Raw genomic sequence first — 56,974 nt, 5'->3', positions numbered from 1 at the left:
TCGCCCCCGCATTCGCTATCGCCGTCGGTCTGATCGGCGGGGCGGGGGAGGCGTGGGCGCAGGGCGCGCCGATGTCGGTGTCGGACCTGAGGCGTGAACGCACGATCGGCGAGCCCGTCTTCACGCCCGATGGCGAGGCTGTGATCTATTCGGTGACCGGCGCTGGCGACGGCGACGTGCAGCAGAGCGATCTGTGGCGGGTGGGATGGACGGGCGGTGCGGCTGTGGCGCTGACGGACACGCCGAGCGTGAGCGAATGGGCGCCCGAGCCCAGCCGCGACGGCCGGTTCATCGCCTTCCTCAGCGACGGCGGGCCTGAACAGGATACCCAGCTTTGGGTCCTGCCGTCGCAAGGCGGCGAGGCGCGGCAGGTCACGCACCTGCCCGGCGGCATCAGCGCCTTCAGCCTGTCGCCGGATGGAACGGCTGCCGTGGTCGTCGCCGAGGTCGGAGCCCGCGTCGGCCTGCCGGCGGATGCGACCGCGCCCATCGTCATCGACCGCTATCAGTTTCGCGAGGACCTGCGGCCCTGGCTGGACGACCGGCGCAACCACCTGTTCCGTGTCGATCTGGCCAGCGGGGCCGCCACGGCGCTGACGGACGGCGAGTTCGACGAGGCGTCCCCCGCCTGGTCGCCGGACGGGACGCGGATCGCCTTCGTCTCCAGCCGTTGCGAGAACGCCGACAGACACATCTGTTCGGACGTCTATGTCATGGCGGCGACCGGCGGCGAGGCGACGAAGGTCAGCACATTCGAGGCCGGCGACGCCGACCCCAGCTGGGAAGCGGGCGGCCCGCAATGGTCGCCGGATTCGCAACGCCTGGTCTGGGTTCAGGGCGGGGCTGAGCAGACGACCTGGTATGCGCCCTTCCAGCTGGCGGTCGCGGACCTGGATAGCGGGCAGATCACTCATCCGGGCTGGATCGACCGCTGGACCTATTACGCCCGCTGGTCCGGGGACGGGAAGTCGATCCTGGCCCTGATTGAACAGGACCGCGACACCTGGCTGGCCCGCGTCGATCCGGTCAGCGGCCATATCGACTACCTGACCCAAGGCACCCGGTTCGCCACCGGGTTCGCGACCAGCGAGGATGGCCGGATCGCGGTAGTGGACGGCGGTGTTCAGGCCCCGCCGGTGCTGCGCGCGGTCCAAGGACGGACCCTGGCCGATCACAACGGCTGGCTTGCCGAGCGTCGCCTGGCCGAGGTCCGCGACGTGTCTTGGCAGAGCGAGGGCGTCGCCATTCACGGCCTGCTGACCCTGCCCCTCGGGTACAGGCCGGGCGACGAACCGCCTCTTATCGTGCGGGTGCACGGCGGGCCCGTCTATCAGTACAGCCACGAGTTCATGGCCGACTGGCAGATCTATGCCGCCCAGGGCTATGCGGTCCTGGCGCCCAATCCGCGCGGTTCCTCGGGCCGAGGCCAGGCCTTCGCCGAGGCGCAGATGGGGAACTGGGGCGGACCGGACGTGGCCGACGTCTCCGCCGGGATCAGCCATCTCATCGACGCCGGCCTGGTCGACCCGGACCGGATCGGCATCGGCGGCTGGAGCTATGGCGGCATCCTGACCAACTACATGATCGTGTCCGATCCTCGCATCCGGGCGGCGGTCAGCGGGGCGGGCATGGCCAACTTCCTGGGCGGCTACGGGGTCGACATGTACGCGCGGGATTACGAGATCGAGCTGGGCGCGCCCTGGGCCGAGCCTGAGCGCTGGATGCGGATGAGCCGCGCCTTCTTCAATGCGCCCAGGATCACCGCCCCGACCCTGTATCTGTGCGCCGAGCAGGACCACAACGTCCCCTGTGCCGGCAGCCAGCAGATGTATCAGGCCCTACGCTCGCTGGGCGTGCCGACCCGGCTGGTGATCTATCCGGGCGAGAGCCACGGCCTGACCACGCCCAGCCATATCGAGGACCGGATGCAGCGACAGCTCGACTGGTACGACCTCTATCTGGCGCCCACGACCACTGGAGACTGACGATGAAGACCAAGACATGGATGGCCGCGGCAGGCTTGGCCCTGGGCCTGGCCACCCTGGCGGGTGCAGCGTCGGCGCAGGATCGGCCGGCCTTCGGTGCCGCCCATCTGCGGCCGGACCAGCAGGCTTTTCGCGCCATCTTCAAGGAACTGGTCGAGACCAACACCACCCTGTCCGAGGGCAGCTGCACCCTGGCGGCCGAGCGCATGGCGGCGCATCTGCGCGCGGCGGGGTTCGGCGATGACGAACTGACCCTGTTCTCGGTCCCCGAGCATCCCAGGGAGGGGGGCGTCGTCGCCGTCCTGCCGGGCACGGACGCCGCCAAGCCGATCCTGCTGCTGGCCCATCTGGATGTCGTCGAGGCGCGCCGGGCCGACTGGGTCCGTGACCCCTTCACCCTGGTCGAGGAGGACGGATATTTCTATGCCCGCGGCGTCGCCGACACCAAGGAACTGGCGGCGGTCTGGGTCGATATCATGGCCCGGTTCCGGCGTGAGGGTCTGGTCCCCGGCCGCACCCTGAAGATGGCTCTGACCTGCGGCGAAGAGAGCGGCGAGTTCAACGGCGCCCAGTGGCTGGTCGACAACCGGCCCGACCTCATCGCCGCCGATTTCGTGCTGAACGAGGGCGGGGGCGGGGAGACCGACGGTCATGGCGCGCTGCTGAATCAGAGCGTCCAGATCGGCGAAAAGACCTATCAGGACTTCCGCTTCGAAACGACGAACCCCGGCGGCCACTCCTCGATCCCGATCCGCGACAACGCCATATATCAACTGGCCGATGCGCTCGAGAAACTGCGCGATCACGACTTCCCGGTCGAGGTGACGCCCACGACCCAGACCTACCTCGCCCGGGTCGGCGCGATCCGCAACGACGAGATCGGCCGGGCCATGACGGCCCTGTCGCAGAACCCCCAGGACGCGGCTGCGGCGGCGATCGTCTCGGGCGACCGGGGGCTGAACAGCATGCTGCGTACGACCTGCGTCGCGACCATGCTGGAAGGCGGGCACGCCAACAACGCCCTGCCTCAGCGCGCCGCCGCCATCGTCAACTGCCGCATCTTCCCCGGCCGGGACATCCACGAGATCCGCGACGCCTTGACGGCCCTGGTCGATGATCCGGGCGTCGCGATCACCTTCGTCGAGCCCATCGCCAAGATCGCGGTCGCGCCGCCGCTGGATCCCGTCGTGATGGGGCCCATCGAGGCCCTGTCGGAGCGCTACTTCCCGGGCGTTCCGGTCATCCCGTCCATGTCCCCCGGGGCGACGGACGCCGTCCACTTCGGCCCCGCCGGCATCCCGGTCTATGGCGTTCCCGGCATCTGGTTCGATCCCGACGGCAACGGCCAGCACGGTCTCGATGAGCGTGTTTCGATTGAAGGCGTCTATGTCGGCCGAGACTATCTGACAGACCTGGTCCGTCTCCTGGTGACGACCCCGGAGTGAGGCGTCGGCAGATAGGCGCGCAGCAGGATTCGTCTCCGGGTTCGATAGAAGAACCGGCGAAAGACGTCATGATCCGGCCTGACTAAGCCCGGGACCCCTGAAGGCGAAGCGGGCGATCTGAGTCAGGCTCTGCCAGGAGACTGGGTATGGGCGACTTCTATTGGCTGACGGATGAGCAGATGGAGCGGTTGCGACCGCACTTCCTCAAGAGCCACGGCCACGCTGTGGTGCGGGAACGGCTAGCGCCGCCACACCTCGCGCCCCTCCTTGAAGGTGTTCGTGACCTTGATGGCGGCCAGCGTCTCAGGGTCGGCGGTCAGGGGATTGTCTTCAAGCAACGTCATGTCCGCCAGCTTGCCGATGGCCAAAGACCCCTTCCGGTCGTCCTCGAAATGCTGCCATGCGGCCCACAGGGTCATGGCCTTCAGGGCGATGTCGACCGGCACGCATTCGTCCGGCCCGAGGATATCGCCCGAGCGGGTGCGGCGGGTGACGGTGGCCGACAGGACGCGCATGGAGTCTGGGTTGGCCACGGGCGCGTCGTGGTGGGTGGTGAAGCGCATGCCGCGACGGATGGCCGAATGGCAGGGCGAGATGGTCTCGGCCCGGCGCGGTCCCAGCACCGAGTCCCTGTGATAGTCGCCCCAGTAGAAGGTATGCATGGGGAAGAGGGACGGCACGATGCCCAGGGTCTTCAACTCGTCCAGTTGATCCATCCGCGTGGTCTGGCCGTGGATCAGGACCGGGCGGCGGTCCTTGGCGCCGTGCCTGTTCGTCGCCTCGCGCACCGCACCGATCAGCAGGTCGATGGCGGCGTCGCCGTTGGCGTGGACCTCGATCTGCCAGTCGTTCCTGAAGGCCAGTTCGACGGCGTCCAGGGCCTGCTGCTCGGTCACCGCGGGATAGCCGCGATAGGAGGCGGGCTTGCCTTCGGGCGGGATGTAATAGGGCTGTGACAACCAGGCCGTCTTGCCCTGGGGCGAGCCGTCCAGCGTCAACTTGACCCCGCCGACGCGGTATTTGCCGACATAGGTCCTACGATAAAGCGGCGTCGCCATGACGTCGGTCGAGGTCTGGATGTCCGGGAAGGACAGGATGTCGATGGGCAACTCGCCGCGCTCGGCCAGCATGGCAATCATGTTGCAGGTGGCGGTCGAGGACCGCCCGTCCTGAGCGGTCGTGTAGCCGAAGCTGGAATAGAAGCGCGCGCCCTCGCGGATCATCTCAAGGTTGGCCTGAAGGTCCAGTCGAGTGAACAGGGCGCCCATGACGGCGAACAGGGCGGTTTCCTCCATGACCCCGTTGGGCTGCTGCGAGCCTTCTTCCCGGCGAAAGGCGCCGCCGTCGGGATCGGGCGTCGAGGCGGTCACGCCCGCCGCCGCCAGGGCCGCGCTGTTGGCCGAGCCCAGGTGACCGGACTGGTGCATAAACAGGATCGGCACGCTGTCGGAAATGGCGTCCAGCTCCTTACCGGTCGGGTGACGGCGCTCCTTCAACTGGGAGTCGTCATAGCCGAAGCCGATGACCAACTGCGTGTCGCGGACCAGTTGTTCGTGCGCGTTCATCCACTCGCGGGTGATGCGTTGCAAGGCGGGGATGTCGTCGCCCTGACCGTCCGGCGCCGGCAGCAGATTGGCGTAGCGCGCCTGCAGCCCGACCATGGAGACGTGGCCGTGTGGATCGAAGAAGCCGGGCAGCAGGGTGCGCCCGTCCAGGTTCACCGTCTGGGCGCCCCGGCCCACGGCGGCGCGGGCGGCGTCCAGTGAACCGACGGCGACGATGACGCCGTTGCGCACGGCCACCGCCTCGGCGGTCGGCATGGCGTCGTCGATGGTCAGGATCGGACCGCCGGTGAAGATCAGATCCGACGACGATGTGGTCTGGGCCATGGCGCCGCGACCTCCCAGCAGGGTGGTCCCGGCCAGGGCACCAGCTCCGGCGAGCAGGGTACGGCGGTTGGACGGGGGAAGGATCAGGGTCATGGACGTCTCGCTCCGCTCAGTAGTTGGCGATCAGATTGACGTAGGCTCCGCTCCACACAGGCGCGTCGGCCACGATGGACTTGATACCGGCCTGTGGGTTGGAAACCGAGAAGCCTGCGGTCAGGAACAGGTTGGGAGACAGCACCCGGAAATATTCGAAATAGAGATCGTCCGACAGATGGTGGCGCGTGACCCCGGTGATGGGGTTGTCCACGTCGTCGCCCTCCACGCGGGTCGCCTGGCCGAACTGGATGGGGCTGCGCAACTGGTCGGCTTCAATGCGGTGGATGCGGAGCGTGAAGGTGTCGACCGGTGTCGGAGCGATGCTGGCCGCGACCTGCCAGGAGTTCACATTGGAGTTGATGAAGACCATCGACGACTTGGTGCCGGTCGACCAGGCCGAGGGGTTGCCCTCGTAATAAAGGGGGTCGAACCGCTCCAGACGATCCGTGTTTGGATCATCGCCCGAGAAGGTCTGATAGCCGACGGTGAAGGTCGGCTTCCACGGGTGGTCGGCGAACGCATAGCCGACCTGGGCGCGTCCGGCCCAGGCGCGCAGGTTGATGCGGTCGTTGCGCTCTAACGCCAGATCCGCGGCCATGAAGGCGTTGGGAAAGCCGGCGATCGGCGCGCGGCCGTACAGGTTGGCGAACTCCAGCCCGTCGCGGGCGCCGGGAATGATCGAGGGGATGCCGGCCCCACCGGGCGGGGCCTGGGGGTAGGGGGCGCTGGATTCGATCACTCGGCCCGCCGTCAAACCGATCAGAGCGTTCGCGTTCGAGTCGTAACGGAAATCCACGCCCGCCAGCCGGTTGCCGGTGTCGTTGTCCGGCGATTCATTGGGATCCAGGTAGAAGCCCGTCGCCTTCAGCTTGCCGTGGGTGATCTCTCCCAGGGCGGCGAAGCCCCAGGCCTTGCGCGGTCCCAGTTTCAGCGCGCCGCGCGAGAACCCGCTGGACCCGCCGGCTTCGATCAACATCCCGGCGCCCGCCTTGAAGACGCGCGGGCCGACGGACAGGTCGAAAGTCGTCTCGTCGGCCGCATAGCGCCAGCCGAGATAGCCCTCCTCCAGCGTCACCCGCCCGGTGTCTCCGGCGTCGAAGGCGTCGGCGCCGATGGTCATCGACGCCACGCCGGACAGACCGCCGTAGAAGGTCGTGCGCTCGCCCGCGCGCCGCTCGAATGTCACGCCGGGTTTCAGATAGGCTTCGAACCATTCGGCGTTGGGATCGAAGTCGGTGACCCCGGCCACCGTCTCCCCGAAGTCCCAGAACAGTCTTTGTTCGGCGACGAGGTTCACACCGCCTTGCAGATGACCTGTTATTGTCAGGTCATCGCTCTCGTACAGCGTTGGGGAAGGGGGCGAGCTTTGCGCCAGCGCCGCAGAGCCTGAGCTCCAGAGGGCAAAGACCACGAGGCCAAAGTGGAGGGCAGATGGCGTCATCGACAACTCCTCTCCTCGACCTTAGCTCAAGCGAGCGAATTTCGATAATAGTAATTAAGCGCCGATTGGCGTGAACATACTGAACGACCAATTATCCATTACATAAAATGTCTACTATTGGCGCGCATCTACCATCAGCCGGCCAGCGCCACGCTTGCGAAAATAGTTCTCGGTTTCATCCTCGGCGGCGCGCCTGTGCGTAGGCCTTGGGCGTCAGCCATCCCAGCTTCGAGTGCGGCCGGGTTTCGTTGTAGTCGCGCCGCCAGGCCTGCAGCACGCCACGGGCGTGCGGCAGGGATCGGAACAGCGTCTCGTTCAACAGTTCGTTGCGCCGCCGACCATTGAAGCTCTCGTTGACCCGAAGGGCGGCGCGTAGCAGCCAAGCCGTTCTGCTGAGGCTTGCCCGGCGCGATGTAATGCCAGCCCACGCCGGCGTCGTCGGCCCAGGCCGGGATGGCGTTGGACGTATATTGGCTGCTACGCGCCGCCCTTCGGGTCCGTGCCGTTATCGCTGATGATCGTCTCGGGTCGCCCTCGTCGCGGCCTAGCTGACGGCGCCATGAAGCGCGTGGGTTGAGGCACGAATGCGGAACAAATCTGTCTAACCAAAACGAAACGTTAGACAGATTGAGGTTTAAAATTATGATTTTAAATGCAAATTTTTAGGGGAGTGGCGGACAGAGAGTCTGAATTTTGATCAGTTCACAGCGTTTCATCGCGTTTCATTGTCGTTATTTTTCAATCGGATGACGAAAAATAAAGTGTCATCCTTATTCAGGGCGTTTCACCTAATCGCAAACGTATTGGTGGGTGTGATGGCGGGTTGGCTGGTGGGTGAAATTGGAGTTTTTAGGCTTTTTGCCCAATATCTAACGAATTTCCCCGTTTTCGGCAGGAGATGTGGGGTGGCATGATGGGTGAGATTTTCAGGCCAAATTGGCGGTGCGGCTAAGGTGCTGAATTATGTGTTGGAGGATGAAGTGTCCGCCATCCGACCCATTGGAATTCGAACTCGCGCCATTTTTGGCCATTTCCCATTGGAATTCGAACTCTCACCGCCGTCAGAACTCTGCGTCTGATGCGATGAAAGGCGATGACATTCGCCGCAGTACAGGAGGGGCCAACTCGTAGGCCTCTACGCGATCCCGATCGTGAGATTGTCCTGTCGATAGTGGTTCTACCGGTACAGATGTGAGAGTTTTGCCGCGAGGACATTTCAGCCGATTGCTGCTTCGCGCCAGCAGCAGACTTTGGCAGGACGCCAACTTCCTAACATTCAGCGCGGCGACCAGAAGCGCCGAAAGGCACAGCCTACTTGGAAACGCACTGCCAACCGCCCAGAAGATGTTATTCGTCCACTGTCGACCATCCGGTGGGCAGGTGCCTTCACAACCTTGCGAGGTGCGACGACAAGCGCCCAAGCTGACTGGAGACGATGATAGAATGGTCCCAGAAGGGGTCGGTCGCAGTCGGCGCCGATTTGCCGAGAAGACCGGCAGCGCCCAAGACGCAGCCGACCATCCTCCTCAAACGCGGCCTCAAGCGGCCCTCCTAACGATCTATCCTTAACCGGCCCGGCCCTTCGCACGAACCTCAGCGCTAGGAACAGCATCGCCGCGACCAAGGTCGTCCAGAAGCACTGTCCTGAACAGCTCCCCTACGTCGTCTGATCCTGCCTTAGCGGCCGATCTCCGACCGCGGTAAGCTGGTGAAACTAGATGAGCGGCGCGTTGGGCAGACGCCCGGGCCGACAGAAGCGATGAAACAGCCAGTCGGTGACGAACGGCCGCAGGAGCCCGCTGTAAAAGACAGATTCCCAGTTATTGCGTCCCGCGTCGTCCGCGCGCTCGCGCTCGTCCCTCAGGATCTTCACGAGCGCGTGCCGGCTCTGAGGATTAAGTCTCAGCGCTGTGGTGATCCGGCCGGGCCTTTCCATAAGCTTGGCCCACTCTCTGGTCAGGTAGCTTCGGATCTGGGTCGGCTTCACAATGGTCTCGACATGGAAGGCGACCGCTGGATAGTCCGGATGCGCGATCGGCAGGAGTATCTCGAGTGAAACCTTCGGCGCGATGCCCAGATCCTCGAACTTTGCCGTAAGAAGTCGCCTGCCAAGCACTTCGTCGAAATAAGGATGCAGGATGCGCTGCCCGGGAGCCGGGCCGCGCGTCCTTGTTCCCCGCCTGGAATTGCATTTGCAGGCAGGAACCAGATTTCGACTGTAGATGGAAAAAGCGGGGTAAGGCCCCTGCGGCATCATGTGATCGAGAGAGCCGCCGGCGAACGAGCCGCACATAGGGCACGAGTTGAGGTCGCCTTCCAGGCGCACCGGGTCGATGAAGGCCAGAGCCTGTGGCGGTCGGACATAATGTTGCTTGAGATAACCCTCCACGTTCGCAGGCAGCACGACCCCGTCAACCCGCGTAACGTCGCCGTTGACTGCGACATACTGGGCATAGGCTGTCTGCATTGTCGCAAGATGGTCTCGCAGGGACGGAAAGCTCGCCAGTCTGCGGTTCTCCGAGAGAACGGCCAATGCGGCGGCGTCGTCAAAGACAGGACAGGGGAGCCGGTTCATCCGGCCGACTTCGAACGTTCGTCGTCCTCGATTTCCGCCCTGATTTCCCCGAGCAGCTCTGGGGCCAGTTCGTCCCTATAGATATTGAGCACCTCATCCCACGACCGACCTTCCGAGGTGATGTCCTTTTCAACCTTCTTCGCCAGCCGGGACGGCTCGTCTTCGCCGAAGATGAAAAACGAAATCGCCCCGACATCGGCGCCGAATGTCTTCATCCGCGGGATTTCGACCTTTACGCTCCGGTCCGCCTCAGAGCGCAGCACCCTGACCTGATCCTCGAAGGCCTCGCGAACGAAGTAGGCCGAGTGCGTCGCGATGATCGCTGCGGAACCAGTGCGTTCAAGAAGACTGTCCAGCAGGACGACAAACTGGTTGATGAAGTTGGGATGCAGATGGGTCTCCGGCTCGTCAAACAGCAGCAGCGAACTGTTCTCGATGTGCAGGCTCGCCAGCGCAGCGAAGCGTAGGAATGAGATCTCGCCACTGCTCAGCGGATAGACCTCTCCGCCTACATACCGAACGACATCCTCGCCGACGACAATGGAGGCGTAGCGATCTAGCTGAACCTGCTCAGAGCCGCGCTGGATGTCGGCGAGCAGAACGATCTGATCAGAGCTGTTCTCCTGGATTAGTGCGAGCTCATTGTGCGCGTCGATAGCCTGCACGGAGTTCAGGAAGATGCCAAAGCGGTCATCGTCGCGTATCCGCTCTGTTGAGCGGACCAGCTGGACTACGAGATCCGCTGTCTTCTGTCGGCTTCTGCCCTGCCCGGGGCCGTTGAGTGCGAACCGTCTGTACCAGACCTTTGACCGCCGCCTCTGTTCGGTAGGAAACGTTCCGGAAGAAGTGGTAGAGGGTTCAAACGCTAGGAGCCGATTAAACACCGGACGTCCGCCGGACCGGTCGGTCAGAGTTGGGAGCCCTTTGATCGCTGCGTCTACTATGCGGCGCAGTGTCTGGCTTTTGCCTACCCCGTTTTTGCCGATGATCACGGCAAACCGCTTCGGCAGGACGGCCTCATCCATCGAGAATGTAAATCCGAGATGATGAGGCGTGGGTCTGCCGGCCAGCTGAAACTCAATGTGCAGCTCGTCTGACAGTCTGCCGACGTGTTCGAACTCCACGCCACGCAGGAGCATGTTGGCATTCTTCCACGCGAAATAGGCTTCTGACGTGCGCAGGAACGCCTGACGAAAGATTACCATCTCGCTGACGCTCTTTAGCCAGGGCCGGTTTGTCCCCGCGAAGTCGGCGGCGACGATATCCTTCAGTTCAGCCAGGATCTTGCGAGATTCCTCCGGTCCAAAGGTGCGGACGAGGTCTCGATAGGCCGCCATGTCCGGCAGCATCGTGAAATATGCGGGGGCTACGTCTCCGAGCAGTCGCCCGTCTGGGGCCACAGCAAGCAACGCGTTCAGAACCCGCGTGTCTTGGTTTCTGTCGACGCGTTCCACGAACCCGAGAAAGCCGCGAACGCTCAGGTCGCGCCCAGTTCGAGAAGGGATCCGAATGTCGATCGCGATCTGGAATCCGAAGTCGTTCCAGCTGTCGCTGCTGCGCGAGACCACTATGGTGCCCGGTTCAGCGATCATGCGAGGATGGCTGGTGAAAACCACCTGATAGGGTCGTTCAGACTGCTCGACCAATGGATCCCCCGAGACGTGCACGCGACCTGCCCGATTTGGGCTGCCTTTGACAGGCTAAAGCGCGCCGCCTCAACCTTTCAAGTTGTATCCACCAGACCGAGCTTCACTTGCTCTTCCGCCCCAAAGCGGACGCCCGACACTCATCGAGGCACTCGCGGGTCCACCAGCCAGCCTCATTCGGTCATCTTGACCTGCCCCAGCCGATGAGCCCTAAGCGCCAACAGGCGACATTCACTGACCGGCCAGAACGTGACATTCACGCATGTCGCACAACAGTCTGGATGTCTGCTTTTTGGTACCGCAGACGTCTGGGCGCGATGCCGGCCGCCTTAGCTCGATATCGTTGATGACATCAAAGGACTTGGTCCTGAGGGTCCAAAGGATCTTCCGCCGACGTCAACTCAGGTGGTGAGGGGCCATCGGATTGGCGAGATGGATAACGTCGTGGACGACAACCCGGCGCTTTAAACGTCGCTACGCTGATGTCGCGTCCGATTTTGACGTAAGATCACATCCAATATCCTGCTCGGCGGCATCGGCGAGTAAGGCCCTGTATTAATGTGCGGCTTTTTCAGCGGGCCCAAGTTCAGCCCGCCCTATCGGCGTTGAGGGATTCTCCAATGTTCAGATGGCTGGCGAGACTCTGGCGGTCGATTTTTTTCCCGGATCGAAAATCTCCGCCTCCGGAACGCCCGATCCTGCGACCTCACGGCCTGATCCGAGAGTATCTCCCGGTCGGCAGGCCCATCGCGGCGTTTCGCGGCGAAGGCGATCTGCCGCCCATGCACTGGAAATCATGTCACCCGCGGACACGGGCGCGCTTCAAGGCCCATATGACGTGTTCGCGCGGACACGCGATTGTCCTGAGCGGTCACAGTATCTCGTCAGTGGGCGCAGTTCGACCGAGCGTGGTCTGCCGCACCAAAGGCTGCGACTTCCACGACTGGGTCAAACTCAAGGACTGGACGGACGGTGCCCTGTCCTGACCTGCACCGATCAGGCTGCGAGAACCTCCTCCGCGCCGCCGAGGGCCAACGGCGACAACTCCGTGCCGACATCATCGAAGGCGTAGAGCTTGGTGACCTTCGAACCGTTCCAAAGGTAGCGGTAGTGTACGGTCTGGATCGAGCGCTGGAGGGCCGAGCCCGACCTGACCGCCACACAGGTGGCCGATGGACGTTCGGGCGGCCGGTAGAGAATACCGTCGACATCGTCCGGGAGCCCCGCCCCTAGCACCCATCGCGCTTCCCTGTCCGTCGCCGGATCCAGATCCCGCAGATCCAGGAAGCGACCGTCGACCGGCGTCTTCAGCATGCGCATGTCGAGCCCGATCGCTGGCTCGGAGGTTCGGCTCAGGAAGAACTCACGCCGGGCCACCGACACCGCAAGCGCGGTTTGGCGGGTATCGGCGAGTTCGAGGCTCGGCCGCTCGGGCGGGAAAAACCGCGACCCTTCCGGGTTCGAATAGGCGAAGGGCGCGTGGTTCCAGTTCTGCAGGCGGGGCGAGTCCGCAGCGATCCCGAGGCTCGCGGTTATCAAGCGCTGGGCTGAACGCAGGCGAGGATTGGTCAGGTTCTCGATCTCGACCAGGGCCTCGACCCGGTCGTTGGCGACCACCTCATCGTAGATGTCGACGGGCGGAAACCGGGAGGGAATCAGGCGGAAAGCGTCGCCCTTCCAGGCAACGACGGAAGGATTACCCGCCACGCTGCGCATCCAGATACCAGCGCACCTTGTAGAGGTCGATGACGCCGCCGGCGAGCATCACGTCCAGCGCGCTCTGGCCGTCGAAATAATCGTTGGCCTGGCGAATCCACTCGTAGCCCCGGTCATCGAGGGGGAAGAGGATCTTCAGCGACTTCCATATGCCCAGGATGTGGGAGATCCGTTCGGTGGTGTCGACGGGCACCGCGCCTCCGTCCTTCTTCCACTTGAAAAACGTCGAACGCCCGGGAGACCCCAGCAGCTTGATCTGCTCATCGGTCGAAAGCTTCCACTTTTCGGCGATCGTGAAAAAGGCCTCCAGCTCTACGGGAATCCTTGAAGGCCCAGCGCCCTCCCGGGCGGCGGGGTTTAATTCCTGCATCCACTACCTCCAGTCCAAATATGGACTTGACGACCTGTTTCGGTCCACATACATACAGTCCATATCGGGACTGATTGTGAGATCTTAGTCCGCGATCAATCGGTGTCAAGCGTTTGCGCAAGGAGCGAAAGCCATGGAAGCAGAAGAAAACGGGCGCCCCTGGCGCGTCATCGATCTCAACGGGTCGACCTACGAAAATGACGATCCGGTCGTGTCGGGTCGGGACATTCTCGGGTTGGGCGGCTTTGCGCCGGCGACGGAATATATCCTGATCGAAATCCGGAAGGGCCGTACTCACTTGGTGGGGCCCGACGACAAGGTCGACCTGAAGGCCCACGCCGGGGCCCGATTCCGGTGCGCCCCGGGTGATCGCGCCTTCACCTATACCTTCGACGAGATCGGCCAGGTCTCGTGCGAGGAAACAATCGAGGTCAACGAACTCGCCGCCATCTTCACGGTCCCTGAGGACAAGGAGATGGTTCTGGAACGCGACGACCAGCCCGATGTGATCCTGCGCCCGGATGGCGTGGTGTCGTTTGGCCCGGCCGGCGTGGAGGACATTGTCACTCGTAAGCGCCGCGATCATGAGTTCGTCACGGTGACGGTCTTCGCGACCGCCGGCGTGTTCCCTGCGGAAGGCGCCCTGCGCGTCAAGGCGGACACCCTGGTCTCCGACGTTCTCGAGCGCGCCGCGCGCAAGCTCCACCTGACCGACACCGCCGCCTGGGTCGTGTCGATCGACGGGCGCGACATCAGTCCCGGCCTGTCGTTCGCGCAGAACGGGCTCAGCGGTCATGTCGATCTCGACTGGCTCCCCCCGGAAGGCGGCGGCGGCGATGCTTAGGGAGCTCTCGAAGGCGGCCTTCGATCGGGACGTGGGCCGCCTCGACCCCCGGCTGGCAAAGCGCCGCGGCTGGACCGTCCTCCAGGCCGACTATCCGGTTCTGGATGTCGTGCTCCGGCACGGCGGCGCTTCCCCGCTTCGGTTGCGGTTCACCTGTGACCACTGGGACGAACAGCCCCCGGCGATCGAGCTTCTGCGCGAAGACGGTTCGATCGTCCAACCCGGGTCGGCCGAGGACGGGCGGATGTTCAGCTACGGCAAGTCGATCTTCAACCCCAGCGCCCACCCGACGACCGGCAAGCCCTTCATCTGCATGCGGGGCGCGCGCGAGTTCCATACCCACCCCAGCCATCTCGGGGAGGTCTGGGACGGTTTCAGGGGCCGCTCCGGCAACGACCTCCTCGGGCTGCTGGATCAACTCTGGAAGACCTGGAAGGGCAGCGTGCAATGACGCCTCTCTCGATCAGCGGCCCGAACCTCGAGGCCACCCTGAAGATCCTGCGAAGCGGGGGGATTCGCGGCCATGAGCGCGTCGCCCTCTGGCTCGCGCCCGCGGTTGCGAAACCTTACCGGGTCAGTGAGGTCTTCGAACCCGAGCAGGAGACCGCCAAGGACTATTTCAGGCTGCCGCCGCACAGCATGAAGGCGCTCATGACCCGCCTCAGGACAGGGCGGTTGAAGGTGGTGGCGCAAATCCACACCCATCCCGGCCGCGCCTATCACTCCGACGTCGACGCGGAATGGGCGATCGTCCGCCATGTCGGCGCCCTGTCCCTCGTCCTCCCGCGCTTCGCCTCCGCCACAACCCTCGAGAATTTTCGAGACGAGGTCATGACCTATGAATGCGCCCCTGACGGGGACTGGACCCTGGTTCCTAACACGGGACCGCAAGCCCGACTGGAGATCACCGCATGACCGCCCGGGATGAAAGCGCCAAGATGCTCGCCTCGCTGATGGGCATCGACCAGGACGAGGCGGCCGAACGGCTGGACCGCAAGGTTTTGATCACCGTCGGCGACCAGCCGTCCGCTATGAGCCTCGCATCCGAGGTCACCTTGCTCCTGGAGCGGACCCTCGCCATCACGGAAGTCCCTGACGAGGCGCACCTCGAACTGGTCGTCGGAAACACCGCCCCCCGGGCCGCCTGCCCGCGCCAATACGCAGCGGCGGATGCGGTCAGTGTGATCGTGGGCTCAGCCCCCGCTACCCGCACCGCGTCGGAAGCCCACCCTCTAGTGGTCATGATCTATGCGACCGCTGTCTCGGCCGCCGTATTGCGGGCCGTTGCGGGTGATGGAGCCCTGCCGCAAGGCCCCGATCCGCTCGAGGTCAAGGCGAGCCAACTGGGCCTGCCGAAACTCGACGCCCTCGCGCCTCTCGATCTGACCGGGGCGGTCCTTGTGGGCGCCGGCGCCGTTGGCCACGGGTTCTTGCGCGCCCTGAGGACCGTGCCCGCTACTGGCGAGTTGGTCGTCCTCGATCCGAAAAAGGTGGGCGAAGGCAATCTGAACCGTTGCCTGTACCTTCAGCCCGGAGACGAGGGTCGCGACAAGGTCAAGGCCCTCACCGAGCGGGCAGCGCCGGACTTCCCGACCCTGCGGCTTGCTCCGATGGTCGGCGAGTTCCGGCAATACGCGGAGACGATCGACAGGGTCGATACGGTCATCGTGACCGTCGACAGCCGCCGTGCCCGCCGCAGCATCCAGGAATATGCACCGCGCCGGGTATTCGACGCCTCGACGACCGACGTCACCGCCGTGGTGATGCACGTCCATGAGCAACCGACCGACGGGGCCTGCCTCGCCTGCATCTATCGCCACATCCCGGATGAACATGCGCGCGAGCGCTCGATCGCCGAGGGCTTGGGCATCGATCTGGACACGGTCGCGCACGGGTTCATCGATGAGGACGCCGCGACCCGGATCCTGAAGGCGCATCCGGGTCTCGACAAGGCTGACCTGATCGGTAAGGCCTTTGACTCCCTGTTCCGCCAGCTGTGTGCGACCCAAGCCCTCACCACTGCCGAGGGCCGCCAGGTGTTGACGCCATTTGCCTTCGTATCGTCCTTGGCCGGTGCCCTCATTGTAGTCGAGATGTTACGGCGCGCGGGCGGCGTCACCGACGCGAACTACTGGCAGGTCGATCCCTGGCTCGGGCCGCTGGCGAGGCTTCGGAAATACAGGTCCAAATCGTCCGAATGCGTCTTCTGCTCTAGTCCCGACGCCCAGGCGCTGGTCTGGCGATGGTGGGGCTAACACCTGAGCGCCGGCATTTCGGAAAGCCGACCCCCAAGCTCACCTTGCCTTGTGTCGGGCATTAGGCAGCCTGCAATCTGCGCGCGTGACAGCCTGATCAATGCACGGCACGGTGTAGCTAAAAGACGGAGGAACGCTTGTGAGAATGATCGACGGCGCGTTGCGCCTCTCTGCGTCGGATTTGATGCGTTTCAAGGGTTGCGCCCACGCCATCGCACTTGATCTGCGCATGCTCGAACGGGCGGATTTGACGCCTGACGACGACAGTGAGGAGGCCGAACTCCTTCAGCGCCAGGGCGATGACCATGAGTTGGCGTTTCTTGAGTCTCTCAAATCCCAAGGCCGATCGATCATCGAGATTCCCAAGGATGGGATCACACTAGAAGAGTCGGTCAACCTGACACGGGAGGCTCTTATGAAAGGGCCGGACATCGTCTTTCAGGGTGCCTTCCTCGGCGGGGCGTGGGGCGGTTACTCGGACTTCTTGGAACGTGTTGATCGGCCGTCGAAGCTCGGCAACTACGCCTACGAGGTCGTGGACACCAAGCTCAAGCGCTCGCCCCATCCCAAGCACATCCTTCAGCTAGCGCTCTATTCGGATCTTCTGGAGGACATTCAGGGCGTCGCCCCGGAACACGCGCATCTGCAGCTGGGAGACGGGTCTCGCTTCTCGGCTCCGTTGGCCGAGTTCTCCGCCTATGCGCGCCTGTCACGCGGCAAACTTGAGGCCTTCGTCGCCGATCGGCCGGGGACCCGCTCCGAGCCCGTCGCTACCTGTGGTTTGTGCCGCTGGCGTTCGACCTGCAAACAGGAATGGGACCAAGCCGACAGCCTCTCCCTCGTCGCCGGAATAACCCGCAGTCAGCGCGCCAAACTCGAGAGCGCCGGCGTTGGGACAATGGCCGCGCTCGGCGTCTATGCGGGTCGTGCGCCGAACCTGTCCACAACTACCCAGGCACGGCTGAGTATCCAGGCACGTCTTCAGACCGACCGCCGGGCGGGCGGACCACCGTCCTTCGTACTGCGGACGCCGGAGCACGGGAAGGGCTTCGGGCTATTGCCGGAACCGGACGAAGGCGACCTCTTCTATGACATTGAGGGAGATCCGTATTTTCCGGAAGGCCTCGAATACCTTCACGGCTTCTGGCTCAAGTCCGATGGACAATGGATGTTCAAGGCTTTCTGGGCGCACGACCGTGAGGCTGAAGGACAGGCCACGGCAGCTCTTCTTTCCTTTTTGGTCGAGCATCTGGCCGCGCATCCGAAGGCGCACATCTATCACTATGCCCACTACGAACTAACCGCGCTGCGCAGGCTCACCGCGCGGCATCGCGTCGGCGAAGCGGCGATGGATCAGTTGCAACGGGAACTCCGCTTCGTCGATCTGTTCCGGGTGGTCTCTGGCGGTTTGATCGCATCCGAAGCAGGGTACTCCATCAAGGACCTGGAGGCCTTCTACATGGAGAAGCGCGCCGGCGACGTCGCCACCGCGGGCGCCAGTGTGGTCGTCTACGAAAGGTGGCGGGAGAGCCAGGACCCCGCCCTCCTAGAGCAGATCCGAGCATACAATGAGACCGATTGTCGTTCGACGCAGCTCTTGCGGGATTGGCTGATCGAAAAGGTGCGGCCGCAGGACCTCGTCTGGCGCCAACCTGGGCCGGCGCCAGAGGCTGGCCCCCTCGCGAACGTCGCCGAGGAGGAGGCAGAGATGGCCGCGCTCCGCGCGCGCCTAGAGCCGGTGTTCGAGCGCTACGGCCCGGACATTGGCGCCTTGCTCCTGGACCTCGGCGGATTCCACGCGCGCGAAGACAAGCCGACCTGGTGGGCGATCTTTGACCGTCTGTCGCGTGAAAGCGATGACTTGCTGGATGACCTCGACTGCCTGGCGGGCTTGGAGGCCACAGGGCCTGCGGTCCCCGACAAACGATCCTTCCAGCGCACCTACGCCTACCCAGCCCAAGAGACGAAGCTGCGCGCAACCAAACGCCCTTGCGCCAAACCTGCCGAGAAACCGATCGGGGTGGAGATATCGGGGATGGACGCCACCCGACGCACGGTTATCTTGAGAAGCACGGCCAAGAACTTCGTCCTCCCAGATAGGCTGGACCTGATCCCGCCGATGCCGATCAAGAATACGACGCTTCGGGACGCCATCGTCGCGGTGAGGGAGGGTTTCATCAACGCTGCTCCCGTTCGTGCGGTGGAGGATCTTCTCCTGCGTTTGCCGCCCCGGTTCACCAACGGCGACCGACCCTACGGGATCATCGATCCATCGCAGCCACTGCCCGAAGAGACCAGCCGCGCCATCCTCGCCATGGACGATACGACCTTGGCGATCCAAGGGCCGCCCGGGACTGGAAAAACCTATGTCAGCGCACTAGCAATCGTCGATCTTGTCCGCAGCGGCCGGAGGGTCGCCGTATCGTCCAACAGCCACAAGGCTATTTCCAATCTCCTCGAAGCGGTGGCCGTCCGGGCCCGGGCGACCGGAACGCCCTGCCGGATCGTTCAGAAAACCTCCGACGAGACGGAGAACGCCGGGGCTTCCGACATCGTTACCGTCACCGACAACAATGCCCCGGAACTCATGGCTGCCCAGGTCGTCGGCGCCACGGCCTGGCATTTCGCCCGCTACGACACGGCTGCCTTCAGTCACCTGTTCGTCGACGAAGCAGGCCAGGTGTCCCTCGCTAATCTGATCGCCATGGCGCGATCGTCGGACAATCTGGTTCTAGTCGGCGATCCCATGCAGTTGGCGCAACCCCTTCAAGGGTTGCACCCCGGGCTCAGCGCCCAGTCCTGTCTGGAGTATCTAATGGACGGCCATCGCGTCGTTCCGCCGGAGCGCGGCGTGTTCATGCCCGTCAGCCGGCGCATGCATCCCGATGTTTGTGATTTCATCTCGCGTGCGGTCTACGAAAGTCGTCTCCAGAGTGACGAGGGCGCCGCAGCCCAGCGCCTCACCGATGCCTCCGGGGAGAGCCTTGTCGGCGCCCGGTTCATGCCCGTCGCCCATGAGGGACGTTCCCAAGTCTGTCCTGAAGAGATCGATGCCGTACTCAATGCCGTCCATTCCCTGACAGGGACAGTCTTCCATGACCGCGACGGGGTGCAGCGCCCCATCGGCCACGGCGATATCCTTGTGGTCGCGCCTTATAACGCTCAGGTGAACGCGTTGCGCGAACGTTTGCCGCAAGCCATTCGGGTCGGGACGGTAGACCGCTTCCAAGGCCAAGAAGCGCCGATCTGTTTGATCTCCATGACGACTTCAAGCGCTGAAGAACTTCCTCGAGACATTGAGTTCCTTTTCTCGCTCAACCGGATCAACGTTGCGATCTCCAGGGCCCAAGTCACCGCCCTGATGTTCGCCAGCCCTGCGCTGCTTGAAGTTCCCTGCCGCACGACCCGCGAGATGTCCTTGGTCAACACCCTGTGCATGCTGGCTGAGTGGTAATCCGGGGCGACAAGCGGACATTCCGAACAACTGCTTTGAGTGAACTTCAGCCCTTCGCGGCGCACTCTGGGCAATCACCGTGCGTGACTCATTGTGGGTAGGGCGCGCAGCGGTTGCGCAACGCCCTGACGGCCGTCGAGCGGATCGTCGTCCAGCAGAGGCTGGTCGTGTTGCTGCCCACGGGGCGGATTCACGTACCGCCGATTTCATGCGAGTCTGAGCTCCATGATTTGCAGGAGCGATGGAGGGCGCGATGCCCAGGCTTACGGAGCCATTGGGACCTTTGTCGGTGTCGAGGCTGAGCAAACCGGGCCTGCATGCGGTCGGGGGCGTGCCGGGCCTGGCGCTTCAGGTGTTGCCGACCGGTGGACGAACCTGGATTCTTCGGACGATCATCGGCAATCGTCGCCGCGAGATGGGCTTGGGCGGTTACCCAGCCGTGACGCTGGCCATGGCGCGAGAGGCGGCCCGTGAAGCGCGGGAGCTCATTCGGCGCGGGATCGATCCGATCGACGCCGCGAGGGAGGCGAGAGAAGCCCTTAAGGTGACGCCGACCGTCGCCTATACATTCAAGGCTGCTGCAGAAGCCTACATCGCTGCGCACGAAGCCAGCTGGAAGAACCCCAAACATCGGGACCAGTGGACCGCTACGCTAAAAAACTACGCCTATCCTGTCATGGGTAAGCTCGACGTTGCGGCCATCGAGCTCCCGCACGTCATGCGGGTTCTCGAGCCGATCTGGCTCAAGAAAACTGAAACCGCCAAGCGACTACGGGGGCGGATCGAAATGGTGCTCGACTGGGCCGGCGCTCGGGGCTTTCGAGAAGGGCCGAACCCTGCCCGCTGGCGTGGCCATCTCGACAAGCTTCTGGCCAAGCCTTCGAAGGTGCACAGGATCGTTCACCATCGCGCTCTGCCCATCGATGGGATCAGCGCCTTCATGACCAGGCTGCGCGCAGCCGAAGGCGTCGGGGCGCGGGCGCTGGAGTTCGCCATTCTGACGGCGGCGCGTTCCGGCGAGGTTCGGGGGGCGACCTGGAAGGAGATCGACCTCGACGCCCGGCTCTGGACCATCAGCGCCGAGCGCATGAAGGCCTCGCGCGAACATCGTGCTCCGCTATCCGATGCTGCAGTTTCCGTGTTGAAAGCCATGCCGCCGGGGCGGCCCGATAGCTATGTGTTTCGCGCGGCTCATGGCGGCCGGCTGTCTGACATGACGATATCGTCCGTGCTTCGTCGACTGGACGTCGACGCCGTGCCTCACGGCTTTCGCTCGACGTTCCGTGACTGGGTCGCCGAGCGGACGGCCTATCCGAACGAGGTCGCCGAAATGGCCTTGGCGCACGCTGTGGGGAACAAGGTCGAGGCCGCCTATCGGCGAGGCGACCTGTTCGAGAAGCGCCTCGCCATGATGAATGATTGGGCCGAGTTCTGTGCGAGGAAGCCTGTGCCGTCGGCCAGATCGGATTGAGGAACTGAGTTACCTAGCAGCCTGGCGGGTCTCGGCCGAGCCTCCGGCATGGTTCGCCCGAGCGATACGATTCCTCGGAACTTAGGCGCTAACCTCCGAGGAATTGAATCGTGGATCTGGGCTTTCACTTCAGTCCCGTTCTTGCGATGCCTATTCACCGCATATGTTGCGGTGAATAGGCGGCGCAATCACCGCAGCAGGATTTTCCTGGCAGAGGTCGAGCGGGGACCTTCGTTACTCGCGTAGCTGCGCGGCGCAGTAGGCCAGAGCCTTGGTCATCCGCCATTCGACGGTCTTGGGCGATATGCCCAGATGGTCTGCGATCTGCTGTTGGCTCATGGCCCCGAACCGGCTCAGCACGAAGACGTCCCGCAGCTTCTCGGGCATGCCCAGGATGATGTCCTTCAGGACGATGGTCTCGACCTGGTCGGCGGCGGTGGTTTGAGCCCGCGTCGCGAGCAGGGGCTGTTCGAGCGCCGCCCGGTTCCGTTTCTGGCGATAGCCGTTGAGGAAGACATTCCTGGCGACCTGAAGCAGGAAGGCCTTCGGCTTCAGGATCTCGATGGTCGCCGCATGACGCGTCACGCGCAGGTAGGTTTCCTGCAACAGGTCATCGGCGACCTCTCTGCCGAATTTGTGCTGCAGGGTTCGAAGCAGCCAGGGGCTATAGGCGCGGAACAGCGCCTCGGGATCGCTTCCCTTGGGAAGCGTCAAGGATGGGTTTGCACTCCGGCCGCCAGACGCCACTTCGTCGCCTCCGATGACAAGGCGGGATGTCGCCACATCCCGAGCTCGGTGCGAGGCAAGCGTAAAGGCTTGCAGGCGCGTTTGGGCACGCATGAACAGCCATGCGGTTTCGGCCTGCTTGTTCGCTTCGTCTCAACCGAGGTTCTCACGCCTCGACGCCGCTCAGCGGCGCATCGACAGCATGAATCACCTGCGCAACCATGGCAAGTGCGGCCGAATGGCGTTCGTTGGGAGTGCAAGCTTGACGGTTTGGTGCGCCGGGCGTTGAGAACATGGTTGAGCCATGCGCCGCCGCCTTTAGCCGAAGCTTGGACATACGCGGGGGCCGCCCGGGCGGAGGAAAGCTAGCCGAACCTCAGGCTGCCGCAAAGCTGGTTGCCCGTTTGAAGTTCTCTGAGGCTGGCTTGGGTTCTCGGGAAACGAAAGCCATCACGGGTAAACAACAGCTCAGCGACAGATCGGGAGGGCAAGATAAAAGAGGGTGTGTTCGCTTCGCTTTTGTCCTTTCGTTTCCATCCTCTAGCGAGCGCTCCCGACCGGTTCTGCGACTTGTGACGACTTGCGGCGGTTGAGAGCGGTTTCGCACCCCCTGGGAGGCGTCGTCATGACCGTCCGCAGCATCATCGAAGACCGCATATCGGCCCTGTCCGGTTCGGACGGCGATGACCTCCAGATCCGTCTCGCCGCGAGCCAGAAGCGCGACGGCTCCATCCGGACCTCGATGTTGAAGCGGCTCTCAACGTCGATGCGCTTCAGCTATGGCGCCAAGGCGGGGGCGCTGAAGACGGCGGCCAAGCGATCTGGCGCCGCCTTCCGTGCGGACGTGCGCCAGCGGGTCATCGTCAAGGCGCTGGTGTCACGCCACCTCGGCAAGGGCCTGGCGCGGGGCAAGGCGCTGGCGGCCCATGTCCGCTATCTTGGCCGAGACGGCGCCGGGCAGGACGGTGAGGCGGGGGCCTTCTTCGACCGTAGCAGCGACGCCGTCGATGGGGCTGAGCGGACCCAGGACTGGGCCGAGCATCGCCACCACTTCCGCTTCATCGTCTCGCCGGAGCATGGCGACCGCATCGCCGATCTGCGCGACTACACCCGCGACGTGATGGGCAGGGTCTGCGCCGACCTCGGCGAGCCGAACCTGCCCTGGATGGCGGTTTGCCACTTCGATACGGATCAGCCCCACGCCCACGTCCTGATGCCGGGGCGACGAGCGAACGGACGCGACCTGGTCATTCCCCGCGACTACGTAAGCTATGGGTTTCGAGCTCGGGCCCAGGAGGCGGCGCAGGAGCGCCTGGGCGACCTTTCCCGTCTCGACGCTGAGCGACGTGTCTGGCGGGAAACCCAGAGGGACGGCTTCACCAGCTTCGACCGGCGGTTGCTGGCGTCGATGGACGGGGAGGGGATGGTCGCGGACGCCATGGGTGGTCGAAATGCCTGGGCGGCTCTGACGCGGGGCCGTCTGGCCCATCTGGAGGGCCTCGGACTGGCGGAGCGGCAAGGGCGTCGGTTCAGGCTCGCGGATGACCTGGAGGGCAGGCTGCGGCGGTTACAGGTCTCGAAGGACGTCATTCGTACCTTGAACGAGCGCCGGTTAGAGACGGGACGGACGGCCGAAATCTTCCGCGAGGGGAGGGTGGCGGGGCAGGTGATGAAGGCCGGCTTCCACGATGAACTCGGCGCCTCGCCCTTCGTGGTTCTCAAGGACGCCAAGGGGGTCGAACATTACGCGCGGCTGGCGGTCGGAACGTCCCTTCCCTCCGTCGGCGCGCAAACGACTCTTGGTGTCGATGCGCGAGGAATGATGCGGGTTGTACCGGGAATAGCGCGGGGGGCCGGGCTCGGGCTTTAGGGCGCAACCGGGGTGTTCCATTCGCCGGATCGGCGCGGCTGCCGGGAGGACGAGCGCAATCCTGTCAGCTGGCTCCGCGCCCAGTCGTGCAGTCGCTGGCGAGGGTAGTAGGGCGTGCGGCCGAGATGCATACAGGGTGGGCCGTCGGATCGCGTGCTGAAGATCTTGGCCAACGTCCCTGGCGAGCGGCGGATACCCATGCGCAGCAGTTCGGTGGACGCCTCCTTGCGGGTCAGAAGAACGTCTTCGGTCTCTCCCAGGTAAAGGCCAGTCATTGCCGGTGCTCCTCGTTGAAGGACCCTATCCGGCGATGATGATCGGTAGGGGGTCAATGCGGCCGCTGAACCGCGATCACGCGCTGGATCTTTTCAGGATTGTTCAGGAAGTTTCAGCCGGTTTCACCACGTCCGATCCACTCACGCAGTCTCTCACGAACGTGATGGCAAACGGCCGTCCGCGTCCAAACTCAGGCGGTCTCGGCCTTAGATTGGAGTTCTCCGATCCTAGACTGGCAGAGGTCAGCGACGAGGTCGCGCAGCGCGCGGGCTCGGGCCATCAGCCATTCCAGGTCCTCAGCCGAGGCATCGTACTGATCGCTGTAGCGGGCTTCGACATAGGCGCGCTTCAGCAGCTCGAAGCGGCGACGGTCGCCGCGCTGCTCGCGCGGCCAGGCCTCGACAAGGCGTGTGTCCACGTCCTCTGCTAGGGAGCGCAGGAATTTGATGTTGTGAGAGCGTGGAAAATAGAAGGTGTGGACTAGCAGGAAGCAGGCGTAGGCCGTCTCGACGGCTTGATGGAGATTGAAGGCGGCATTCTTTCGCCAATCGGCATCCTCGACGCTTTCTTGGGACGAGATGCTTGCCAGCTTTAGGAAGCGATCAGTCGCCTTTAGCCAATGGGCGAGGTGCCGTTCGGCGGTGTTGACGGCATCTTCCGAAGTCATCGGCTGCGGCGTCGCCAAGGGATGGCCGGGCACGCCGTAGAGCGAGACGCCGTCCCGCACGATGTCAGTCCAGAAGTACTCGCCGCGCCGGAGCGCGTCGTTCACGTCCTGGAGGTCGTGGACGATGATGTTGACGGTCCGACCGATGGCGGGGTCGCGTAGGATCGCGTCCTCCGAGTTCCACCAGTAATCCGCGATGTTGGTCAGCTTCTCATGGCTGACGACGACCAGCAGATCGAAGTCGGAAAGGTAGCCGTTCTCCGGCTCATCGACCCAGTCCGTGCGCGCATATGAACCGAAGAGGATGATCTTCAGCACCATCCCGCCGCGCCGCCACTCCTGCGTGCCGCCCCCGCCGCCGTTCTTGGCCGCCTCGAAACCAGCCAGCAGCATGTCACGCACGCGCTCAAGCTCGCGCTGCTGCCGCTCCGGTAGATGATGCAAATCAGACCGCATGGGGTGATTCTAACCGAAAACCTCAGGACTGCATCAACCAACGGTCGAGGTCGGAGAGATTTACGCGTGGAACGCCTGCTCGGCGCCAGAACCGAACATTTAACGGTGCCGAAATTCGGACATGGAGGCAAATCGCAGGCAGCCTACAGTAGCCCCGCCAGTTCCGCGCATCTCGAAAGTTGTTGGTCAGATCAAACGGCAGGCCGCCAGAGCAGAGGCTGCGCGTATGGCGGAAGTACTTTGCCCAGGGGTCTTCACCAAGGGGCCCTTGGGGCGCGGGCCGGCGACCTACTGCATCCCCTGCTGTCTTAACCCGCGGTCGAACACGGCCTCGCTACCCCGTTAAACCCCCGACCGGCTGATCTGGGCAGGGCCTGGAACGCCGTACTGGTGATGGCTCTCGCAGTTGACCCCACGATGCCAGCCGCAGCGATGGTCTTTTCGGCCCAAACTCACCAATCCATGCGTGTGAGGACAGGGAACCGTTCTTCTCTGGCGGGAACTCCTTCCGATGCTATGGTGAGATTGGGGGGGCTGAGTCTGCACGCATTGCGCTTCATCGATTTGTTCGCTGGTCTCGGCGGCTTTCACGTCGCCTTGTCGCGACTGGGGCACAAGTGTGTTTTCGCCAGCGAGATCGACCCGCAGTTGCGAGGCCTTTACGAGCGAAATTTCGGATTGAAGGCGGCTGGTGACATCCGGGAGATCGATCTTGCGCAGGTTCCGGAGTTCGACGTGTTGTGCGCTGGCTTTCCCTGCCAACCGTTCTCCAAAGCCGGCCGCCAGGAGGGCTTCGATTGCGATCAGAATGGCGATCTGGCCGGCCTAATTATCCATTGGCTCCGACGCCGCCGCCCCCCGTTCTTCATCCTTGAGAATGTTCCGAACTTTCTTAAACACGATCAGGAGCGCAGTTGGCGCTGGCTGAGCCGAGAACTCCGTCACGCCGGCTATACGATCGACGCGCGCGTGCTTTCGGCCGACGAACTCGGCTTTCCCCAGATCCGCGAGCGGTTGTTTATTGTCGGGGCGCGGTCTGGGTTGGAAACATTCAACTGGCCTGCCCAAGTTCAGAACCGGCCGGTTCTACGTGATTTTCTAGAGTGCCACCCGCCGGAGGCGCGTCGTGTCTCTCCACAGGTCGATGCCGCGCTGGACGTCTGGCAATCTTTCCTCGACGCCTACCCCAAGGATCGCCGTAAACCCTGGTTTCCCATCTGGGCGGCGGAATTCGGGGCGACTTATCCGTTCGCCACGACGGGCCCCCTTGGCGTGCCGAGCGAGGCTCTTCGCACCTACACAGGCGCTTTCGGCCAAAGCCTGGCCTCATCCGATGACGCGGTACTGGCCGATCGCCTGCCACCCTATGCGCGATCCGCCAAAGCATTCCCGGATTGGAAGATCAAATTCATCCAGTCCAACCGGGATCTTTACGAGCAGAACCGGGACTGGATCGATCCCTGGATGCCCCGCCTCCGACCGTTCGAGCACAGTCTGCAGAAGTTCGAATGGAACTTCGAGGGCCGTTCGTTGGAGGACGCCGTCATTCAATTGCGGGGCTCAGGCGTGAGGGCGAAGGCTGCGGAGAGCGCTCCGACACTCGTTGCCGCCTCGTCGTCGCAAGTCCCGATCATCGGCTGGGAGAGGCGTTATTTGACAATCCGGGAGCGCGCCCGGCTCCAGGACCTCGGTGAATTGACTGGGCTTCCTGCGTCTCACGACGCAGCAAATCGTGCGCTCGGAAACGCTGTAAACGCAGGCGTCGCCGAACAGGTCGCTCTCAACCTACTGAGCACGGCTTGGCTTCAATCTTCTCGACAGTCGGCGGTTCTCTAATGGTCACCTTCGTCAATATTCGCCCCGGCGTCAGTATCCTGTCTGTCCTGCCGCACCTGAACTACAAACCTTGGTACGCCCTCGCCGAGTTCGTCGACAATGCGCTGCAGAGCTACACTGCGCTCCGACCCGCGCTGAGGAAAATCGAAGGATCTCGCTTTTCGCTGTCGATCGACATCGATATCGATCCCGGGGCGCAACGGATCACCATTCGCGACAATGCCGGAGGAATCGACGCTTCCGCCTTCCCCCGCGCGTTCCGACCTGCCGAGGCACCGCCTGACGCGAGCGGCCTGTCAGAGTTCGGCATGGGGATGAAAAGCGCAGCGGCGTGGTTCGCGCCGCGGTGGTCGGTCAGGACTTCGGCGCTCGGAGAGCCTGTCGAACGAACAATCCGGTTCGATATCGATCGGATCGTTCGCGACACGATCGAAGAACTGGAAGTGGAAAGCCGCAAGGTCGACGCCGACCTCCACTACACCGAGATCATTCTGGATGAGGTTCGCAAGATGCCTCAGACCAAAACCATCGGTAAAATTCGCGATCACCTTTCGAGCATCTATCGCTGCTTTACCCGCCGTGGGGATTTGGAGCTGCGGCTCAATGGCGAACCCCTCCTCTACGACGATCCGGAGATCCTGGTCGCTCCACACTTCAAGAAAAAGTCCGGCGAGCCGCGCCAATGGCGACACGAGGTGGACATCGCCCTCTCAGGTGGTCGTCGGGCCAAGGGGTTCGTGGCCATACGGGCGAGAGGTTCGACCGCCCGTGCGGGCTTGGCCCTTCTCAGGCGAGATCGATTGATCGAGGGGAGCGCGGACGAAACCTATCGGCCGCCGGAGATTTTTGGAGCCGCCAACTCCTACGCTTATCAACGCGTGTTCGGCGAAATCAACCTCATCGGGTTCAAGGTCAGTCATACCAAAGACGGTATCCGCTGGGACGAGGCCGAGGATGAGTTTGTCGCCAAGTTGAAGGCCGCCATCAACACAGCCGAAGCGCCCATCCTTGATCAGGCTTACAACTGGCGTTCGACTGATGCCGCCAAGGCCAACAGACCGGTCGCCCAAAAGGCGCTGGCCCAGCTAGAGTTGGAGGTTCAACCAGAGTCTCTGTCGGTTAAGCTCGAAAAGATCCAAGCCCTCGTCAACGAGGAGCGGCTTTCGGAGCCGCCGCAAAAGACTATGCGTGCGAAAGAGGATGACGTCTCTCAGCGCTTCGATGTCGATGTGGGCGGCGGTCGCTGGGAGGTGAGTCTGACGCTCGATTACAAAGACCCGACGTGCGACTGGTTTCGTATCAGCGATCACGCGACCGAAGCAAGCGGAGGCGTTCGTAAACTGGGCGTTCGTCTCGCCATGCTGCATCCGTTCAGTCAGCGTTACTTCACGGGTGCCGACGAACTGCAGATCCAAGGCTTGGCGCGTCTCGCGATCGCCTTGGCGCTTTCCGAAACCCTGGCGCGAGACGGCGGAGCCAAGATGGCCGGTCGGGTGCGGACGGCCCTGAACGAACTCCTCAGACTGAACCTGGCCAACTAGGCCCTAGATGAGAAGACGAATGAGCCAGCCGACGACGATTTTGATTGCTCCGAACACGGTCGAAGGACGGTTGTGGAACCCCGTTGCAGGCATCGAAGCGACTTCGCTCCTAGAGCGCAAACACTTCGATGACGCAGCCCAACAAAAGGTACTCGAGGAAAATCTGGAGATCATCGCACGCTGCCTTCCGCCCACCGCTGTCGCCGAGCAGCGTACGGGTCTTGTGATCGGCTACGTCCAAAGCGGCAAAACCCTGTCCTTCACAATGGTCACCGCCTTGGCGCGTGACAACGGCTACCGGCTCGTGATCGTCCTGGCCGGAACGAAGACCAATCTGCTCGATCAGAACGATGAGCGGTTGAAAGGGGATCTCGGGATCCTCGGCGAACGCGGCAAGTTTTGGCGCACCCTGGTCAATCCCAGACCCGAAGCCACGGAAAAGGAGAGTGTGAAGAGCGCTCTGGCGCTCTGGGATCGCTTCCCTCAGAAGGAACGCTGCCGGACGTTGATGATAGTGGTCATGAAAAACGCCTCCCGGCTCGATGACTTGCGAGCTCTTCTCGCGGCGTGCGATCTAAGCAAGACGTCCGCAATACTGATCGATGATGAGGGAGATCAGGCGGGTCTGAACACCAAGCATCGGCAAAACGATGAGAGCGCGACCTATGCAGCGATCCTGAATCTGCGCAGCGTAATCCCGAGCCATACCTATCTGCAGTATACAGCGACGCCGCAAGCGCCCCTGCTCATCAGTCGGATCGACGCACTGTCCCCGGAGTTCCAGCGCCTCCTCGAGCCCGGCGCCGGCTACGTCGGCGGACAACATCTCTTCAAGCGCAACTCCCCCTACATCTCCACAATCCCCGCCGCTGAGTTGCCGGGCGCGCACGACCCCAACGACGGTCCGCCGGCCTCGCTCGAATGCGCCATGCGCACGTTTTTCCTTGGGGTCGCCGCCGGCGTCATCGAGGGTCGAGAGGGTAATCGGACCATGATGGTGCATCCCTCGCATCTCACATCGATGCATGAGGCATATGCGACCTGGGCGCGCAGCGTGAAACAAAACTGGGAGACCGTGCTGCGGGACGAAGGTTCGCCGGACCAGCGCGACCTGCGTCGTGACTTTAAAGCGTCCTATGAAGATCTGGTCAAAACGGCCGAACTACCGCCCTTCGAAGATCTTTGGGGCGAACTCAGTTACGCGCTTGAAGACACGATGGTCCGGGTGGTCAACGCTTCGCGCGGCCGCATTCCAAAATTTCCATGGTCCGACAGCTACGCCTTTATCCTGGTCGGCGGCGCCGGTCTGGATCGGGGGTTCACAGTCGAAGGTTTGACGGTGACCTACATGCCTCGAGGCGCGGGGACGGGGACGGCCGACACGATCCAACAGCGTGCGCGCTTCTTCGGGTACAAGCGCGGGTATGTGGGCCTCATCCGGATCTTTGTAGACGCTGCCGTCTCAGACGCCTTCACCGCCTATGTGGAACACGAAGACAGCGTCCGCGGAGCACTTGCCGCCCATGGTGACCGACCGCTGAGTGAATGGCGCCGGCTCTTTTTCCTCGACAGCAGCCTCAGACCAACCCGCCGCTCCGTCATGGCTCTGGATACGATGCGGGGGCGCGCTAAGGACTGGGTGTGGAACCGCTACCCAGGACCTTCGCCCAAAGACAACACGGCTGTCGTTGACGCATTTCTTGCCAAGATCGATGGCCGCCTGACGGACGATCCTGAGGCCATCGAACATGGCTGGACAGGCGTGCAGCGCCACAAGGTTGCGAAGGCCCTGTCGCTCGACGAGATTTACGAGGAGCTGCTCGTCCCGTTGCGGCTGGACGATGAAGACGATGTCTTCGACTACACGCTCATGCTGCTGCAGATCCGTGCAGCGCTCGATGCCCGTGAAAGCGGCCAACTGCCCTTGCTCGGCGACGTCTATGTGATGAGCGGCGGTGACCGCCGGGAGCGGGCGATCAGGGCCGATGGCGCGATCGAAAACACGTTCCAGGGCGCCAACCCCAAATCCACCTACCCCGGAGACCGGGAACTCAAGACCAAGCAACGCTTCACCATCCAGGTCCACCGCCTCAAGCTCAAGACGCAAGGGCAGCCCGCCGTGGATGTTGTTGCGGTCAATGTGCCCGATCGCTATCGGCGTGACGGCGTGTTTCAGCCGGAGGACTGATAGTGTCCGAGGCGCTGCGCTCACTAAGGGCGGACCTGCTCCAAGAACTCCTCCCGGAGCAGGGGACGATCATCGCCTTCAGTCTTGACGAGATGCCCGTCTATCATCTGGGGCGAACGCCAGAGGGCTTCTTCTGCGCCTTTGTCGAAGCGCCAGGGGGCGTGGTCGACTATCGGCTTAAAAGCCTGGAGATCCGACAAGGCGTCCGATGTCGTCTGCGCCACCCTGGCGGCGGTGAACGTGAGACGACGGGAAGTCTCATCGTCTGCCGTACGACCCAGGACGCGTTGATCGACCTTTTCGTTCGTCTTTACGCCGACGCCATCGTTGCGTTTGGGCCTTGCCCGAGCGCCAACGACCTGGTGACCTGGCTTCATCAACTCGCGACGCTTCTCAGTCGCGCCGAGCAGGACGGCCGCAAACGCCTGCAGGGTCTTTGGGCCGAACTCGTCGTCATCCGCGAACTCGGAGATCCGGATCTATTGATCCGCCGGTGGCGTCCCGATCCCAGTGAGGCGTTTGATTTTCTAGCGTGTGGGTTCGCCCTGGAGGTGAAGAGTTGCCGGGATTTCTCTCGGGTGCACACCTACTCCTGGAACCAACTGCGGCCGCCCGAGGGGCTGGATGTCTGGGTGGCCTCGCTTGTTGTGCGCCGCGACCCTCAAGGGGTCAGCGTCCTCGATCTCTTGGCTGACATCGAGGATCATCTCCTAGATCCAGAACTCCGACACCTCGTTCGGGCCATCACCTTGGCCACCGCCGGCTCGCTCATTGAGGAAGACGACGACTACCGCTTCGACGCCGCCTTGGCGTGTGACAGCCTCAAGCTCTTCTCGATCGAGGCTGTTCCCGCTGTGGGCGGCGTGGCGGCGCCGGAGGTAGTGAGCATCACGGTTCAAACCCGGTGCGATGGGCTTGTCGACATCGGGTCGTCCGCTGAAGCGTGTGCGCGCCTGTCGGCAGGGCCTTAGCGGTGGGTCTAGCGTAAAGTTCAATCGTCCGAAGGGGTGATCGGCTGACCTCGCTTCTGAACCATGACCTGCGAAGCGTTTTCGGCAACAAACGCCTGTAGGGCGGCGGCCCCTCCATCCAGATATCCGTTTACGGCCTCGCCGTTCAGCAGCACGAACTGCAGGTGGGTGTCTGCCGTAACCTGCCGCGCATAGGCCTTGGCCTCGCGCGAGAAATCCGAGGTGGTGACCACCGCCACGACATGGGATTTGCTGAAAATGGCCAGCCCGACTTCCTTGGCGACGTCACCCAGACTGACGCGACTTTTCACGCACTTGCACTGCACCTGCCACCGCGAGAACAGGAGCCTGCGGCCTTCGGCTGTAAGATCGACCTCCGCATAAGCGGTGTCCTTGCTGCGTTGACGGAAAGACCGGGGCTGCAGGCCTAGATCGATCATCATCCGAAGCGCCAATAACTCCAGTCCGAGCCCCCTGTCGTTGGCGCTTTCGCTTACCAAGAGCCGTTTGATCTCGCTGCGCGGCAGACTGATCTTGCCTCGGAGATCGGCGGGAATGACCTGGTTGAAGTCTGGGGTGACAGCGTCGATCGGAAGGTCCATCAACTTTGGCGTGGCCTGAACCCACCCGCTCTTTGCTCCCCGACCGCCAGATCGCTGTGTGCTCTCGATCCAGCCGGCTTCCGCCAACGGCCGGATGACTTTTCGGCTGAGTTGATCCTCGTCGAAGTGGGCCGAGTGGTCGGCGAGGCATTCGTCGGTGATCACTTTGGTGGGCGAGCCAGCCGGCTCCACTTCGGACAGCCGGCGCAAGATCTGAAGGAAGATGCTCTGATCCAAGGGCAAGGAGGTCAGTTCGCCTCGCTCCGAGGCTGAGATGCCCAGAACCGATTTCAGCACTTCGTCGTTCGGTCGGAAATTCTGCCGGCGGTCCTCGAACAGCCCGGCCTGAACCATCCAGTTCAGGAGTGTGGTGTGGTCGGTCGTGGCGGCGGAAAGCTCCACGCCGAGAAGCGTCAATTCGCCCTTTAGGCTGTCCTTGGAGACCTTCTCGGCTTTGAGGTTCAGGGCGCGAACCGCCTCGATGAGTAAAATGCCGTTGCCGGTCGAGACGACGTGCGCTGCGAGGGCCTGAGCCGCTTCTTGTGGGCTGGCTGCTGCGGCTATGGTTTCCCCCGCCTGCGTCAACGACATCGTCTTGCGATCGAACAGGCCCAGACTGGTCAGGGTGGCGGGAACGTTGGTGCTAGCGCGCTTGTTGTCGATCGAACCGCCGAAATAGTCGTTGGCCCAACTCCGGACGATTGCCGTCCAGTCGGGCGCGAGCCGTTTGATCGTTTTTAAGGGCGCGCGGACATCGCCGATCAGTCCCGGCGAGAAGTCATTAAACGACGGAAGTCGGCTCATGCCGCCGCCTCCAGTCTCGACCCGAGATGTTCCGCCAGGACTCGCCCGACGGCCTGAGAGAGCTGGGGCGGGACCGCATTTCCGATCTGACGCCACTGCTGTTCGGTTGTTCCCGCTAGAACGAAATCATCAGGGAAGGTCTGAAGCCGCTTGATCTCCTCGATCCGCAAGATGCGATTGCGCCAATGAAAGGGGCCCATATTGTTGGATCGCCGCGCTTGGATGGTCCAGGAGGGCATGTCGGGACTCAGCTTCAAGAGGAACGACCAGTAGCGGCCACGCCACTTGAAGCGGGGCACCGGATGCCCCCGCTTCTCCGTGAAATAAAGGTAGTTGTCTCCAGGCGGCACTTCTTTGAGAAGGTCATTGTGTTGGCCGCCGGCGAAGTGACCGATGTCCGATGCCGCCTCCTCGGTGTCCAGGTCAGACAAGACGTCGCCTGCTGTTTTCCAAGGTGCCAAGCCGCCTTGCCTGTCCTTTGAATGGGTTGGCGACGGCAGAGTAATCTTGCCCTCAAGAGAACCCAGGACGAAGCACCGCTCACGGATCTGAGGCACGCCGAAATCCGCGGCGTTCAAAACTCCCCACGTCACTGTGTAGCCGAGAGCTTCGGCGCGGGTGATGATTGTGTCCAAGGCGTCGCGGTGCACCGTGTAGGCGAGGCCCTTCACGTTCTCCATCAGGAAGGTGCGCGGCCGAAACCACTCAAGCGTCCGCAGAAAGCCATCGACGGTTTCCCAGCCATTGGGGTCCTCAAGGGCCCGCGGCATGTCCTGTCGATAGAAGCGGCTCTTTGAGAAGGGGGGGCACGGGGGGCCACCTGCGATCAGGTCCAACTCCCCTATATTTCCGCCAGCCGCGGCGACGAGGTCGGCCCGGGTCAGATCGCCGATCCGGCCCAAAGCGAAGGGAACGCCCGGAAAGTTGGCGGCCAAGGTCTTCTCGCAAAGCGGCTCAGCGTCGGTCGTCAGAACGGTCCTAAAGCCCGCAGAGTGCAGGCCCAGATCCAACCCTCCGCAACCGGTGAAAAGGCTCAGGCTGCGCAACGCGCTCACGCTACGGCCTCGAGTACAGAGCGCGCCATTGCAGCCGCCATCGGCGGAGGGACCGCATTGCCGATTTGACGCACGCGCTCACGCCGAGGCCCGGACAGCTGGTATCCCCTGGGGAAGCCCTGCAACGCCGCCATTTCAACAGTGCGCAGCCGCCGCGTGTCCCAGTGGAAAGGTCCCGTCCACGGCCCGGGCGAGGCGGCAATCGTCCAAGACGGGCGTTCGGGATCAAGCTTCAGAAGGAAATTCCAGAACCGGGTCTCGGTCACGAACGACGGCTCGGGATGACCCGCCCAAGAGGTGTGCGCCTTGTAGTTGGAGCCTGGCGGGACCGTTCTGAGGTGTTCGGCCCAGCGACCCGAAACGACCTCTTCCGGCTCAAAGAAGTCAGCCCCATCCAAACCGTGAAGGGCTTCCCGCGCCGTGACCGTCGGCTTCAAGCCCTCCGAGACCTCTCTACCTACTAGATGCGTCGGAAGGGGCGCAACGGGTTTGCGTTTGCGCGAGCCGAGCAGGAAGACGCGTTCACGGGTCTGAGCCACGCCGAAGCGCGCCGCATTGCCCAAGGTCTCGGTTACTTCATAGCCCGCGTCCAAGGCGGCTTGGCGAAAGCCATCGAGAACGGGCTTGTTTCTCGGGTGTCGGATGGAGGGGACGTTCTCGAAGACGAAGCCGTCCGCATTTGATTCATAGATCAGACGCCAGAACTCCTCGACCAGGGTGCGGCGCTCATCTGGCCGCGCCTGGGTGGGAGCCGCCGGGCGAACCAACACCTCCCCTGCCGCGCGCGCGCGACGATACCGCGACTCCTCGCCAGTCTCGACCCAGTAGGCGGCCTTGGAAAACGGCTGGCACGGCGCGCCGCCCACCACGATCAGGGGGTCCGATGGACTGAGCCCGCCCGCCTCCCTTAAACCGTCGCCAGAAAGGGTCGACACATCCGCCTGCACGACCTCGCCGTGCGTGGCCCGGTTCAAACGTAGTGTATCGCAGGCGTGCTGGTCCAACTCCACGGACGCCCTAACATCACACCCTGCCTGACCAGCGCCAATGCCGAGCCCGCCAGCTCCGGCGAATAGATCGATGACAGGAATGCCGCGGGTACGCGCCATAAAGCTAACCTTAAGAACAGAAGACGAACGCACCATCTATCACGATTCACAGCCCGGTCGCATGAGCTATCCGCAGCTGCGTCCGCAACTGACGCCATTAACTCAGCAGCCAGCCCCTATGAATGTTGGCCACCTTCACCAAACCTGGGTCGGGCCAGTGGGCTCCCCTTACAGGACCGAGCAGTTTTGAAGCCAAGGCGGAGAGAAATGCGCCTTGACCGCCGTCACGACCATCTGCGGCGAGTTGACCGAGTTGGTCGCTGGAGTGGTGCGTCGCAAAGCCGGTGTCGAAAGTGATCAAGCCTCGGTCGTAGGCCCGATGATGCAGGACGCACATTGCGACACCGTTTGTCACCAAGTCGGTGCTCAGCGGCTCACTTACGGGCAGCACGTGAGCGGCGTCTAGCAAGTCCAGTTGCAGACCACAGAAACCGCAGCGAAGCCCGTAGGCATTCAAAACCTTGGTGCGGAAGCGGCTGTCCCTTAAGGTTCGCAGGATGGTTTGCAGCACCTGTCGACGTTTAGGCGAGGCACCCGCATCAATGTCGGCGGGAGTGATCAAATCCGGCGTAGCGGCGATGTTAACCAAGAGACTCAGATCTGCGGCGACTGCCCCTGACTTGTGTAAGACCGCCGCCTGTCGGACATAGGTACTGAGCAGGTCAGGGCCGATGCCGAAGACAATCTCCTTGCTCGCTTTTTTATGCGGTCCAAGGCCTTGTTCAGCGGCTGCATCCAGCGCGCTCTCCGCGATCTGAATCGAGGGCGACGCTCCCAACAGCCCAAGATGCGTCGAGAGATCAAACCCGGCGAACACATCGCGCGATGGCTCATAGCCAAGGATCAGGGTTTGAACGTTGGGCGAGACCTTGAAGCCTGCCCCGACATTCGTGGGCTGGATACGCCACTCTGTGGACGCACGTCCCTTTCAGCCGGGCGTCAACACCCTCGCAGCGCTGTTCGAATTGGCCGACCGGGAGTTTCGCTACGTGCGCGATGAAACGCTCGCCGAAATCGCCAAGGCGGCGATCGAAGGCAACGCCGCCGACGAACAGATCGAGGCGGATCCAGGCGACGTTCCAGGCCAAGGGGAGGGCGAGGTCGAGCCTGGTCAACTCGCTCCTCTAAACGCGTTTCGGTTCCGGCGGATCGCTCACCACTTCTTTCCTCATTTCGATTTCGAGCCGCAGAAGGTTGACGGCTTCACAGCTGAGATCATCCGTTTGGAGCCCGCCATCAGTAGGAGCAAGTTCAACTACGATCTTCGCGAAAACGTCGGACTGGTTCGACGGTACCGAGATCATTTCTTGGCGGAGGCGGCGGGGAACACATTCAACGCCTTCACCGAGATACGTCACTGCCTCTACGTCGCTGACCCGGAAACGTTTGGAGAAATGCTCAACAATTTGGCCAAGGAGGCGTTCGAGGCTTGGCGGCGTGCGCATGGCGGTGAAGCCGCCGCGCCGGTTCCTCGCGCACCTCGAGCGCGGCGGCCGCGCCGCTAGCGACCCGTTTCAACTGACAACCTGAGTCGTGGCCTCCGCCACGCCATCTGATCGCGCCAGTTTGCAGGTCGATCGAACTCAGATGGAGGCTGAGGGTCGGCTTCGTCAGCAGCTGCTGGCTGCATAGCTTCCAAGCTGCAAGCACATGAAACCGATTGAAACGCGCTGAATGCCAAACCCCAAGCGCAAATACGCAGGTGGGTTGGATGGCGGGTGAGGAAGAAAATTTCCGAAAAAAATGTTTAAGAACAACGCGGATGGCGGACAGAGAGGGATTCGAACCCTCGGTAGGCTTTCACCTACACACGCTTTCCAAGCGTGCGCGATCGACCACTCCGCCACCTGTCCGTTTTCCACGACCTTCCCGCTAGGGGACCTTCGCGACGTCGGATGGTCGTCCGACGCGAGGCGAGGCTGATAGAACAGCATGACCCCCTCGGCAAGCGCCGCATTGCATCCCATATGGGTGAAAAGCCGTTTTCTGTGCTTATCCGACAAAGGAGTTCGCCATGCTGTTCCGCAAGGCCGCTGAAATGCCCACCGCCGACACCGCCCTGCCGGGCCGGGACACGCCTCTGGCGACCGACGAGGTCCACTTCGTCAACGGCCGCCCGCTGAAGGGGCCCTATCCCGAGGGTTTCGAGACAGCCATCTTCGGCATGGGCTGTTTCTGGGGCGTGGAGCGCAAGTTCTGGCAACTGCCGGGCGTCTGGGTGACTTCGGTCGGCTATTCCGGCGGGATCACGCCCAATCCGACCTATGAGGAGACCTGCACCGGCCTGACGGGACAGACCGAGGTGGTGAAGGTGGTCTTCAATCCGGCCGAGATCTCCTATGCCGAACTGCTGAAGACCTTCTGGGAGGGGCATGACCCGACCCAGGGAATGCGCCAGGGCAATGACGTGGGCACCACCTATCGGTCTGCCATCTATTATCTGGACGCGGATCAGCAGGCCCAGGCCGAGGCGTCGAGAGACGCCTATCAGTCGGCTTTGACGAAGGCGGGCAGAGGCGAGATTTCCACCGAGATCGCACCGGCCGGCGCCTATTATTACGCCGAGGGCTATCATCAGGGATATCTGGCCAAGAATCCGGCCGGTTATTGCGGCATCGGCGGGACGGGCGTTGTCTGTCCCATCGGGGTGGGCGTCGAGGCCTGAAGTCCTAGGAAAGGGCCGGGCAAATCTTGCCCGGCCTCACCAGGCCTCTATCCGCAGTCGGCGAAAAAGCGTTCGACGTTGGTCGCGCTTTCGGGGTGGGCGACATAGAGGTCGCGCCGCCCGTCGTGCAGGGACGCCATCCATCCCAGGCGGCGGAAGCGCTTGAATACCGGCACGTCAGTGTCGGCGCGGGCGTTGAGGATACGTCCGTGCAGTTCAGAAGGTTCGGACACCGCGCTGAACCTTTCGGTGTCGCCTCCGGATTCGAGATGGATCTCGTCCGCCGCATCGACGATGGCGAACAGGTCCAGTTTGCCGCTGCCTGCCTGGCAGGACAGGCCCATCATCACATCGTCGCTTTCGGCCATGCCAAACACCAGCGAGGCCTCGCCGCCTTCTACGTGGTAGTGCCAGTCATAGTCGGGGATGGGAGAGGGCGCGCCGGCCAAGGCTTCAGTCGTCGAACGGGAGCCGTCCACCGATGCGCAGGCGGCCGCCATAGCCGCCACAGACGCCACGGCCAGCCAGCGCAACGCCTTCTGTCCTGTCCCTTGCCTGTTGTGGTTCATTGTCGCCCCCTCATCAGTCTATCGGCCGCACAGGTCCCCGAACCGTCGCATGGCAGTCTGGAAGGGCGGCTGCACCTCGACAGACTGTTCGGCGTCCCCGACGGCGATCTTCAATGCGCCATTGGCCATCATCTGGGTGAACAGGGGATGATCAGTGCGGACGGGGACCGAAATCTTGTCGGTTCCGACCGTGGCTTCGGTCATGGCTGTGCTGTCGCCGCTGGTCAGTGTGGCGATCCCCTGGACAAGGCCGTCGCCATAGACAGAGACCCTGACGACGCCGGACCCGGGCGCGCAGTCAAACGTCGCCTTAAGCTGAGGGGTGTCCGGCACTTCGTTGGCGAACACCAGCGGGCCGTCGCCTTCATACAGGGTCCAGATCCAGGCGGGGGCGGCGCCGCTACCTGCAGGCGCCGACTGCATCAGCAGGCTTGCCGCTAGGGCGATTGCCGGGATCGTCATGCTTCAGCCCCGCTGGATATGCCGCTCTGAACGAAGGTCAGGCGCGGCCCTGTCCGCAATAGGCCAGAAATTCACTGACGACGCGACGTTCTTGTCGGGTCGCCTTGATCGGGAAGCTGCCTGCATCGCCCTGAACATCCATGCGGCCGCGCTCGGCCAGGCTGCGCAGGCTGGCGTCCTGAAGGGGAATTCGGCTTTCGAAGGCCTCACCACCCGACAGGGGATCGAGCAGTTCTGGCCCCACCGAGGCCTGGATCAGGCGGCCGCCAGCAGGCTGGACGTCGCCATAGACCACCGCCGAGGCGTCGCCCGGCATACAGGTCATCATCAACGCCAATTGGTCCGAGTTTTCGACACCATAGGCCAGCTTGGCGATGGCCCCGTCGTGGCTCAGATGCCAGCCCATCTCGCCCCCAGCCATGGGTAGGTCGTCGAAACTCGTCTTGGTCTGGGCAGCAAAGGCGACCAGACCGAGGGCGGCGACGGCGGGGAGAAGGACCTTAAACATGGAATGGCTCGCGTTCGTCGGATCAACGCGAGATCACGGAGCCGGTTCACGGCTCAGCTTGGCATTCGTTAACGCGATATCGCCGGTGTGGCGAAATTCGCACTCGGTGAGCGCCCTCAACGGGACTGCGCTCAAGCAGCAAGCGACCGCGTCGTGAGCGTCAGCGCCCCTCTGCTAGAAGGGGCTGAAGCGCTCCACCAGGCTCTGAGCTGCCGGCGTGGCCTGGACGCGGCTGATGTCGCCACGGCCGCCGTAGCTGATGCGAGCCTCGGCGATCTGGGTGTGGCTGATGGTGTTGGCGGCGGTGATGTCTTCGGGGCGGACGATGCCGGCGACGGTTAGTTCTCGCACTTCGCGGTTGGTGCGCACTTCCTGCCGACCCTGGATCACCAGATTGCCGTTCGACAGCACTTCGGAGACCACGGCGGCGATGGTCAGGTTGACCTTCTCCGAGCGGCTGACCGATCCGGCGCCGTTGGCCGCCAACTGGCCCGACATCCCGACCAGGGTCGAGGGATCGAAGCCGCTGGGGAAGGCGTCGCCGAGCTGGCCTTCCAGGCCGAGGAAGTTGTTCACCCCCGACGACAGGCTGTTGGAGCGAGAGCGGGCGGTAGTGTTCTGGGTCTGGGCGCGGTCATCGATGGCGATGTTGACGGTCAGGATGTCGCCGACACGGCGGGCGCGCTGGTCGCCGAAGAAGGTGCGGGCGCCCGTGCGCCACAGGGAGTTGGCGCTGGCTGCCGGAGCCTCATTGGCGTGGACATATTGCTGGCTGACGGGGGCCAACTGAGCCGGATAGCCGATGGGCGCCAGTTCGGGACCACGGACCGCTTCCATTGCGGTGGAGCAGGCGGTCAAGGTCAGGGCTGCGGCGGCGACGGAGGCGAACTTCAGGGTGCGGATCATGGCTCTGTTCCTCAGCGGGAGGCGAACTGGGTGGGATTGGCGCGGGCCATCTGTGCGCCGGGGCCGGTGACGGCCTGGCCTGGACCCGTCGCGACGGCGTCGATGGTGCGGTTGGATTGCAGGTTCAGCACCGGCACGGGCTCACCCATGGCGGCGTTGCGGGTGGCGCGGCCGGTGATGGTCAGGCGCACGCCGCCCGAGATGAAGGCGACCTCGACCATGTCATTGCGGGCGATGACCTGGGGCGAGGTCAGGTCGCGCACGGCCACGGGCGAACCGGCGCGAAGGGCGCGGCGGGCGCTGAGGCCGATCACCTGCTCGGCGTCGCTGGGGGCGCCGCCGACAGCCAGGTGTGATTGGACCGTGGTCCAGGAGACGTCCTCGGGCTGGACCACGTCGCCGGCGCTCAGGCTGCGGGCATAGGTGAGGACCTCGACCGTGGCGCCGGCGCGGGCTGCCGACGCGGTCTGGACATTGCCGCCGGTCGCGGGGGCGGCCGAACCCTGGCGCACCACGACGCGGCGCAGGCCCTGGGGGTTATTCCATTGCAGGCCCGAACGCAGGGCCAGGCCCTGAAGCTGACCAGCCTCGAACACGACCGAGGGGCCGGCGCGGCTGGCGATGACGACATTGGCCGCCGAGCCCGCGTCGTCGAACACGTCGCCCAGAGTGACCCGGCCGTCGTCGTCCACCGGATTGACCTTGAGCGTGACCGGATCCGCCAGGGCGGGGGAGACGGCGAGCAGGGCGGCCGCTGCCGCCAGCGTCGCCTTGCGGAGGTTACGGAGGGCGCGCATCAGTTCTTCACCTGGGCCGAGACGCTCATCATTTCGTCGGCGGTGGTGATGACCTTGGAGTTCATCTCATAGGCGCGCTGGGCGATGATCAGCGAGCTGATCTCGGACACCGCATCCACGTTCGAGGATTCGGTGAAGCCCTGCAGAAGCTGCCCATAGCCGGGGTCGCCGGGCGCGGCGACGGAGGCCGGGCCCGAGGCGGCGGTCTCCATCAGCAGGTTGTCGCCTACTGCTTCCAGGCCCGCCTCGTTGAAGAAGTTGGCGATCTCGAGCTGGCCGACCGTTTGGGCCTCGGTCTCGCCATCCACGATCACCTGGACCTGGCCGGTCTTGGAGATGGACACGTCGACCGTGTTCTGGGGGATGGTGATGGCCGGCTCGACCGGATAGCCGTCGTCGGTGACCAGCTGACCTTCGGGGCTCAGCGAGAAGTTCCCGGCGCGGGTGTAGGCGGTCTCGCCCGAGGGCAGGGTGACCTGGAAATAGCCGCGACCGTCGATGGCGACGTCGTAGGTGTTGTCGGTGCGGCTGGGCGTGCCCTGTTCGGTGATGCGGTAGACGCTGCCCGTCTTGACGCCCAGCCCCACCTGAATGCCGGTCGGCACGATGGTCCCGGCATTGGACGACTGTGCGCCCATCCGCTCGACGTTCTGGTACATCAGGTCCTGGAACTCGGCTCGCTGACGCTTGAAGCCAATGGTGTTCATGTTGGCGATGTTGTTGGAGATCACCTCCACGTTCAGCTGCTGGGCGGCCATGCCCGAGGCGGCGGTTCTCAGCGCACGCATACGGCTTACTCCTAGCTCACCCGCCCGAGGCGCTCGACGGCGCGACGGGACAGGTCATTGGTGTTTTCAATCATCTTCGAGACGGACTCATAGGCGCGGCTGATCTCGATCAGGCTGGTGACCTCGATCAGCGAATTGACGTTGGAGCCTTCCAGCATTCCCTGGCGGATCTGGGCGCCTGTGGCCTCGATCGGCTGGGCGTTGGAGCGGTTGCGGTACAGGCCGTCGCCATCTTTCGACAGCGCGCCCAGGGCCTCGAACCGGGCCAGGGTCAGGCGGCCGATGGGCAGGCCCTGCTGGCTGATCGTGCCGTCCTCGCCGACCGTGATCGGGCCCTTGGTGTTGTCGACGACGATGTCGCCGCCATCGCCCTGAACGGCCAGACCGCCCTGGGTCACCAGCCGCCCCTCGGCATCCAGCGCAAAGGCGCCGTCGCGGGTATAGGCCTCGCCGGTTCCGTCGTTGACGGTGAAGAAGGCGCCCTCGCCATCGACGGCGAAGTCCAGGTCACGGCCTGTCTGGGCCATGGCTCCTTGACCGAAGTCGCGGCCGACGCCGTTGTCCAGCACGAAGCTGACGCCGGGGCGGACCATCTCGTTCCTGGCCCGCTGGCCGACCTCGGTGCCGACCATCAACTGCTCGACCTTGAAGCCGGTGGTGTTGGCGTTGGCGATGTTGTTGGCGACGATGTCGAGCTCGCGGCGCAAGGTCATCTGGCGTGACAGTCCGACGTAGGCGGCATTTTCCATGAGGCGCAGGCTCCTTTCGTTAAGGGCCACGCAACGACCGTGCCAACACGGTTAATGCCCGCCCCGTGGGCGTTTGGGGTCGTTTGCGGCATGGGGCGCCCGGCAGGATTTGCCGGATTTCAATCTCGCGTTAACCAAACTGACGGCATCTGGACGCTGGAATCACCCTCTGGTGGGCGCATGCTGAAGCTGGGCAAGAAGAAGAAGGGCGGGGCCGCCGCTGACGAAGCCACGGCTCTGGCTGTCGCTCATGGCGCCGAGGTCGAGGGCGGTGAAGCCGCGCCGGCCAAGAAGAAGATCCCGCTGCTGTTCATCATCATCCCCGCAGCCGTGCTGGTCCTGGGTGGCGGCGGTGCGACCGCCTTCGTGCTGATGAAGCCCAAGCCTGCCGCCGCCGAGGGCGAGGCCGGTCATGGCGAAGAGGCCAAGGGCGGCAAGGAGAAGAAAAAGGAAGGCGGAGGTCACGGCGAGAAGAAGGAGGGCGGCGAGGCCGATCCTGCAGCCGGTGTCATCGCCGAGGGGCCTGACGGCGTCACCTTCTATACCCTGCCTGACATGGTGGTGAACATTCAGTCCGCCGACGGCCGTCCCACCTTCCTGAAGCTGAAGCTGACGCTCGAGATGCACGACGCCGAACTGGCCGCGCACCTGCAGGAAGAGTCACCCCGAATGCAGGATATGTTCCAGGGCTTCCTGCGCGAGCTTCGCCCCGAGGACCTCGCGGGCTCGGCCGGCAGCTATCAACTGCGCACCGAGATCCTGCGCCGCGTCAACCTGGTCGCCGCGCCGGGCAAGGTGGACGCCGTCCTGATCGAAGAGATGCTGGTCCAGTAATGTCAGACGCCGCGTTCGCCGAAACCCAGGACGATCCCTTCGGCTCCGGCGCGGCAGGCGGGGCCGCGTCCGAGCGCGTGCTGAACCAGGACGAGATCGACAGCCTGCTGGGCTTCGACCTTGGTGATGAGGACGGCTCGGACCGGACCGGCATCCGCGCCATCATCAACTCCGCACTCGTGTCCTACGAGCGCCTGCCGATGCTCGAGATCGTCTTCGACCGCCTGGTGCGGCTGATGACGACCAGCCTTCGCAACTTCACTTCGGACAACGTCGAGGTCTCGCTCGACAACATCTCGTCCATCCGCTTTGGCGACTACCTGAACTCGATCCCCCTGCCGGCCATTCTGGCGGTGTTCCGGGCCGAGGAGTTGGACAACTACGGCCTGCTGACGGTCGATTCCAACCTGATCTATTCCATCGTCGACGTGCTGCTGGGCGGGCGTCGCGGCACGGCGGCCCTGCGCATCGAGGGGCGGCCCTATACGACCATCGAGCGGGTTCTGGTGCAGCGGATGGTCGAGGTCATCTTGGCCGACGCCCAGGCCGCGTTCGAGCCCCTGACCCCCGTCCATTTCAACCTGGACCGGCTGGAGACCAATCCCCGCTTCGCCGCCATCGCCCGGCCTGCGAACGCGGCGATCCTGGTCAAGCTGCGCATCGACATGGAAGACCGGGGCGGCCGGGTCGAATTGCTGTTGCCCTATGCGACGCTGGAGCCCATCCGCAAGATGCTGCTGCAGCAGTTCATGGGCGAGAAGTTCGGTCGCGACAACATCTGGGAAGGCCACCTGGCCACCGAGCTCTGGACCACCGACACCGAGGTCCGCGTCGTGCTGGACGAACAGCAGGCGCCGCTCTCGACCGTGCTGGATCTCAAGGTCGGCGACACCTTCATGCTGAACGCCACGCCGGATTCCGACGTCTCGATCCGCTGTGGCTCCATCCCCGTCACGACGGGCCGCATGGGTCGCAAGGGCCAGCATATCGCGATCCGTGTGGAAGGCCCGATCTCGGTCGAGGCCGCCAGCCATCTGACCAGGGGCAAGCGCTGACATGACCGGCATCATTCTCGATTCAGTTCTGATGCTGCTGCTGGTCGCGGCGCTCGCCTATGGCGTTCGGCTGGAGAAGAAGTTGACGGCGCTGCGCGCGGGGCAACTGGCATTCGCCGGCGCGGTGACCGAGCTGAACACCGCCGCCGCCCGCGCCGAAGCCGCTCTCGGGTCGCTGCGCGCCTCCAGCGAGGAGGCCGACATGCTGCACGACCGCATCCTCAAGGCCCGCGCGGTGAAGCAGGAGCTCGAGGTGCTGTGCAACCGCGCCGCCCGGATGTCGCCTGCTTCCTCATTCTCTCCCGAGACGGCGAGGCAGGCGGAGGAAGTTTCTTTCACTCGTGCGCCGTTGGACAGCCCCGTGCGGACAACTGAGGTTGCCGAGCCCGAAGACGACCGCGCCATGCGCATGGCGGCCCTGGCCGAACGGATCCAGGGCATGGCTTCGTCCAAGGCTCCGGGGCGGAACAATGTCTCGGCCATCCTCGGCGCCATGACGGCCAGTCGCGCTAACCAAGCTGTGAAACCCGGACGCAACCCTGCGCGGACTAACCCCGACGACGACCTGTTTGCGGCCTGAAGTTGCGATGCCGTTCATTAGCCTGCCCGGAAACCTGACCTGATGGCCAAGATCCCCCGCCTTCTGCCGCTCATCGCCATCGCCATTGGCGGTGTGGTGGCGGTGCGCGCCGTTGGCGCCGGTCCCGGCCTGCTTCAAGGCGCCCAGGCCTGGGCCGAGGAGGCCGTTGCGTCCGACGCGGCCGCTGCCGCGCCCGTCAAGCCGATCGCCCCGGTCTGCGCCCTGACGCCCGAGCAGTTGGCGCAGCAGGCCGGCATCTCGCCCGCCGAACTCCGCATCATCCAGTCCTTGTCGGCCCGCCGCACGGCGCTCGACGCCCGCGACGCCGATTTCGCCACCACCCTGCCGCTGATGGTCGCCGCCGAGCAGAAGCTGGACGCCAAGGTCCAGGCGCTCAACGCCATCAAGGCCGAGGTCCAGGCCCTGCTGGGCCAGGCCGACGCCAAGGAGCAGGAAGAGACCAACCGCCTGGTCGCTGTCTATTCGGCCATGCGGCCGCGTGAAGCCGCCGCTGTCTTCAACAACCTGTCCGACGACGTGCGCCTGCCGGTCGCCGCCGCCATGCGTCCGCGCGGGCTGGCCGCCGTCCTGGCCCAGATGCCACCGGCCAAGGCCCAGGAACTGACCGAGAAGCTGGCCCGCCGCTTCCAGGCCCAGCAGCTTGCCGCCCGCGCCGCCGCCGCCTCCGCACCCGCCAACACCACCGCTGTCGCCCCGACCGCAGGCCCGCCCGCGCCGACCGAGACGGCCGCGCCAGCAACGGCGGCAGCCCGTCCGGCGGCTCGGCCCGCCGCGAGGCCAAGAGCGGCGGCTCCGCGACCGGCCGCTGCGGCTCCGGCCGGTTCCGCGCCGGCATCGGCTGGACCTCAAGCCTATGCCCCTGCGGCAGGCGCACCCGCTGCCCCGGCAGGCCAGACGCCGCGGCAGTCGGTGCAATAGGGCCGATCGAGCCAATAGGACCGGCGACGGTTGGCAGGCGAGGCGAGGGGGGCTATTCACCCGCTCTCCGCTTTCGCCTGCAAGGCTCGACCATGTCCGACACGCCCCCCGACCGCCTCTCGGTCAACCCCAGCAGCCCCTTCCACGATGCCGATCTGCTGGCGCGTGGCGTCGGCATCCGCTTCAAGGGCGAAGAAAAGACCAACGTCGAGGAATACTGCGTTTCCGAAGGCTGGGTCCGACTGGCCGTCGGCAAGGCCGTCGATCGCAAGGGCAACGCTCTGACCGTCAAGCTGCAGGGCCCGGTCGAACCCTATTTCCAGCATACGGACGCGGCCGAAGAGGGCTGAGGTCTGACTGCTCTTCCTTCTCCCCCTGCAGGAGAGGGAAACGGGCTGCCATGACAGACTGTCGCACCCCGTAAGCCTTGCCGTATGGGCCTGGGAACACCACATCTGGTGTTCACGACAGACCGACACCCCATCGCACCGCAGGAGCGCCGATGCCGCATGCCGACAGCCTGATTCTCACCCTGGTCGGCGGCTTCGTGCTGGCCTTCGTGTTCGGCATGTTGGCCAACCGGCTCAAACTTTCACCCTTGGTGGGCTATCTCGTCGCCGGGATTATCGTCGGCCCCTATACGGGCGGCTGGACCGCTGACACCGAACTGGCGCCCCAGCTGGCCGAGATCGGCGTCATCCTGCTGATGTTCGGTGTCGGCCTGCATTTCTCGCCCGCCGACCTGATGAAGGTCAGGAAGATCGCCATTCCCGGCGCCCTGGTCCAGATCAGCGTCGCCACCGTTCTGGGGTGGGCCCTGGGTCGTTTCGTTCTCAACCTGCCCGATACCCAGGCTCTGCTGATGGGTTTCGCCCTGTCCGTGGCCTCGACAGTGGTGCTGATCCGCGCGCTTGAGGAACGCAAACAGTCGAAAGGCGACATCGGCCGGATCGCTGTGGGCTGGCTGATCGTCGAGGATCTGGTCATCGTCATCGCCCTGGTCATGCTGCCCCTGGTCCTGGTGCCGGAAGGGACGGCCATCGACGGCGGAACCTTGGCGCTCAGCATCGGCTGGACCTTGGTCAAGGTCGCTGTCTTCGTTGGCCTGATGCTGGTTGTCGGCGGGCGCGTTCTGCCTTGGCTGCTGGTCCGGATCGCCCACACCAAGTCGCGTGAGTTGTTCACCCTCGGCGTGCTCTCCATTGCCCTGGGCATCGCCTGGGTCGCCTATGAGGTCTTCGGCGCATCCTTCGCCCTGGGCGCCTTCGTCGCCGGCCTTGTGCTGAACGGCACGCCTCTGGGCCACAATGCGGCCGAGCGATCTCTGCCCCTTCGCGACGCCTTCGCCGTGCTGTTCTTCGTCTCGGTAGGGATGCTGTTCGACCCGACCATCCTGTGGCGCGAGCCTCTGGCCGTTCTGGGCGTCCTGGCCATCATCATCGTCGGCAAGTCCATCGCCGCCCTGATCATCACCACCATGTTCAAGCTGGATCGCAAGGCCAGCCTGACTGTCGCCGCCTCCCTGGCCCAGATCGGCGAGTTCTCGTTCATTCTGGCCGCCATCGGACTGCAACTGGGCGCGATGACCCAGGAAACCTACGCCCTGATCCTGTCGGGCGCCCTGCTGTCGATTTCTCTCAACCCGTTCGTCTTCAAGCTGATCGACCGGATGGGCGCCGCGCCGGACGCCAAGCCCGCGGTAAAGACCTCGCCCGCCGTTCAGGCTGCGCCAGGGGCTGTTGACGGATCGTCGTCGGACGCCGGCCCGGAATGGGCCAGCAGCGACCGGATCAAGGATATCCCCGACCCGGCCGCCGCCGATCCTGAACCGAAGGCTGTCTAGCCAGCCGGGGCTAGAGAACCCCGATCATGCTGGCGACCAGCGGGTGGCGGACGATATCCTGTTCGGCCAGCCGAACGACCGAGATCTCGGGCACGGCCTCCAGGCGGCTGGCGATGTCGGCCAGGCCCGAGACGCCGGGCAGCAAGTCTGACTGCTGCGGGTCGCCCGTGACCACCATGGTCGAATGCCAGCCCAGCCGCGTCAGCAGCATCTTGAGCTGCACATAGGTGCAGTTCTGGGCCTCATCGACGACGACGAAGGCGTTGTTCAGCGTCCGGCCCCGCATATAGCCGATGGGGGCGATCTCGATCAGGCCCTCGGCCATCAGGTGCCCGACCCGCTTCATACTGAGCCGGTCCGACAGGGCGTCGTAGAGGGGCCTTAGATAGGGGGCCAGCTTGTCCTCCATGGCGCCGGGCAGGAAGCCGATGGACTCCCCGGCCTCGACGGCGGGGCGGCTGAGCACGATGCGGCCGACCTTGCCGGCCTCCAGCGCCTCGACCGCCTTGGCCACGGCCAGATAGGTCTTGCCGGTGCCCGCCGGTCCCAGGGCCAGGGTCATGTTCGACGCGTCGATGGCATTCAGCAGTTCGGCCTGGCCCTCGGACTTGGGCTTCAGGGTTTTCAGATAGCCCTGCTCGCGGGTGTCGTTCGACGCGTGCGGCGACCAGGCTTCGTGATTGTTCCGCGATGTCGGCAGCCGACGGACCTTGGAGTCCTCGGAGAACGAGTGGGAATCGAACACGCCTTCACGAGTTTGGCGCTTCGCGGCTGCACGCTTGGTCATGGTAGCCTCCAGGCAAGGAAAGACGCCTCCCGGCTGGGCCGGTCGGCGCTGGGCATGAAAAAAGGCGATGCTGCAAAAGCACCGCCTCGGGCGACATCGGGGGAGGAATGGACAACGGCGACGAGCCGTCCGGGGTCGGAAGAGGGGCCAATCTCCGGCGAGCCAGCCTCGAAAGGCAGGGACCGCCGCCGAACCGAACGCACCACGACGTTCTCCAGGCTATGACCGGACCGGGCTTGATCCGGCTACGGATAAGAGGTCGAAAGGACGGCCTCGAATCGCATCAACAGTTTGATGCTAACGTGGTTTACGAGGGCTTAAAGCGCTCATTTGCTTCAGTTATGACGGTGTCGTGATGTCTGTATATGCGCTGGGTGACAAGAAACCGCAGCTTCCGCCCGAAGGGGAATACTGGATAGCGCCGAATGCTGTGGTGCTAGGGGATGTGATTCTCGAGCGCGGCGCCAGCGTCTGGTTCGGTTCTGTGCTGCGCGGCGACACCGATACCCTGCGGGTGGGTGAAAACAGCAACATCCAGGACCTCAGCGTCCTTCACGCCGATGAGGGGGTGCCCCTGACCATCGGCCGCAACGTCACCATCGGCCACAAGGTCATGCTGCATGGGTGCACCATTGGCGACGACACCCTGATCGGCATCGGCGCGGTGGTGCTGAACGGCGCGGTGATCGGAAAGAACTGTCTGATCGGCGCCAACGCCCTGATTACCGAGGGCAAGGTGATCCCCGACGGCTCCATGGTCATGGGCCAACCCGGCAAGGTGGTTCGCGAACTGGACGAGGCTCAGAAGGCGGGACTGCGCGCCTCCGCTGAACACTATGTCCAGAACTGGAAGCGTTACGTGGCCGGATTCCGCCCGGTCTAGGCGATACGGCGTCCGTCTATGGCGGCCAGGCTCAGGGGTGGTCGGGATACCGCGCCGACGCCGATCGACAGGCGGGCGCCCAGCAGGCCGACGGAATCGGCGGAACGGTCGGCGGCGCTGATCGGCTGATACAGGCCGATCAGGCGGTCGGCGACATCGCTGGCGCTCCGTAGTGGGGCAATCACGATCTCCAGAATGCCGTCCAAGCGCTCGGAATCGGCCGCCAGGACGACGGGGCGCGCCTCGCGGAAGGTCTGGACGATGGCGGCGGCGACCATCGGGCGGCTGTCCTCACGCCACAGCGTCAGCCAGTCGACCCCGCCGAGAGAGCCGCCGTGCAGTCGCTCGATCCAGCCCCCGGCCAACCGCAGGCGAGCGCCCTGCCGATCGACAGCAAACAGTTGCGGAACCAGAGTTCCCATTCGCAGCGGCTCGAAGTCCGCGCGCGCTGGAATCCGCCGGGCGTCCGGCAGGGCGGTCCAGGCGTCGATCAGTTGCTGCGTACCGGAATGAAACATGGCCTCGGCTTTCGCCGGGAGCACCGCAAGCCTCAGGCCGTATTGTCGCAGTCGTGGTTACCCGAGCCTTGGCAACGGAAACGCAAGGCTTTTGCCGTCAGATGCCGTTTGGGGTCGTTCGCATGTCGCGGATCGGCCCAGGTGAATGAATGCAGGAGCCCAGCCCATGCGGGTGCGGATCAAGACCTGGTTGCCGGCGATCATCGGCCTGATGGCGCTCGGCGTCGCCGGAAGCGCGGCGGCCCAGTGCAACGCGGGCTGCCCGCCGCCGCCCGTGTGCTGCGAGCCGCCACCCCCGCCGCCACCGCCTCCGCCGCCCCCCGGCGGATGCTGCACGCCGCCTGGCCCCCCGACCTATCCTGGCGGCGGCAACGCCAACATCAATGTGAACGTCAACGTCAATGCGAACGCCAACGCCAACGCAAATGCCGGGGCCCGCGCCTATCTGTACGCGAGAGCGGGCGGCGACGTCTATGTGAACGGCGGCGGCGGCGCCTATTTCAGCGTCGAACAACCCTATCCCACCGTCATCCAGGGCCTGAACGTCGAGGCCGCCGCAGCCGCTCAGGTCGTGCGCACGGCCTATACGGCGTCACGCTGGGCCATGAAGCGGGTCGTCATCCAAGCGGTCTGCATCGACGACCGCAATATTCCCCACCCGGCGTCCCAGGTGACGCCTGGCCGCGATGTCCACGACGGCTATGAGGGCGAGCTTTACCGCTGCATCGCCGGGACCTGGCTACAAATCTCGATCGCCGACTATCTGGATCAGGTCGATTTCAGTCACGGCGAAACCATCGCCTGCCGCAAGGGTGAATCCCTCTGGTATGGCCGTGGTACGGGTGGACCCGGCGGTCCGGCCGGGGCGATCATGGAATGCCGCCCCCAGAAGGCCGAGCGCGATTGCAACGAGCGGTCGCTGCTGCGCCGCTATGGCGCGGGCGTGAAAATCCTGTCGCTGTATCGCGAGGAAACCTACACCGACTATCGCGAAGAGGTGGTTCAGGCCGCAGGCGCGTCCTTCAGCGGCATGAGCCTGACCCTGGACGGCGGCGTCGGCGGGCGCGTGTTCTGATCTGAACGCCGCGTTCAGCCGCGCGTCACCTGACGCGTTCTAATGTTCGAGCGTTCGGTTCATCGCCGGCGATCCTGACGATAAGACTGGCCCTGGCGCGAAAGCACCGGGGCCATTTTTTGTCTTCACTCTGCTGCAGGACGAGCGGTGACCTGGGCGCGCCAAGCCTTATCCGATGTCAGATAGGTTTGAGCGACGCGCTGGATATCGGCCGGCGTCACCGCTTCCAGGTCCGAGATGATCGTGCGCAGCGCCTGGACCTGGGCGGGGTCGTCATGCACCTCTTCCAAATTGCTGACCCAGTAGGCGTTGGTCGACTGACTGCGACGGATGCTTTCGACCGTCGACAGGCGGGCGCGGTTCAGTTCATCGGCCTCGATAGGGGCGTCGCGCAGTCCTGCAGCCATGGTGTCCACCGTCTCAAAGAAGCTGGGCAGCAGTTCGGGCGGCGTGTCGATTTGGGCGAAGACATAGCCGTATCCGGGGAAGACCTTGGACGAGGTCGCCGAGGCGCCCGGCGAATAGCCCGCCCCCTGTTTCTCTCGCAGTTCGTCGGTGACGCGCAGTTGCAGTACGCGCGCGAGCAACTGGACGGTCCGGGCCTCCTTTCGCTCGCCGATGGAATCCACCGTCGGCCAGGCGATATAGCCCATGGCCTGGGTCGGCAGTCCTGTGTGGAAGATTTGCACCGGCTGGGTGGTCGGGGCGGGGAAGGCGACGTGCAGAGCGGCCTCGGTCGGGGTCGGCGCCGGTGACCGGGCGGGCAGGGCGGCGAAGGTCGAGGCCACGGCCGCGATGGCCTGATCCACCGTAACCTCGCCGACCACCACGATCTCGATGGGGCCTTGTGAGACGGAACTCGTGACCAACTGGCGCAACTCATCAAGCCGGGCCGCCTCGATCTCTGCGGCGTTGGGCAGGGCGAACCTGCGGTCGCCGCTGGCCAGCATGGCTTGACCATACAGGGCGAAGGCGCCGCCCGGCGTGGCTTCGTACTGGGCCAGTTGCTGGGGCAGGGCGCTCTTGTTCAGAGCGAACGGCTCGGGGCGCCAGCCCGCATCGGTCACATAGGCCGCCAGCAACTGCATCTGCAGCGCCAGATCGGCAGGCCGGGTCGCGCCGCTGTAGCGATAGGTGTCGGCGTCCGCCTGGAAGTTCAGGCCGACGACATTGGCGGCCAGTATCTGTTCCAACTGTGTACGCGTCAGCTTGCCGAGGCCGCCTTCGGACACCTCGGACGCCGCCGCCCACATGGGCGTCATGCGGTCGGTAGGCAGGGCCAGATCGCCCTGACCAGCGCGCACCGAGACCAGGATCTGGTCGTCGGCGAAGGTGGTCGGCTTGACCGTCAGCTTTACGCCATTGGCGAAGGTGACCAGGGTCGCGCCCAGGTCGGCGATCTCGCTGCGGGACACAGGCTCTGCGGCCGGTCCGAAATCCGCGTAGGGCCATTCGACGACCTCGGCGACGGCGGGGGCAGCGACGGGAACCCGGCGAGAGGCCTCCAGCGCGGCGGTGACAGCCGCCTCGCCGCCCTCGATGGCGACCGGGGTGGTGACGAAGGCCAGGGGGCCGTTGCCGGTGAACAGGTCACGCGCGGCGGCATTGACCTCGTCGACAGTGATGGTCGGGGCAGAGGCCTGGAAGGCGCGAAGGTTCTCCGCGGGCGAGGTCACCACGATGTCGTCGTTGACCGCGTTCAGGATGCCGCTGGCCAGGCCGGGTGTCTGGCGCGTGGCCGCACCCGCGGCGGCAGCCTGAAGCGCGGTGCCGTATTCGGTGATCTCGCGCGCCAGTTCCGCCGGACCGACTCCATGTTCGACCAGGCGTCGCTGCTCCTGCTCGCCCGCTGCAATGGCCCGCTCCCAGCCGCCGGGATTGAAGGCGATGACCAGGCCGGTGGTGTCCAGCGCGCTGAACAAGGCCTGTTCACCCCCGCCGCCGCCGAGGAAGGGCGGGTTCTCTGATCGGGTGATCTCGCCAAGCCGGCGGTTCAGCACGGCCAGGGCCAGGGACCGAACCAGGTCCTTGCGCCGCTTGGCCTGGGTGTCGGGCGAGGCGTCGTGTGGGCGGGTCCAGAACAATTGGGCGGTCGACTGCACACCCGGTTCGACGTGAATGCGGGTCTCGGCCTGACGCGGGACCAGCACGCCGGCATCGGGATCGGCCCCGTCCGGTGCGGTATTGGTCCAGCTTTCGAAGGCGGTCCTGATCTGGCCTTCCATCTTGTCGACATCGAAATCGCCCACGGCGATCAGCGTGGTCCGGCTGGGGCGGTAGTAGGCGTCGTAGAAATCAACGAACAGCTGACGCGGCGCGGTGCGGATGATGTCCAGATCGCCGATGGGCAGGCGGTCGGCCAGCCGTTGACCGGGCGCCAGGAAGGGCAGCATGACCTTGGTCGAGCGCAGGTCAGGCGTATTGCGCGTGCGCTCCTCGCCGACGATGACGCCGCGCTCCTTGTCCACCGCATCCTGAGCGATCAGCAGTTCGCTGGCCGTCTCGCGCAAGGCGAACAGGCTCGTGGTCACGACCTCGTCCGAGGTATTGGGCAGGTTCAGCGTATAGGCCGTCTGGTCGAAACTGGTGAAGGCGTTGGTGTCGCCGCCGAACGACAGGCCCAGCCGTTCCAGCCGCCGGGTCATCTCGCCCTCGGGGATGTTGTTGGAGCCGTTGAAGGCCATGTGCTCCAGAAAGTGGGCCAGGCCCTTCTGGTCGTCGCGTTCCGACAGGGAGCCTGCGTCGATCCGCATCCGCAGCGCTGCCTGCCCCGGAGGTGTGGCGTTGCGCATGATGGCATAGCGCATACCGTTGGCCAGGGCGCCGAAGCGGATGGCGGGATCGGCGGGAATATCGCTGCTCGCCTGGGGCCAGCCAGCGGCCGGGGCGGGCGCGATGCTGGTCGGGGATGGGGCTGCGGTCTGGGCGGTGGCTGCAAGGGGCAGGCTGGCCGTCAGCAGGACGGCGCTGGAGGCGGCGAGAAGCAGAAGGTGGCGATAGGAGATCATGCGGTCGCTCCGGCAAGCGCGTGCGCCGGGCGCAGTCGCGCGAGCCCGACAGGCCGCCGGGCTCGAGCGCTAAACCTAGGAGAGGCCGTGGCGAGTTTCCAGCGGCCAGTCTGGGATCAGTTGCCCGACCCCGGCCGCGACACATAGAAGGTCGCGGAGTTGCCGACCGCATTCACGCCCGTGATCACGGCGCGGTTGGCGCCCACGACACTGGTGTTGGCGGTGGCGCTAACATTGCCGGAATTGTTCTGGAGATTGGTGGCGGTCAGCGTGCCGCTGCACTCCGAACAGGCGTAGCCGGTGACCGAGTTGCCGACCGCATCAGCCCCGACGTAGGCGTCATAGCCGTTCGTGCCGATCATCGTGGCCTGGACCTCGACGCCGCCGGTGTTGAGCTGGGTGTTGTCGAGCTTCAGATAGCGGTCGTTGTTCCCCGCCGAGGCGAGATTGCCGGCGCCGGAGGCCGAAACGACCGCAGCGCCGAAGTCATAGGCCGTGACACGGGCCGTCGCACTGACCGCCGAGCCGTTGGTCTGGTCGAAGCGCGAGATCATCGCCCCGCCCTGGTTGGTCAGCACCGCTTGGTTGGCGGCGGCGTTGGCGCGACCTGCCAAATCCCAGGCGTTGCCGGCGTTGGCGCTGGCGTCCGCCGTCACGACCGTGCCGGTCGAGGTCTGGCGAACCCCCAGATTCTGGGAGGAGGCGCCCGTGCTATTGGCGGCCACGGCATTGCCCGTAGCCTGGGCCGACACGTCGGCGCTGGCCGGAATATACTGGGTCTCGACCAGGGTCGAAGCGCGCACCGAGGCGTCCGAAGACTGGGTCACCGTGCCGATGACGACTGCGCCGGTCCCGCCCAAGTCGGTCCGGTTGGCGATGGCCGAGGTTCCGATCGACCCGCCTTCCAGCAACCGCGCCGTGCCGCCGGTCAGGCTGGAGCCCGCCGAAATTTCTCCGGCCTCCATGGTCTGCGTCGCATCGACCGATGCGCTGGCGCCATAGGCGCCGGCGGCGAGATAGTTGCCGCCTGCCTGGGTGACGACATTGACCGCGCCCTCGGTCTCGCGACCGGCGATGGTCGTGGTCGCCAACGAGTCGCCGCGCATCGTCTGGCGCGAGCCCAGTTGCAGGGTTCCGTTTTGAACGGCGCCCGACAGGCTGTTGCCCTGGGCCGAGTTGCTGCCCGTGACCTGATCCGTCGCGCCTTCAACGTTCAGCACCAGGTCGCTCGTCACATCGACGGACTGGAGCTGGTTGTTGCGGATGATCGTGGCGTCCTGCCCCGATGTCTGCGCTGCGACCTCAGTAGCGGCTGCGGCGCACATCGCCGTCGCGGCGATCATGCCAACGGTTCGGTTCAGCGCGTGTCTGGCCATTGTTGGTGTCCGTGTTGGCGTAGGCGGGATAATAGCCGCCGGTCGGGCCCACGGCCCCCAGCGGGTCGTTGGAGGCGTCGAGGCAGACTTCGGGACCGGGCGCGCCATACAGGTTGGCCATGATCTCCAGGGTGCCGCGCTCGATCAGCGAACGCACGGCCAGCTGGACCGGCTCGAAACCGCCGGTGCCGGCCGAGATGTCGAAGACATTGCCGTTCAGGAAGTCGAACACGCCCGCCGAGACTTCGCGGCCGACGATCTGCTTCTGGTAGGAGATGACGTCGACCACCTCCATCGAGGTGGTCTGGACCAGGCGCAGGTCGATCGCGACGTTCATCACGAAGATCTTGCCCTGGACGATGCCGGAACCGCCGCGCTCTGCGACCTCGCCGCCGGCGACATCGAAGCCGCTGGAGCGGATGTTGTAGTTCACCTCGGTCACGCCGCCGACAAGATAGAAGTCGGAGCCGGGCACTTGGCCCGCCAGAATGCGGCGATAGTTCGGATCGTCCGGGCCCTGGTTGCCCTCTTCGCCGATCAGCTTGTTGTTGGCGTAGCGCAGTTCAAGCTCTGAAATAGAGGTGTCGTAGCGCTCGACCATCCGCGCGCCGGACTTGCCCAGGGCGGAATAGGCCATCAGGGACGCGCCCTGGGTGATCTGGCGTCCGCCGTCCGCCGAGACTGAGCCGGTGTAGTCGCTGATCCGACCCACGGCGATGCGAGGCGAGGGCAGGTTGTAGCGCCTCGCATAGTCGGCCAGGCAATACAGGGCGGTCGAATAGGGGGTAGGGTTGGCCGTCACCGGCGCGTTGCCAATGGGCGTCGCATACAGGCCGTTGGAGCCGGCGACCGGGCTGACGCAGCCCGCCAACATGACGGCGAGAGCCGAAACTGCGCCCAGGGCCCGGCGGCGTCCTGAAACCGAAGCGCCTGGCGAAATGATCCGATCACTCATTATCGAGGTCCAATGTCCCGTTCAGCACGGTTCCGGCGTTGATATTGCCGTTGTTGATTTGGCTGGAGTTGACGATGACGGTGTTGTGGCTGCCCTGAACCACGACGTTCAGGCTGTTGCCGATCGCGGTCGCCCCGCCGATGGCCAGCCCGCCGTTCGAGGACGATCCCGCCCCCGAATAGCTCGACGACACGCCGCCGCTGGCGTTGGCATAGCTGCTGGCGCCCGTCTGGATGATGCCGTCCACGATCAGGCGATTGCCGTTCGCATCCCGCGTCGAGCCGGTCTGGGCGCTGGCTGTCGTGTAGCGCGAGCCGCCATAACCCGACTGGAAGGCAGCGGCGCCCGCAGACCCGGCGGACTGAGCGCAGGCGGAAGAGGCCGCGAGC

At 64.3% G+C, this 56,974-nt stretch carries 49 protein-coding genes, 1 tRNA gene and 2 pseudogenes (2 of these 52 only partly in view); 24 read left to right on the top strand and 28 right to left on the bottom strand.

Annotated elements, in window-relative coordinates:
* The 3 genes and pseudogenes from ACO05L_RS12335 to ACO05L_RS12325 form a co-directional block, all read left to right on the top strand.
* Nucleotides 1-1,985 carry the 3' portion of a S9 family peptidase gene (locus ACO05L_RS12335; RefSeq protein WP_421729459.1) on the top strand. 13 nt of this gene lie to the left of the window's left edge, so 1,985 of the gene's 1,998 nt are visible here — the last part of the coding sequence; its start codon lies beyond the left edge, outside the window; it ends in the stop codon at nucleotides 1,983-1,985.
* 2 nt (nucleotides 1,986-1,987) lie between these two features.
* On the top strand, nucleotides 1,988-3,430 hold the full coding sequence (locus ACO05L_RS12330; protein ID WP_421729458.1) for a M20/M25/M40 family metallo-hydrolase: 1,443 nt from the start codon (nucleotides 1,988-1,990) through the stop codon (nucleotides 3,428-3,430).
* 146 nt (nucleotides 3,431-3,576) lie between these two features.
* A pseudogene (locus tag ACO05L_RS12325) lies at nucleotides 3,577-3,669 on the top strand (IS5/IS1182 family transposase); the annotation flags it as partial.
* Here the strand turns inward: ACO05L_RS12325 and ACO05L_RS12320 are convergent.
* The 7 genes and pseudogenes from ACO05L_RS12320 to ACO05L_RS12290 all read right to left on the bottom strand — a co-directional run bounded on the left by ACO05L_RS12320 (nucleotide 3,670) and on the right by ACO05L_RS12290 (nucleotide 13,163).
* Nucleotides 3,670-5,412 carry an amidohydrolase gene (locus tag ACO05L_RS12320; protein ID WP_421729457.1) on the bottom strand — a complete coding sequence of 581 codons (1,743 nt, stop codon included), beginning with the start codon at nucleotides 5,410-5,412 and terminating at the stop codon, nucleotides 3,670-3,672.
* Nucleotides 5,413-5,428: 16 nt separating this feature from the next.
* Complete coding sequence (locus tag ACO05L_RS12315) at nucleotides 5,429-6,712, bottom strand: alginate export family protein (RefSeq protein WP_421729456.1); 1,284 nt, start codon at nucleotides 6,710-6,712, stop codon at nucleotides 5,429-5,431.
* A 319-nt stretch (nucleotides 6,713-7,031) separates the two neighbouring features.
* Nucleotides 7,032-7,393: pseudogene (locus tag ACO05L_RS12310) on the bottom strand (integrase core domain-containing protein); the annotation flags it as partial.
* A gap of 1,177 nt (nucleotides 7,394-8,570) precedes the next feature.
* The gene (locus ACO05L_RS12305; RefSeq protein ID WP_421729455.1) at nucleotides 8,571-9,431 is read right to left on the bottom strand and encodes a hypothetical protein; all 861 of its coding nucleotides are present in this window, start codon (nucleotides 9,429-9,431) and stop codon (nucleotides 8,571-8,573) included.
* Nucleotides 9,428-11,023 carry an AAA family ATPase gene (locus ACO05L_RS12300; RefSeq protein ID WP_421729454.1) on the bottom strand — a complete coding sequence of 532 codons (1,596 nt, stop codon included), beginning with the start codon at nucleotides 11,021-11,023 and terminating at the stop codon, nucleotides 9,428-9,430. Before ACO05L_RS12300 ends, ACO05L_RS12305 begins: the two co-directional genes overlap by 4 nt.
* Nucleotides 11,024-12,073: 1,050 nt before the next feature.
* Nucleotides 12,074-12,784, bottom strand: coding sequence for an RES family NAD+ phosphorylase (locus tag ACO05L_RS12295; protein ID WP_421729453.1), 711 nt, complete (start codon nucleotides 12,782-12,784; stop codon nucleotides 12,074-12,076).
* A complete protein-coding gene (locus ACO05L_RS12290; RefSeq protein WP_421729452.1) occupies nucleotides 12,774-13,163 on the bottom strand; it encodes an MbcA/ParS/Xre antitoxin family protein in 390 nt (129 codons plus the stop codon). Before ACO05L_RS12290 ends, ACO05L_RS12295 begins: the two co-directional genes overlap by 11 nt.
* 133 nt (nucleotides 13,164-13,296) lie before the next feature.
* On the opposite strand from ACO05L_RS12290, the gene ACO05L_RS12285 reads away from it, so the two are divergent.
* The 6 genes from ACO05L_RS12285 to ACO05L_RS12260 all read left to right on the top strand — a co-directional run bounded on the left by ACO05L_RS12285 (nucleotide 13,297) and on the right by ACO05L_RS12260 (nucleotide 21,187).
* Nucleotides 13,297-14,007: a multiubiquitin domain-containing protein gene (locus ACO05L_RS12285; RefSeq protein WP_421729451.1), complete on the top strand. Its 711-nt coding sequence runs from the start codon at nucleotides 13,297-13,299 to the stop codon at nucleotides 14,005-14,007.
* Nucleotides 14,008-14,038: 31 nt separating this feature from the next.
* Nucleotides 14,039-14,458, top strand: a complete 420-nt coding sequence (locus ACO05L_RS12280; protein ID WP_421729450.1) for a putative metal-binding protein — start codon at nucleotides 14,039-14,041, stop codon at nucleotides 14,456-14,458.
* A complete protein-coding gene (locus tag ACO05L_RS12275) occupies nucleotides 14,455-14,922 on the top strand; it encodes a hypothetical protein (protein WP_421729449.1) in 468 nt (155 codons plus the stop codon). Before ACO05L_RS12280 ends, ACO05L_RS12275 begins: the two co-directional genes overlap by 4 nt.
* The gene (locus ACO05L_RS12270) at nucleotides 14,919-16,262 is read left to right on the top strand and encodes a ThiF family adenylyltransferase (RefSeq protein ID WP_421729448.1); all 1,344 of its coding nucleotides are present in this window, start codon (nucleotides 14,919-14,921) and stop codon (nucleotides 16,260-16,262) included. The genes ACO05L_RS12275 and ACO05L_RS12270 overlap by 4 nt, the downstream gene beginning before the upstream one ends.
* A 145-nt stretch (nucleotides 16,263-16,407) precedes the next feature.
* Nucleotides 16,408-19,716 (top strand): TM0106 family RecB-like putative nuclease, encoded by a 3,309-nt coding sequence (locus tag ACO05L_RS12265; RefSeq protein WP_421729447.1) that lies wholly within the window; start codon nucleotides 16,408-16,410, stop codon nucleotides 19,714-19,716.
* Between the two features lie 253 nt (nucleotides 19,717-19,969).
* On the top strand, nucleotides 19,970-21,187 hold the full coding sequence (locus ACO05L_RS12260; RefSeq protein WP_421729446.1) for a tyrosine-type recombinase/integrase: 1,218 nt from the start codon (nucleotides 19,970-19,972) through the stop codon (nucleotides 21,185-21,187).
* Between the two features lie 234 nt (nucleotides 21,188-21,421).
* Here ACO05L_RS12260 and ACO05L_RS12255 read toward each other — a convergent pair whose 3' ends face one another.
* Complete coding sequence (locus ACO05L_RS12255; RefSeq protein WP_421729445.1) at nucleotides 21,422-21,901, bottom strand: RNA polymerase sigma factor; 480 nt, start codon at nucleotides 21,899-21,901, stop codon at nucleotides 21,422-21,424.
* 637 nt (nucleotides 21,902-22,538) lie between these two features.
* Here ACO05L_RS12255 and ACO05L_RS12250 point away from each other — a divergent pair.
* A complete protein-coding gene (locus tag ACO05L_RS12250) occupies nucleotides 22,539-23,783 on the top strand; it encodes a type VI secretion protein (protein WP_421729444.1) in 1,245 nt (414 codons plus the stop codon).
* Here ACO05L_RS12250 and ACO05L_RS12245 read toward each other — a convergent pair.
* Both ACO05L_RS12245 and ACO05L_RS12240 read right to left on the bottom strand, forming a co-directional pair.
* Nucleotides 23,780-24,058, bottom strand: coding sequence for a hypothetical protein (locus tag ACO05L_RS12245; protein ID WP_421729443.1), 279 nt, complete (start codon nucleotides 24,056-24,058; stop codon nucleotides 23,780-23,782). The genes ACO05L_RS12250 and ACO05L_RS12245 overlap by 4 nt on opposite strands.
* A 191-nt stretch (nucleotides 24,059-24,249) precedes the next feature.
* The gene (locus ACO05L_RS12240) at nucleotides 24,250-25,182 is read right to left on the bottom strand and encodes a HEPN domain-containing protein (RefSeq protein ID WP_421729442.1); all 933 of its coding nucleotides are present in this window, start codon (nucleotides 25,180-25,182) and stop codon (nucleotides 24,250-24,252) included.
* A gap of 549 nt (nucleotides 25,183-25,731) precedes the next feature.
* Here ACO05L_RS12240 and ACO05L_RS12235 point away from each other — a divergent pair.
* From ACO05L_RS12235 to ACO05L_RS12220, 4 genes are read left to right on the top strand one after another with little or no spacing between them, the layout of a single operon-like run.
* Nucleotides 25,732-27,018: a DNA cytosine methyltransferase gene (locus ACO05L_RS12235; protein WP_421729441.1), complete on the top strand. Its 1,287-nt coding sequence runs from the start codon at nucleotides 25,732-25,734 to the stop codon at nucleotides 27,016-27,018.
* Entirely contained in the window at nucleotides 26,982-28,559 is a 1,578-nt protein-coding gene (locus ACO05L_RS12230; protein ID WP_421729440.1) for an ATP-binding protein, read from the top strand. The genes ACO05L_RS12235 and ACO05L_RS12230 overlap by 37 nt, the downstream gene beginning before the upstream one ends.
* Before the next feature lie 19 nt (nucleotides 28,560-28,578).
* Entirely contained in the window at nucleotides 28,579-30,747 is a 2,169-nt protein-coding gene (locus ACO05L_RS12225) for a Z1 domain-containing protein (RefSeq protein WP_421729439.1), read from the top strand.
* Nucleotides 30,748-30,749: 2 nt separating this feature from the next.
* On the top strand, nucleotides 30,750-31,718 hold the full coding sequence (locus ACO05L_RS12220) for a PD-(D/E)XK motif protein (RefSeq protein ID WP_421729438.1): 969 nt from the start codon (nucleotides 30,750-30,752) through the stop codon (nucleotides 31,716-31,718).
* Between the two features lie 20 nt (nucleotides 31,719-31,738).
* On the opposite strand, the gene ACO05L_RS12215 is transcribed toward ACO05L_RS12220, so the two are convergent.
* The 4 genes from ACO05L_RS12215 to ACO05L_RS12200 form a co-directional block, all read right to left on the bottom strand.
* Nucleotides 31,739-33,124, bottom strand: coding sequence for a restriction endonuclease (locus tag ACO05L_RS12215; RefSeq protein ID WP_421729437.1), 1,386 nt, complete (start codon nucleotides 33,122-33,124; stop codon nucleotides 31,739-31,741).
* Entirely contained in the window at nucleotides 33,121-34,179 is a 1,059-nt protein-coding gene (locus ACO05L_RS12210) for a DNA cytosine methyltransferase (RefSeq protein ID WP_421729436.1), read from the bottom strand. The genes ACO05L_RS12215 and ACO05L_RS12210 overlap by 4 nt, the downstream gene beginning before the upstream one ends.
* The gene (locus tag ACO05L_RS12205; RefSeq protein WP_421729435.1) at nucleotides 34,176-35,288 is read right to left on the bottom strand and encodes a DNA cytosine methyltransferase; all 1,113 of its coding nucleotides are present in this window, start codon (nucleotides 35,286-35,288) and stop codon (nucleotides 34,176-34,178) included. The genes ACO05L_RS12210 and ACO05L_RS12205 overlap by 4 nt, the downstream gene beginning before the upstream one ends.
* A 97-nt stretch (nucleotides 35,289-35,385) precedes the next feature.
* A complete protein-coding gene (locus ACO05L_RS12200) occupies nucleotides 35,386-36,189 on the bottom strand; it encodes an HNH endonuclease (RefSeq protein ID WP_421731689.1) in 804 nt (267 codons plus the stop codon).
* Between the two features lie 10 nt (nucleotides 36,190-36,199).
* Between ACO05L_RS12200 and ACO05L_RS12195 the strand changes: the two genes are divergently transcribed.
* Nucleotides 36,200-36,793, top strand: a complete 594-nt coding sequence (locus ACO05L_RS12195) for a hypothetical protein (RefSeq protein WP_421729434.1) — start codon at nucleotides 36,200-36,202, stop codon at nucleotides 36,791-36,793.
* Between the two features lie 258 nt (nucleotides 36,794-37,051).
* On the opposite strand, the gene ACO05L_RS12190 is transcribed toward ACO05L_RS12195, so the two are convergent.
* Nucleotides 37,052-37,141 (bottom strand) — tRNA-Ser (locus ACO05L_RS12190).
* Nucleotides 37,142-37,302: 161 nt separating this feature from the next.
* On the opposite strand from ACO05L_RS12190, the gene msrA reads away from it, so the two are divergent.
* A complete protein-coding gene (gene msrA, locus ACO05L_RS12185; RefSeq protein WP_421729433.1) occupies nucleotides 37,303-37,953 on the top strand; it encodes a peptide-methionine (S)-S-oxide reductase MsrA in 651 nt (216 codons plus the stop codon).
* A gap of 47 nt (nucleotides 37,954-38,000) precedes the next feature.
* On the opposite strand, the gene ACO05L_RS12180 is transcribed toward msrA, so the two are convergent.
* From ACO05L_RS12180 to flgF, 7 genes are all read right to left on the bottom strand, one after another.
* Nucleotides 38,001-38,522 (bottom strand): hypothetical protein, encoded by a 522-nt coding sequence (locus ACO05L_RS12180; protein WP_421729432.1) that lies wholly within the window; start codon nucleotides 38,520-38,522, stop codon nucleotides 38,001-38,003.
* Between the two features lie 18 nt (nucleotides 38,523-38,540).
* The gene (locus ACO05L_RS12175) at nucleotides 38,541-38,984 is read right to left on the bottom strand and encodes a hypothetical protein (RefSeq protein WP_421729431.1); all 444 of its coding nucleotides are present in this window, start codon (nucleotides 38,982-38,984) and stop codon (nucleotides 38,541-38,543) included.
* Between the two features lie 37 nt (nucleotides 38,985-39,021).
* A complete protein-coding gene (locus ACO05L_RS12170; RefSeq protein ID WP_421729430.1) occupies nucleotides 39,022-39,492 on the bottom strand; it encodes a hypothetical protein in 471 nt (156 codons plus the stop codon).
* A gap of 174 nt (nucleotides 39,493-39,666) precedes the next feature.
* Entirely contained in the window at nucleotides 39,667-40,398 is a 732-nt protein-coding gene (flgH, locus tag ACO05L_RS12165; RefSeq protein ID WP_421729429.1) for a flagellar basal body L-ring protein FlgH, read from the bottom strand.
* 11 nt (nucleotides 40,399-40,409) lie between these two features.
* Complete coding sequence (flgA, locus tag ACO05L_RS12160; protein ID WP_421729428.1) at nucleotides 40,410-41,195, bottom strand: flagellar basal body P-ring formation chaperone FlgA; 786 nt, start codon at nucleotides 41,193-41,195, stop codon at nucleotides 40,410-40,412.
* Nucleotides 41,195-41,983: a flagellar basal-body rod protein FlgG gene (gene flgG, locus ACO05L_RS12155; RefSeq protein ID WP_421729427.1), complete on the bottom strand. Its 789-nt coding sequence runs from the start codon at nucleotides 41,981-41,983 to the stop codon at nucleotides 41,195-41,197. The genes flgA and flgG overlap by 1 nt, the downstream gene beginning before the upstream one ends.
* An 11-nt stretch (nucleotides 41,984-41,994) precedes the next feature.
* Nucleotides 41,995-42,732, bottom strand: a complete 738-nt coding sequence (gene flgF / locus ACO05L_RS12150; protein ID WP_421729426.1) for a flagellar basal-body rod protein FlgF — start codon at nucleotides 42,730-42,732, stop codon at nucleotides 41,995-41,997.
* Nucleotides 42,733-42,912: 180 nt separating this feature from the next.
* On the opposite strand from flgF, the gene ACO05L_RS12145 reads away from it, so the two are divergent.
* From ACO05L_RS12145 to ACO05L_RS12120, 6 genes are all read left to right on the top strand, one after another.
* Nucleotides 42,913-43,566: a flagellar basal body-associated FliL family protein gene (locus ACO05L_RS12145; RefSeq protein ID WP_421729425.1), complete on the top strand. Its 654-nt coding sequence runs from the start codon at nucleotides 42,913-42,915 to the stop codon at nucleotides 43,564-43,566.
* Nucleotides 43,566-44,621 (top strand): flagellar motor switch protein FliM, encoded by a 1,056-nt coding sequence (fliM, locus tag ACO05L_RS12140; protein ID WP_421729424.1) that lies wholly within the window; start codon nucleotides 43,566-43,568, stop codon nucleotides 44,619-44,621. The genes ACO05L_RS12145 and fliM overlap by 1 nt, the downstream gene beginning before the upstream one ends.
* Before the next feature lies 1 nt (nucleotide 44,622).
* Entirely contained in the window at nucleotides 44,623-45,201 is a 579-nt protein-coding gene (locus tag ACO05L_RS12135) for a DUF6468 domain-containing protein (protein WP_421729423.1), read from the top strand.
* Between the two features lie 42 nt (nucleotides 45,202-45,243).
* On the top strand, nucleotides 45,244-46,140 hold the full coding sequence (locus tag ACO05L_RS12130; protein ID WP_421729422.1) for a MotE family protein: 897 nt from the start codon (nucleotides 45,244-45,246) through the stop codon (nucleotides 46,138-46,140).
* A gap of 92 nt (nucleotides 46,141-46,232) precedes the next feature.
* Nucleotides 46,233-46,490, top strand: coding sequence for a DUF3297 family protein (locus ACO05L_RS12125; RefSeq protein ID WP_421729421.1), 258 nt, complete (start codon nucleotides 46,233-46,235; stop codon nucleotides 46,488-46,490).
* Nucleotides 46,491-46,642: 152 nt separating this feature from the next.
* Nucleotides 46,643-47,983, top strand: a complete 1,341-nt coding sequence (locus ACO05L_RS12120) for a cation:proton antiporter (protein ID WP_421729420.1) — start codon at nucleotides 46,643-46,645, stop codon at nucleotides 47,981-47,983.
* A 10-nt stretch (nucleotides 47,984-47,993) separates the two neighbouring features.
* Here ACO05L_RS12120 and ACO05L_RS12115 read toward each other — a convergent pair whose 3' ends face one another.
* Nucleotides 47,994-48,782: a PhoH family protein gene (locus tag ACO05L_RS12115; RefSeq protein WP_421731688.1), complete on the bottom strand. Its 789-nt coding sequence runs from the start codon at nucleotides 48,780-48,782 to the stop codon at nucleotides 47,994-47,996.
* A gap of 343 nt (nucleotides 48,783-49,125) precedes the next feature.
* Here ACO05L_RS12115 and ACO05L_RS12110 point away from each other — a divergent pair, with 343 nt between their 5' ends.
* On the top strand, nucleotides 49,126-49,653 hold the full coding sequence (locus ACO05L_RS12110; RefSeq protein WP_421729419.1) for a gamma carbonic anhydrase family protein: 528 nt from the start codon (nucleotides 49,126-49,128) through the stop codon (nucleotides 49,651-49,653).
* Here the strand turns inward: ACO05L_RS12110 and ACO05L_RS12105 are convergent.
* Nucleotides 49,650-50,195: a PAS domain-containing protein gene (locus ACO05L_RS12105; protein ID WP_421729418.1), complete on the bottom strand. Its 546-nt coding sequence runs from the start codon at nucleotides 50,193-50,195 to the stop codon at nucleotides 49,650-49,652. The genes ACO05L_RS12110 and ACO05L_RS12105 overlap by 4 nt on opposite strands.
* Before the next feature lie 121 nt (nucleotides 50,196-50,316).
* Here ACO05L_RS12105 and ACO05L_RS12100 point away from each other — a divergent pair, with 121 nt between their 5' ends.
* On the top strand, nucleotides 50,317-51,246 hold the full coding sequence (locus ACO05L_RS12100; protein WP_421729417.1) for a hypothetical protein: 930 nt from the start codon (nucleotides 50,317-50,319) through the stop codon (nucleotides 51,244-51,246).
* 125 nt (nucleotides 51,247-51,371) lie between these two features.
* Here the strand turns inward: ACO05L_RS12100 and ACO05L_RS12095 are convergent, their stop codons facing one another.
* From ACO05L_RS12095 to hfaA, 4 genes are all read right to left on the bottom strand, one after another.
* Nucleotides 51,372-54,254, bottom strand: a complete 2,883-nt coding sequence (locus ACO05L_RS12095; protein ID WP_421729416.1) for a M16 family metallopeptidase — start codon at nucleotides 54,252-54,254, stop codon at nucleotides 51,372-51,374.
* Between the two features lie 116 nt (nucleotides 54,255-54,370).
* A complete protein-coding gene (hfaD, locus tag ACO05L_RS12090) occupies nucleotides 54,371-55,630 on the bottom strand; it encodes a holdfast anchor protein HfaD (protein WP_421729415.1) in 1,260 nt (419 codons plus the stop codon).
* Nucleotides 55,557-56,585, bottom strand: a complete 1,029-nt coding sequence (hfaB, locus tag ACO05L_RS12085; protein WP_421729414.1) for a holdfast anchoring protein HfaB — start codon at nucleotides 56,583-56,585, stop codon at nucleotides 55,557-55,559. The genes hfaD and hfaB overlap by 74 nt, the downstream gene beginning before the upstream one ends.
* Nucleotides 56,578-56,974, bottom strand: the 3' portion of a protein-coding gene (gene hfaA, locus ACO05L_RS12080) for a holdfast anchoring protein HfaA (RefSeq protein ID WP_421729413.1). Its footprint extends 50 nt past the window's final position; only the last 397 of its 447 coding nucleotides appear in the window; its start codon lies beyond the right edge, outside the window; it ends in the stop codon at nucleotides 56,578-56,580. Before hfaA ends, hfaB begins: the two co-directional genes overlap by 8 nt.

Source organism: Brevundimonas sp., from assembly GCF_965227765.1.
Classification (GTDB): domain Bacteria; phylum Pseudomonadota; class Alphaproteobacteria; order Caulobacterales; family Caulobacteraceae; genus Brevundimonas.
This window is presented reverse-complemented; position numbering and strand designations above follow the sequence as displayed.

What these genes read in the sequence shown, in the direction of transcription:
- ACO05L_RS12240 (WP_421729442.1), bottom strand. Translation starts at nt 25,182, where the DNA reads ATGCGGTCTGATTTGCATCATCTACCGGAGCGGCAGCAGCGCGAGCTT.
- ACO05L_RS12270 (WP_421729448.1), top strand. Translation starts at nt 14,919, where the DNA reads ATGACCGCCCGGGATGAAAGCGCCAAGATGCTCGCCTCGCTGATGGGC.
- ACO05L_RS12320 (WP_421729457.1), bottom strand. Translation starts at nt 5,412, where the DNA reads ATGACCCTGATCCTTCCCCCGTCCAACCGCCGTACCCTGCTCGCCGGA.
- flgG (WP_421729427.1), bottom strand. Translation starts at nt 41,983, where the DNA reads ATGCGTGCGCTGAGAACCGCCGCCTCGGGCATGGCCGCCCAGCAGCTG.
- ACO05L_RS12145 (WP_421729425.1), top strand. Translation starts at nt 42,913, where the DNA reads ATGCTGAAGCTGGGCAAGAAGAAGAAGGGCGGGGCCGCCGCTGACGAA.
- ACO05L_RS12095 (WP_421729416.1), bottom strand. Translation starts at nt 54,254, where the DNA reads ATGATCTCCTATCGCCACCTTCTGCTTCTCGCCGCCTCCAGCGCCGTC.
- ACO05L_RS12300 (WP_421729454.1), bottom strand. Translation starts at nt 11,023, where the DNA reads ATGATCGCTGAACCGGGCACCATAGTGGTCTCGCGCAGCAGCGACAGC.
- ACO05L_RS12225 (WP_421729439.1), top strand. Translation starts at nt 28,579, where the DNA reads ATGAGCCAGCCGACGACGATTTTGATTGCTCCGAACACGGTCGAAGGA.
- flgA (WP_421729428.1), bottom strand. Translation starts at nt 41,195, where the DNA reads ATGCGCGCCCTCCGTAACCTCCGCAAGGCGACGCTGGCGGCAGCGGCC.
- ACO05L_RS12290 (WP_421729452.1), bottom strand. Translation starts at nt 13,163, where the DNA reads ATGCAGGAATTAAACCCCGCCGCCCGGGAGGGCGCTGGGCCTTCAAGG.
- ACO05L_RS12130 (WP_421729422.1), top strand. Translation starts at nt 45,244, where the DNA reads ATGGCCAAGATCCCCCGCCTTCTGCCGCTCATCGCCATCGCCATTGGC.
- fliM (WP_421729424.1), top strand. Translation starts at nt 43,566, where the DNA reads ATGTCAGACGCCGCGTTCGCCGAAACCCAGGACGATCCCTTCGGCTCC.
- ACO05L_RS12110 (WP_421729419.1), top strand. Translation starts at nt 49,126, where the DNA reads ATGTCTGTATATGCGCTGGGTGACAAGAAACCGCAGCTTCCGCCCGAA.
- msrA (WP_421729433.1), top strand. Translation starts at nt 37,303, where the DNA reads ATGCTGTTCCGCAAGGCCGCTGAAATGCCCACCGCCGACACCGCCCTG.
- ACO05L_RS12250 (WP_421729444.1), top strand. Translation starts at nt 22,539, where the DNA reads ATGACCGTCCGCAGCATCATCGAAGACCGCATATCGGCCCTGTCCGGT.
- ACO05L_RS12205 (WP_421729435.1), bottom strand. Translation starts at nt 35,288, where the DNA reads ATGGCGCGTACCCGCGGCATTCCTGTCATCGATCTATTCGCCGGAGCT.
- ACO05L_RS12265 (WP_421729447.1), top strand. Translation starts at nt 16,408, where the DNA reads ATGATCGACGGCGCGTTGCGCCTCTCTGCGTCGGATTTGATGCGTTTC.
- hfaB (WP_421729414.1), bottom strand. Translation starts at nt 56,585, where the DNA reads ATGAGTGATCGGATCATTTCGCCAGGCGCTTCGGTTTCAGGACGCCGC.
- ACO05L_RS12180 (WP_421729432.1), bottom strand. Translation starts at nt 38,522, where the DNA reads ATGAACCACAACAGGCAAGGGACAGGACAGAAGGCGTTGCGCTGGCTG.
- ACO05L_RS12305 (WP_421729455.1), bottom strand. Translation starts at nt 9,431, where the DNA reads ATGAACCGGCTCCCCTGTCCTGTCTTTGACGACGCCGCCGCATTGGCC.
- flgH (WP_421729429.1), bottom strand. Translation starts at nt 40,398, where the DNA reads ATGATCCGCACCCTGAAGTTCGCCTCCGTCGCCGCCGCAGCCCTGACC.
- hfaD (WP_421729415.1), bottom strand. Translation starts at nt 55,630, where the DNA reads ATGGCCAGACACGCGCTGAACCGAACCGTTGGCATGATCGCCGCGACG.
- ACO05L_RS12125 (WP_421729421.1), top strand. Translation starts at nt 46,233, where the DNA reads ATGTCCGACACGCCCCCCGACCGCCTCTCGGTCAACCCCAGCAGCCCC.
- ACO05L_RS12100 (WP_421729417.1), top strand. Translation starts at nt 50,317, where the DNA reads ATGAATGCAGGAGCCCAGCCCATGCGGGTGCGGATCAAGACCTGGTTG.
- ACO05L_RS12285 (WP_421729451.1), top strand. Translation starts at nt 13,297, where the DNA reads ATGGAAGCAGAAGAAAACGGGCGCCCCTGGCGCGTCATCGATCTCAAC.
- ACO05L_RS12330 (WP_421729458.1), top strand. Translation starts at nt 1,988, where the DNA reads ATGAAGACCAAGACATGGATGGCCGCGGCAGGCTTGGCCCTGGGCCTG.
- ACO05L_RS12275 (WP_421729449.1), top strand. Translation starts at nt 14,455, where the DNA reads ATGACGCCTCTCTCGATCAGCGGCCCGAACCTCGAGGCCACCCTGAAG.
- ACO05L_RS12120 (WP_421729420.1), top strand. Translation starts at nt 46,643, where the DNA reads ATGCCGCATGCCGACAGCCTGATTCTCACCCTGGTCGGCGGCTTCGTG.
- ACO05L_RS12260 (WP_421729446.1), top strand. Translation starts at nt 19,970, where the DNA reads ATGCCCAGGCTTACGGAGCCATTGGGACCTTTGTCGGTGTCGAGGCTG.
- ACO05L_RS12175 (WP_421729431.1), bottom strand. Translation starts at nt 38,984, where the DNA reads ATGACGATCCCGGCAATCGCCCTAGCGGCAAGCCTGCTGATGCAGTCG.
- ACO05L_RS12245 (WP_421729443.1), bottom strand. Translation starts at nt 24,058, where the DNA reads ATGACTGGCCTTTACCTGGGAGAGACCGAAGACGTTCTTCTGACCCGC.
- flgF (WP_421729426.1), bottom strand. Translation starts at nt 42,732, where the DNA reads ATGGAAAATGCCGCCTACGTCGGACTGTCACGCCAGATGACCTTGCGC.
- ACO05L_RS12170 (WP_421729430.1), bottom strand. Translation starts at nt 39,492, where the DNA reads ATGTTTAAGGTCCTTCTCCCCGCCGTCGCCGCCCTCGGTCTGGTCGCC.
- ACO05L_RS12215 (WP_421729437.1), bottom strand. Translation starts at nt 33,124, where the DNA reads ATGAGCCGACTTCCGTCGTTTAATGACTTCTCGCCGGGACTGATCGGC.
- ACO05L_RS12135 (WP_421729423.1), top strand. Translation starts at nt 44,623, where the DNA reads ATGACCGGCATCATTCTCGATTCAGTTCTGATGCTGCTGCTGGTCGCG.